This is a genomic window from Mycobacterium sp. NPDC004974, from assembly GCF_053600815.1.
The window spans coordinates 973,667-1,031,337 of record NZ_JBSGAQ010000001.1 but is presented as its reverse complement, the minus strand read 5'-3'; the positions used below and the strand labels follow the sequence as shown (position 1 = coordinate 1,031,337).

The following is a 57,671-nucleotide window of genomic DNA, read 5'->3' as shown; positions in this document are numbered from 1 at the left end:
GCCAACCGCCGTCAGGTGATGATCGGCATCTTCGTGATGATCGGGGTACTGCAGGTGGTGAAGGGCTTGGGCATCCTCTGAGCTGGAAGCTCGGATGCCCAAGCGGTGCCGGGTACCCATCCGCCTCATGGGGACGAAGGAACTGCGATGGTTACCCGACGTCAGTGAGGAAGCCTTGATTGGCGAAACGTTCCAGAAGGTCTGCGGTGTTGACAACGCTCTCGTCCGGTTGGGTCATCTGAGTAGCCACCTCACGGGCCCGCGCGACATATTCCGGATCGAGAATCGTGCGCAGGTCCGCAACGAGTGAGCCGCTGGTGACAGACGAGATTCGACGACCTAGACCAACTTTCAGCTGTTTGACACGAGCCGCCCAGAGCGCCTGATCGAGCGCCGTCCAGAAAACCAGCATGGGGACTCCGGCCCGCAGCCCCGCGGACATGGTGCCCATGCCACCGTGGTGGACAAGCGCGCGACAGGCTGGAAATACGGCCGCGAAATTCATCGTGTCCACAACCTTGACTCGGCCGGAATCAGAGGTCTGGCCGAAGTCACTCGATGCGGCGCACACCAACGCCCGCTCGCCCAATTCGGCGCAAGCGGCCTCGATCATGGCGAGCGTGTCAGCGGGAGACTTGACCGGAGTGCTGCCGAAGCTGAAGAAAATTGGCGGCGTGCCTGTGGCAATCCACGTGGCGACCTCGTCATCGGCCTCCGTTGTCAACTCCATGGTGAGCGCACCGACAAAGGGCCTTTGGTTCTCCCATTTCGCCCATTCGGTGGCCAGTCCGGGAAAGCAAACCTGATCGTAGGCCTGTATCTCCAGTGATCCGCGTTCGGTGATCCGTCGTGGCGAGGAACCGCTGGCCTTCGGCAGCCCCAGTGTGCGGCGCTGGGCGTCGTCGAACTTCTTCACCCCACGCCAATTCGCCCACTCGTACACCTTCAAGGCGTAGCGCCCCAACGAGGGCGGCAGGAAGGCCAGCATCCGACCGTTGGGCCGCACCGGTGAGACGTGCACGGTGGCCATCGGAATACCGTAATACTCTGCAACATTCGCGGCAGGCGGCTCGAAATTGAGAAATGTGACGAGCAGGTCGGCCCCGTCCGCCAGCGACTTCAGCGTGGTGGAGATTTCCTCCCAGAACTGGACGACGGACTCCCCGATCTCGCGCATCTCGCGCATCAGTTTGGCCAGTTCCTGGACCTTCCAGAAGTTACCGAAGAACCGGATCCAGAAGTCCCGGTGCGCATCCGACCACACCGCGGTGTCCGGCCCGTAAGGGACCGTTGGAAGGCCGGCCGCCTCAGCGAAGCCCACCAGGTCCGGCGAGACCGCCAGACGCACGTCGTGCCCGCGGCGCAGCAACTCGCAACCGACCGCGACGCAAGGCTCCACATCGCCGCGAGTTCCATAGCTTGCCAGCACCAACTTCATTGCGCTTCTTTCGACGTGAGATTCCATTCGACCTGTTGCCAGCAACGCTGTAGCACCGAATGTTCGGGGTCGAACCGCAAAGGCTACCCAGGGTTTACGCGTGCGTCAGTGAATTTCCCCGGTAAGGCCGAAATCGGTCAGCGTTTTCGCGGCCAGTTCACGCAAAGCGCACGTGGTGTTCTCCGCGCCGGGCTGGTAGGCGCCCACGCTGATGAAGATCTTGCCGCTTATGCGTCCCGAGAGGATGACGGTGCGGCCACCTGTTCGTTCGAGAAGCTGTCGCGATTCCTGTTGCCCAGTCGTTCGCGCGTTGGCGAAAGGCGCTGCGGTGCCGTCGGCCTGGCTGATCAATGAGCTCAAATCGCCGAGGTGAGAAGCAAACACCGGCTGGTCGGGATCGGCGGGCGCCCTGGCCACCATCTGTTTCAGCATTCGCTTCGGCACAAATGACGGCAGCCACAGGAGTTGCTTGGACTCGTCTGGTGTCTCTTTCAACGTCCGCAGCGTCTGCTTGATGGCAGCCCGGATTTCGCGCAGATCGGTTGTGGACTGCGTCGGGTCGACGGTGACGCGCGCGTACGAGAGTGCCATCGCGCGTGTGTCGTCCTCGTCCGTGCGGTCGCTGATCGGAATCTGAAGGGTGACGGCGCCGTCCGTCGCGCGTACGCGCCCGATACGTTCCCCGAACTTGGCGGCGAAGGCCGCGGCCAGTGTATGACTCGCTCCGCCGAGAGCCTCTGCTCGCGCGTCCCAGTCATCCAGGTCGACGAAGATCGTGAGGGCTGGCACGAGGACAACCTCATCGGCGCCGACCGCCTTGGCGGGCGCGGGCCGTGGTGCCGATGACCGGCCACTCTCAGCCGCGGTGCGAGTCTGTTTTCGAGCGGATTTCACTGCACTGACAAGCGCCCTGGCGGCATTCGGCACGTCCCGGGCCGTCTGTCGGGCATCCTGTCCCAAGGCACGCAGTCGAGGGCGCGATAGTGGCGGGGGGTACCCGAGATCGCGCGTCTTGCCCACGGCCCCTTCGACGATGACGAGCGCGAGCCCTAGGCCGTCGATCAAGTTGTGCGAAAGTACCAGGCTGACCCCGGTCGTGCCGTCGTCGAGGGGAAGGACACCGATGTGCCAGCCCGGACCCGATTCCGCATTTACCGGAAGTTGCGAACGTTCATCGACCCAGTCACTGAATTCAGCGCGCGGGCGGGTCGACTCGGCGACGTCGACGTCTGAGGGCCCGCGATCTACGACCCACCGATGCCGGGCGATCGGTAACGCCGGGCGTTCGATGCGACGACCCAACAACCCCTGACCGAGAAAATGATGGAAACGACGTAACCCGTCGAGATCGACAGCACGGTCATATAGCCACGTGACCTGGATGACCACGTTCATGCCCGCGGCGTGATGCTCCGTCAGCAGTGCTTCGTCTGCCAATGCGAGCCGATTGTCCGGCCGTACAGACCCTTTGGATGCGCGGCGCGTTTTCATCAAGCCCAGGTTCCACGGCGCCGGTGAGCCAGAGCAACGACCTCGTAACGGAACTTCAGGATTGATGGCCGGATGAATCGGTTGAGCTTGTGCAAGCGACCGGAATTCTCGAACACCTTCCGGAAACCCTGTTCGCTCGCACGATATTCGGCATAGACCCGATCCAGCGCAGACTGATCCCAGGGTTCGTCCCGCGCCGCCGCGTGCAGCGCCTCGTAGACGACAGAGATCCAGTCAGTGCCGAAGGTTTCCGTCACCGGGCCGGTGTGTCGCTGACGGTGGAGATCCGGTGTGAGGAACTCGTCGATGGCGGCCTCATCCCGCGTCTCGAGATCGATCCCGAGTGCTACGGAAATCCGTTTCACCTCCCGACGCCAATCATCGAGCAGGTTGGCGTACTCGACGAACACCCGCGGCACATCGCGGGTGTCTCTCTCGGCCAACAAATTGAACTTCAGCCACAGCGCACTCCCGAGCTCCGGCAGTGTCAGGAAGTCCGCCGCACCCGATGCGATGACCTCCTGAGGGGGGCGCACCATGTTCACGACCGCGATGTCGAAGCCGGCCTGCCGCGCGGCCTCGAACCACAAACTGGTCAGCAGGGTTATCTGCAGATCCTTGATGAGCACGACCGGCGCAGACGGCAACGTAGAGAGATACTGTCCAATTTTGTTGACGCAGGCGGCCTTCTGGTCGGCATCGAATCCGCCGTCCTCTTGCAGGCGGAGTGACGGGTCGAACACGGCGCTGCCGTGGCTGCGCAGAATCGTGTTGTTCAGATGAAGGGAAGCGCGCGGCTCCCAGTAGCCACGCGGGTTGCGCGGGTCGGCGCCCGACAACCCAGCCGGGAGCGTCGCACCGCACAGAGACAGGACCCGGGTAACCGCCGACGTTCCAGATCGAGGCACACCCAAGACGAACAAGGCGACCGGGCGGGCCGCAGACCCGCTGTGTCCGGCCGGGTTCACAAGCCCAACTCCGTCAACGCTGCCACGGACAGCCCAGGACCGCGATGGTCCGCCGTTACGTCCAATTGGTCGATGTTCGCAGTCGCTGGACCCCCGGAAGGAGATCCTGCGGTGTGCTGCGCGGCGTTGCATAGGGTCTGACTCATGACGGCAGAATATTCGGAGATGCCGTGCCGCCGTCGCGAATTGCCATATGCCGCAAAACCTCCGGGCCGCCCGGCGCACCCAACTGGCGAAACCCAGGCACCGGACAACCCTTGCGAACGGCTAGGCCCTGCGGGCCTCTCCCCAGCTGGAACCCGAGATGGTGGCGCCCATCTCGGGATCAGAAGTTGCTGCAGGTATTGAAAGCCTGCTCGATAGTGCCGAGGTACGGCTGAAACATCGGAGCATTGGCCACATCCTGGGCCGTCCTCGCCCGCTTCTCCGGTGGGTCGGCTATGAATTGGCGTAAGCCACGCTGCAGTATCGGCGATTGATCGAATGCCTGCCGGACTTGGGGATCTTGCGCATCGAGCGCCGACACCAACTGCGGGTAACTGCACGTCGTGTTGATGGCCGAATCCAGATTTGGCCCCGCGGACGCAATCCCGGCTCCGGCGGTCAACGACAAAGCCAGGCCGCCAAGCCCGACGGCCAGTCTGGTCAACGACAGACGGAACATATTCAAACTTCCTCCCTAGCACTGCTCCCGACCTTCCGACTGTAATCGGCCTGGGCCGATCTCACCCATACTTTGTCCAGCTCGACAACAGCGCGAAATCAGGCTTCCTGCTTGACCAGTGGATCAGCGGGCACCCTCACCGGGCCCAGAACCGCACTGGAGGGCCGCTGACGGACCCGCAGCGGCCACCAGAACCACCGCCCGAGCAGCGCGGCGATCGCCGGTGTCATGAATGCACGCACCACCAAGGTGTCGAACATCAAGCCCAAACCGATGGTGGAACCCACCTGCCCGATGATCCGCAGATCACTGACCACCATCGACAACATGGTGAACGCGAACACCAGGCCCGCGGTCGTCACCACCTTGCCCGTGCCGCCCATCGCCCGGATGATGCCCGTATTGATCCCGGCGCCGACCTCTTCTTTCATCCGAGACACCAGCAGCAGGTTGTAATCAGAACCCACCGCCAATAGAACGATCACCGACATCGCCAAGACGAGCCAGTGCAATTCGATGCCGAGGATGTACTGCCACACCAGCACCGAAAGGCCGAACGCCGCACCGAGGGAAAGCGCCACCGTACCCACGATGACCAGGGCGGCGACGAAACTACGCGTTACAACCAGCATGATGCCGAAGATCAGACAGAGCGCCGCGACGCCCGCGATCAAGAGGTCGTATTTTGACCCGTCTCGCAGATCCTTATATGTCGCAGCGGTTCCGGCGAGGTGGATGGAAGCGTTCTGCAGCGGCGTCACCTTGATCGCCTCCTCGGCCGCCGTCCGCACCGCGTCGACCCGAGAGATGCCCTCGGGCGTTCCAGGATCACCCCGGTGCGTGAGGATCAGCCGGACTGCCTTCCCGTCTGGCGAAAAGAACAGGCTCATCGCCTTTTGGAAGTCCTTGTTCTCGAACACTTCCGGCGGCAGATAAAAGGAGTCGTCGTTCTGGGAGGCGTCGTAGATCTTTCCCATCGAGCTGGCGTTCGACGTCGTCTCCTCCATGATGGCGATCATTCCGGACATGGTGCTGTGCATTGTCAGCATCATGGTGCGCATCGACTTCATGATCTCGATCATCGGCGGCAACTGAGTGACGAGCTGCGCCTGCAACCCATCCATTTTTACCAAGTTGTCAAGAAGTTTGTGCATCTGAAGGCTGAGCTGGTCGGTGCTATCAAGCGCGTCGAACACCGATCGAATGGCGAAGCAAATGGGAATGTCGTAGCAGTGGCCTTCCCAATACAAGTAATTGCGAATCGGCCGGAAGAAGTCGTCGAAATTTGAAACGGTGGCCATCAGATCATCAGTAAGTTCGGCAGTCTCCCCGGTCACCTCGACGGTGTTGTGAGTGATCGAGCCGATCAACTTCATCAGATTGTGAGTGCCCTCCATCTGGGTGATCATTCTCTGCATGTCGTCCGCCTGCTTCAACATGCCTTCCATGCGATCTTTCGCGAACGGCACGATCTGACGGAGTCCGGCGCTTTGCAGGCTGATTTGAAACGGTATCGAAGTGCGCTCGATCGGGCTGCCCTCAGGCCGGGTAATGCTCTGCACCGTGGCAATCCCGGGCACCGCGAAGATCCGCTTGGCCAGCTTGTGCAGCACCAAGAAATCTGTCGGATTGCGCATATCATGGTCGGCTTCGAGCATGAGGATATCGGGCGTCATACGTGACTCGGGAAAATGGCGCTCGGCAGCCGTATACCCGACGTTGGCCGGGATATCTTTGGGCACATACAGCCGGTCGTCGTAGCTGGTTTGGTATCCGGGCAGCGCCAACAGTCCGACAAACGCCACCGCACACGCGCCGGCGAGAATGGGCACCGGCCACCGCACCACGGCCGTACCGACCCCCCGCCACCGGCGGACCATGAGCTTCCGCTTCGGTTCGAACAGCCCGAAACGCCCGCCGACGGCGATGACGGCCGGAACCAGTGTGACGGCCACTGCGACAGCAACCGCCATCCCCACAGCGGACGGAATGCCCATCGTTTCGAAATACGGCAGCCGCGTGAAGCTCAGACAGTAAATGGCTCCGGCAATCGTCAAACCTGAAGCCACAACCACCTTGGCGACACTGCGATAGGTGGTGTAGAACGCGGTTTCGCGATCCTCGCCGGCTTGACGGGCCTCGTGATACCGCCCGATGAAGAATATTCCGTAATCCGTTCCGACCGCGATTCCGAGCGATACCAGCAGATTGACCGCAAAAGTGGATAGTCCGAGAACCTCGTGATCGCCGAGGAACGCGACCACTCCCCGGGCCGCCTGCACCTGTATTCCAACCATGGCCAGCAAAAGGACGACAGTGATGATCGAGCGATACACAAAGAGCAGCACCGTGAAGATGACCACCAGAGTCACCAGCGTGATCTTCATGATCGACGTATCGCCGGCGTGGTTCATGTCCGTGATCAGAGGCGCAGGACCCGTGACATACGCCTTGACCCCGGGCGGCGGTGGGGTCTTTTCCACGATGCCCCGGACCGCTTCCACAGATTCGTTGGCCAGGGCTTGACCTTGGTTGCCCGCGAGATTCAGCTGGACATAGACACTCATGTCATCGGCACTCTGAACACCCGACGCGGTGAGTGAGTCCCCCCAGTAATCCTGAACGTGCTGCACGTGCGTCGTGTCGGCTCGCAACTGACGAACCAAATCGTCGTAGTAGCGGCGCGCGTCCTCACCGAGGGGTTTGTCGCCCTCCAAGACGATCATCGCCACGCTGTCGGAATCGGATTCCTTGAACACCTCGCCCATGCGCTGCATCGCCCGAAACGACGGCGCATCCTTGGGAACCAGCGATACGGAGCTTTCCCGCCCGACTTGTTCCAGTGACGGAACAGCGAAGGTGACGACGGCGATGATCGCCAGCCAGCCGAGGATGATCGGCACCGACAGCCGATAGATCACCCGAGCGATCAATGGTGGCCGGTCGCTTGTGTGCCGATTGCTCATGCGGCCTTCACCGCACAGAAGGAGGACGCGTTCATGACAGTCAGCGCTCTTCCCTCTGCAGGATGGAACGCACAAGCTGGCCGCGACCGGACGGGCGCCCTGCAGCACTGAGCGGACGTGGGTGCACCCGCTGCGGCCACCAGAACCACCGCCCCAGCAGCGCGGCGATCGCCGGTGTCATGAATGCGCGTACCACCAGGGTGTCGAACAACAGACCGACGCCGATGGTGGCACCAAGCTGCCCGATCGTGATGAGGTCACTGACGACCATCGCCAACATGGTGAATGCGAACACCAGGCCGGCGGCCGTCACCACCTTGCCGCTGCCGCCCATGGCCCGGATGATGCCGGTGTTGATGCCGGCGCCGATTTCCTCTTTCATCCGAGACACCAGTAGCAGGTTGTAATCGGAACCCACCGCCAACAGGACGATCACCGACATCGCCAGCACGACCCAGTTCAATGGCATGCCGAGGATGTGCTGCCAGATGAGCACCGAAAGCCCGAAGGCCGCGCCGAGCGAGAGCGCCACCGTGCCCACGATCACCAGGGCGGCGACGAAGCTCCGCGTCACCACGAGCATGATGCCGAAAATGAGGCAGAGCGCGGCGACGGCCGCGATCAGAAGATCGTATTTGGACGCTTCGACCAGGTCTTTCACGGACGCTGCGGTGCCTGTGAGATAGATCGTGGCATTTTGCAGCGGCGTGCCCTTGAGCGCTTCTTCGGCCGCGGTTTCGATCGGGTCGACCAGCGACATGCCCTCAGTCGTTGCCGGGTCACCTCGTTGGGTGATGAGCATGCGGGCCGCCTTCCCGTCCGGTGACAGGAAGATATCCATGACGCGCTGGAAGTCTTTGTTCTCGAAGACTTCCGGAGGCAGGTAGAAGGAGTCGTCGTTCTGCGCGGCGTCGAATGCCTTGCCCATCGCGGTGGCGTTGTTGGCTGTCGCCTCCATTTGATCCATGATCCCGGACATGGTGCTGTGCATCGTGAGCATCATGGTTCGGGTGGATTCCATGGTCGAGATCATCACCGGAAACTGAGCGGCCAATTGCGGCAGAATTGCGTCGAGTTTATCGAGATTGTCGACCAGGCTGACCATCTTGACGGTGATTTGGTCGATACCGTCGAGCGTGTCGAAAACCCCTCTGATCGACGAGCAGATCGGAATCGTGTAGCAGTGCGGTTCCCAGTAGAAGTAGTTCCGGATCGGTCGGAAGAAATCGTCGAAGTTCGCAACATGGTCGCGCAGTTGATTGGTCACCGTTTGCAGCTCGTGGGTATCGGCGACCATTTTATGCGTGGTGCTGACCATCTCTTCCGTCAGTGCCTGCATGCGCTTGACGATGGCAATCGTTTTCGTCATGTCGTCGGCCTGCACCAGCAGGTCTTCCATTCGATCCTTCTGGAACGGCATCAAATGGGTCTGAGACGCGTTGCTCATGCTGAGCATGAACGGAATCGTCGAGTGTTTGAGCGGCTCGCCGGCGGGACGGGTCGGCGCCTGAACCATGGAAACTCCCGGCACGGATTGCACGCCCTTGGCCAGCTTGTTCAGGGTCAGGAAATCGATCGGATTCCGCATGTCGTGGTCGGCCTCGATCAACAGAATATCGGGCGCCATCATCAATGACTGGGGAAAGTGTCGCGTCGCCGCCGCATATCCCACATTGGCGGGGATGTCCTTCGGGATGTAATTCTGGTCGTTGAAGCTCGGTTTGTACGCGGGAAGCGCCAACAGGCCGATGAGCGAGACCGCGCACGTCGCAACGAGAATGGGCCCCGGCCACCGAACGACCGCCGTGCCCACCTTCCGCCACCGACGGGTGGTGAGCTTCCGCTTGGGTTCGAACAGCCCGAATCGGCTACCCACCGCGATGACCGCCGGAACGAGTGTGACGGCCACCAACACGGCGGCGGCCATGCCCACAGCAGTGGGAACGCCAAGAGTTTGATAGACCGGCAGGCGGGTGAAGTGCAGACAGAGAATCGCCCCGGCGATCGTCATGCCGGAACCCACGACGACCTTCGCGACGCTGTGGAACGTCGTATAGAACGCCTCTTCTTTATCCTCGCCGGCCTGGCGCGCCTCCTGGTAGCGCCCCGTGAAGAAGATGCCGTAGTCGGTTCCCGCCGCGATCGCGAGCGCTACCAGCAGATTGACGACAAATGTGGTGATACCGATTACCCCGAGGCTGCCGAGTAACGCCACCACCCCTCGGGCCACCGTCAATTCGATGCCGACGACCACCAGCATGAGAATGACGGAGATGATCGATCGATAGACGAGCAGCAACATCACGAAGATGACCGTGAGGCTCAAGGAGGTGACCAGTCCCACCGTCCGGTTGCCGGCCGGGCCCAGATCCGCGGCGAATGCAGCCGGTCCCGTCACATAGGTCTTGACTCCCGGCGGCGCCGGTATCCGGTCCACGATCGCGCGCATCGCCTCAACGGACTTGACCGCCGATATCTCCTGGTTGCTGGTGAGAGTCACCTGTACGTAGGTGGCCTTGCCATCGACACTCTGCGCGGCGCCCTGGGTCATCGGGTCGCCCCAAAAATCCTGGACGTGCACCACATGCGTGGTGTCGGCCTTCAACTGCCGAACCATCTCGTCGTAGTAGCCGTGCGCAGCATCGCCGAGGGGTTGCTCACCCTCCAGGACGATCATCGCGACAGCGCCCGAACCGGCTTCGCCGAACAGTTGCCCCATGCGCTGCATCGCCTCGAAGGACGGTGCAGCGATGGGATCCATCGCTACCGCATGCTCCTTCTCCACCTGCTCCAGCGAGGGCACGGCAACACTCAGGATGACGGTGACCGCCAGCCATCCCAGGATGATCGGCACCGACAGCAGCCGAACCATCCGCGCGACGAACGGCCGGCGCTTACTTATCGGCAACGGCTCCGTGATGGGTTCACTTTCGGTGCTCATGCGGCCTTCAGCTGACAGAACGTGAATGCGCTCACGCCGGTTCGAACCTTCTCGTCCTTCACCTCATCGCCGACGAGGATGCGGCAACCGATGCTGTCAGTGTTGCCCTGCGCGGAGATGTTTCCCATCGCCGTCGCATCCGAGATCGGGAAGTCCATCGACCATGGCAGCGGCGCATCCCTGATGAGTTGCGGCTCGGCATCGGCATCGAAGTAGCTGATGGTCGCAAGTGTCCCCGGGGGGCCGAACACCTCGTAAACCAGGTGCTTGGGATCGTGGGGCCGCTTCTCCTCACGTTCGGTGCTCGTGTACGCGGGGCGACTCTGGCTGCCGAACACGCCGTGCAATCGCGACACAGTAAATCCGCCCGCGACTCCTACCACTACCAGCACCAGCGGAATCCACAGCCGCTTCAGCATCCTGAAAATCGCGAGTTCCTCCGCCTGTCTCCGTGCCGGCACCATGGCAGGTGCTCAAACATGCATTTGCAGATCGGATACGACCACAGCGGACGATCGAGCCTCGGATGCGGGTGCATCCCAGGCTCGACGGCGCACGGAGCTGACGCAACGTGCTGCGCGCCCAGTGAGCGCACCCGATCCCGAAGAGTAAACCATGTCGATGCGTCAATATGGCGCAAACGAGTCAGTTCACCGGAATCGGTTCAACGCCTTGACAATCGCCCCCAAGCCTCACCTCGCTGGCACACCAACCTACACCGCGGGTGACTACCACTGTCCGGGCACCGCCGGGCCGATGCCACACCGCCGGAGAAATAGGAACTGCCTATGAAGTTTCTATGAAAGGACCACGAAGTGCGCCATTGCTGCCGGCGGGTCCACGGATGCGACCTCGAGGCGATGAATCCATCCAGCGCACGCGCCGGCACCGCTCACTCGCCCCTGACGGCCGGGTTCCGCAGCTACCAGAAATCTGAATGTCTTACGGCAGGAACCGCGCGATCTGTGGCGACGGCAGCGTCTGCGCGGCCCGGGCCTGACGGAAACCGACCACACCGCCGGCCGCCGTCATCAACACCATCCCGCCAAGGCCGGGCAACACTGCCAACAGAAGGTCGGAAGTGCTGGCTGTGCGCAGGTAGTCGGCATACCCGAGCCTGAAGGACTCCGGCACTGACGGCACCGAAAGTGGCTGTGCTGACGGCGGTTCGGACCGGGGTGCGGGACTGATCGGTGCACTCGGGGCTGCGGGCGGCACACCCGCGGGTGGCGCCGAGGGCACCGGGGCCGGGATCACCGGGACGGGAGGCACGACGACTGGCGCCGGGGCGACGGGAACGACCGGGGCCGCAGGTACCGCCGGAGCCGGTGCGGCCGGGGCCTTGGGCGGGGCTGACCGGATGACGATTTGCCGGCTGCTCGGGGCGGTAGGCACGGGAGCCAGGTTCGGGGCCCTGCCGATGTTGCCGGTGGCAGGCATCCCTCCACCGCTGCCGCCGCCGGACACCACTGCCGAGGGCGCCTGAGCGGTCCCAATGGTCACGGCCGCAGACGGAGCCTGCGCGGCCCCACCACCGACGGTCGCGGAAGGAACCTGCCCGGTGACCCCGACGCCCGTCGACTGCGGAGCCTCGGCGGTCGAAGCGGATCGGGCGGCTGACGGGGCCGATGAATCGCTCGCGCCGACTTTGACCTTCGGCCCGGTCGACACCTTGGGTCCGTTCGACGCGTTCGGCCCACCGAGGCTGCCATTTGATTTACGCGGCCCGGCGTTGCGCTGGTTGCCCACCTTGGCGCTGTGGTCGGACTTCTTCTTTTGCTTGTGATCGAAGATGTGCAGGACGTCGATGTCGATCCCGAACAGGTCGGCCGAGGCCACCGCGGTGCCGAGCGTCCCCGGCCCGGCCACCATGGCGCCACAAGCGATTGCACAGCCGGCTGCGGTGTTGCGCATCCATGACCGATCCACGAAAAGGTCCCCCCCAGAAGTGATCGGCGGCAGAATGGCCGCGCTCACTGGAACAAGTTCCCATTGTGACATACCGGTGTTCAGTCGGGTTTGCTGGACCGTGACGCCGAGAGCGGCCTACCCAATGTCGACCGGCCGGGTGGCCGGCGGCGATACGCTGTGTTCGTGGTGGTCAGCGAGTTCCGCCGCCCGGTGTGCATGCCCGAGGTCGCGTTGAACAACCGCGTGTCGGCCCGCACTCGGCATTACGCCGAGTGCATATCGAGCCGCCTTCGTGTGTTGACCATCGCGACATGGATCGCTGCCGCGGTGTCGGGAGGGTTCGGAATCTTCCAGCTCACCCTCGGTGGCCCCATGTGGCGGCTGGCCTTCGTCAACCTCGTTTCCGCTGCTCTGTTCCTTTTGGTGCCAGTCCTCTACCGGTTCGGCGAACTGATCGCGCCGCTCGCGTTCTTCGTGTTCGCCTACGTGTCGGTGTCCGTGATGTGTTTCGCGATAGGGACCGGCTCAGGCTTGCAGTTCTACTTCCTGGTCGCGGCGTCGCTGGCGGTCCTGGTGTTGGGAATCGAGCGCATCGTGCTGGCGGCGACATTGGCGGCCTTGGGGGTGGCCGCCACCATCGCGCTGGAAGTCCTCGTTCCCGATGATCGGGGCCTTGGGCCGCCCTGGGCACTGACCGCCGGTTTCGTGAGCTCGGCCGTTTCTGCCGCGGTGATGATGTTTGCCACGGTCTGGTTGTCGCTCCGCGAGATGGCCCGGGCCGAGCAGGCGATGGAAGCCGAATATCAGCGGTCCGAGCAATTGCTGGGCAACATTCTGCCCAGCACCATCGCGCAGCGACTCAAGGAACCGTCACGCACGATCATCGCCGACAAGTACGACGATGCCTCGATCCTGTTCGCCGATATCGCCGGTTACACGGAACGGGCCAGCGATATCACCCCGACAGACCTGGTGAGTTTTCTGGACCGGCTCTACACCGATCTCGATGCGCTGGTAGATCGTCACGGCCTGGAGAAGGTCAAGACCAGCGGTGACTCCTACATGGTGGTGGCCGGGGTGCCCAAGCCGCGTACCGATCACATCGAGGCGCTGGCCTGCCTGGCTCTCGACCTGGCCGACGCCGTCGCCGACCTCAAGGATCCGCGAGGGCGTGCGGTGCCGCTGCGGATCGGTCTCGCCGCCGGGCCCGTGGTGGCCGGGGTGGTCGGGGCCCGCAAGTTCTTCTACGACGTCTGGGGCGACGCGGTCAACGTCGCCTCACGCATGGAGACGACCGATGTGGCCGGTCGAATTCAGGTGCCGCACAACGTCTATGAGCGAATCAGCCATGCGTTTGTGCTCGAGGAGCGCGGCGATGTGGAAGTCAAGGGCAAGGGTCTGATGCACACCTGGTATCTGGTCGGGCGTCGCGACGATCAGGCGGTACGCACCCGACTGGAAAACTCGGGCCCGATGCGTACCGCCTCGGTCGTGCCGCCTGCCGGCGTTTAGACCTTGCGGTTCTCCGACTTGATCAGCCAGGCCAGCTTCTCCAGACCATCGATCAACTGGTGCAGGATGTCGGCGGTGGTGGGGTCGTGCGCGTCCACGGAATCGTGTACCCCACGCAAGGTGCCCACCGTTGCGTAGATCCGCGTAGAGACGAGGTCGACCACCTCGTCGGTACTGCGCTCGTAAGCCGGGAACTCCGGAAGCGTCGTGCTCGACACGACGGTGTCCGACCGCCCGTCGGGGACGGCGTCCAACGCGCGCATCCGTTCAGCGATCGTGTCGCTGCCCTCCCTGGCGAAATCGACGACCTCATCGAGTTGCAGATGCAGATCCCGGAAGTTCGTGCCGACGACGTTCCAGTGCGCCTGCTTGCCTTGCAGCCCGAGCTCGATCAGGTCGACGAGCACCTGCTGCAGATGACCGCCGAGCTCCGGTGCGGCCTGATAACCCTGGATATCGGATTCGTTTCGACGTGTACTCATGTCATAGGCAACGTTGTTCAAACTGGAATAACTCCAGATTAGGGAATCTGTGGCCACGCTCACAGCGGCGGCTTGCCGGCCACCTGGTCCTGCTGATTGAGCAGCCGGGCATAACCGGCACCCATACCCAGTAGCGCCAGCCCGACGACGATGAACACTGCGACTCGGAACATCCCGTCCAGGGTTCCCAGGTCGAACAGGAACAGTTTCACCATGGCGGCGACGACGAGTGCCATCCCGCCGCCGATCGGTAGCGATCGCTGCGCCTTGGGACGTCGTGCCGCGTAACCGAGCAACCCGGCCGCCACCGCGATCCAGCAGATGGTGGCCGCCATGTGGCCACCGAAGAACCCGGCGCCGGTGCCACCGACGACAACGCCGGCGCTGACGGTGAACACCGTCACCGCATACCCGGCCGCCACTGCCGCGGCCACCCACACCAGCCGGACCACCTCCTGATCCGTCTCACCGTCGGCCGACCACGCCCAGGAGATGGCGGCGGCCGCAGCGATCGCCAGAACGCTGCCGATCAGAACCGAAACAGTAAGTCCTGCAGATAGTTTCGTGGCATGCACCAGGCTGTCGGGGCCGGCGGAGTCGAGGTAGATGGCGCCACCCACGGCCGCCAGGCCGACGGCTATCCACCGCGTCACGCCACGGCGGCGCCCGGCCACGGCGACCACGGTGGCCATCGCCAGCAGCACCGGACCGGCCACCGGCCCGTCGAAGGCCACCAGCACGGCGATCAGCGCGGCGACCGCCGCCAGCACCGACCACACCTGACGGACCACGACGCTCACCCCGGGTACGCCGTCGCCGAGGGCCACGATCGCAACCAAGGCCGCAGCCAGCGCCGCAGCCATGGGGGCTGCGATGACGCGGTCGACGGCAGCCGCCACACAGAGCACGGGCAGGACGCCGACCGCCGTCAGTACCGCCGTCGCCGCCGGTCTGGTGGTCCAACGCAGCACCAGCACGCCACCCGCGAGCGCCAGTACTGCCGCGAGCCCACAGGTGAGTGCGAGCTCGAGGTCGTGCCGACCGTCGATCGAGGTGGCTGCCAGCGCGATCAACAGCGGCAACGTGGGCGCCGCGATGCGCGCGGCATACAACCAGATCCAGTCCCGACCGAACTGGACCGGCAGCGCGGCGGCCGAGAGGGCCAGCATGAACCCGATCAGCAACAGGGTCACGCCGTCGGTGACGACAGGTGCCAGTGCGATCAGCGGCACCAGGACCAACAAGCCCAGCTGTTCGGAGTTCCACCGCCGCGCCAGCATCAGGCCGCCACCACCGATTGCCGCGGCCAACGCCAGACCGACCGGTGCCGACACCCAGTCATAGATAGTGGTCACGGCGATCACGTCGATGTATGCGGCGGCGACGCCGGTTGCAGCCAACGCGATCGCCCCGGTCCGGCCGCCGGGCCGCCGATGGAGCCACGACCCGACGCCGACCAGTCCTGCAGCCAGCACGGCGCCCGCCGCAACCCGGAACTCCGGTCGCAGGATTCCCGCCTGTGCCGCCAGCACCAGCAGGAGCACCACCCCGGTGAGCGTCACTGTCACCCCGGCCACCGCAAGCGCCTTGCCGATCCAGCCTTCTGACCGTTCTGCGCGAGGCACAGGGGCGGGCCGCGGCGGTACGGCGGCGGCGACAACCGCAGGCGATGGTGAGACCACAGGAGGTAGAGGTAGCGGAGGCACGGGCACCGGTGCCTGATCGAGCATCCGGTGCAACTCCCCCAGATCCGCCGATACCCGGTTCATGTACGCCGAAATCGCGGCAAGGTCCGACGACATCCGGGCGATCACAGCGCGATGAGGTTCGCTCATGCCCTCATCGTGGCAACAAAACCGGCTGCGGTGATGAGTAGGACTACTCGTCGAGACCGTGTTCGATCGCGTAGCGGGCCAATTCGACGCGGTTGGCGACCTGCAACTTGCGGAATGTCGCCTGGACGTGGTTCTCCACCGTGCGGTGGCTCAACGACAGACGCGTGGCGATCTGCTTGGCCGTCAACCCTTTTGCCACGTAGCGCAACACCTCGGTCTCCCGCTCGGTCAGGCTCGGGGTGGCCGGGCCGTCGTCGGGACGTTGAGCGATCCGGCGGTATTCGCCGAGTACCAGCCCGGCCAGCCCCGGGGTGAACACCGCACGCCCCTCGGCAGTCGCCCGCACCGCCGCGGTCAGCTCGGCTTTGGACGCGCTCTTCACCAGATACCCGGTGGCCCCGGCCTTCACCGCCTCCAGGACGTCGTCGCGCTCGTCGGAGGCCGAGAGCACCAGCACCCGCGACGACGGCGACACTATGAGCACCTCCGCGGTGGCCGTGGCACCACTGCCGTCAGACAAGCTCATGTCCATCACCACCACATCGGGCAGCACCACGCCGGCCCGTCTGCGCGCGGAAGCCACGCCGTCGGCGGTGGCCACCACATCGAATCCCTCGTCGGCCAGGTCGCGAGCCACCGCGTCGCGCCAGATCGGATGATCATCGACGACCATCACGGTCAGTGCGGCCTCGGTCATGACTGTCCCTTCTCGCTCGCGGCACGGCCCGGGCGGGGCAGCGTCAGTTCCCACTCCGTGCCACATCCCGGCGCGGTGTGCAGATGTGCTTGCCCGCCCAGCCAATCCATCCGGCCCACAATAGATTTCGCGATTCCCACGTGGCCTTCGCGAGCCGCCTCGGCCAGGCGCCCGTCGCCGATGCCCACGCCGTCGTCTCGGATACTCACCGTCACCGAATCCCCCAGGTCTTCGAGCAGCACGAAAACCCGGGCGTCCGGTCCGGCGTGCGCGGCCGCGTTGTCCAGGGCGTTGCTCGCCGCGGCGAAGAACTCATGGGCTGGCTCGTTTTCGAGCAGCACCGGCTCAGCCGGCAAGCTGACCGATACGCGATCCGAGGCGCGAGCCCGCAGCAACGCGCCGATGTCAGTGGCCCCACCGGTGTGCAGTTCCGGGTCGGGTGCACTGACCAACCTGCGCAGGGCGCGCTCCTGCTCCCCCGCGAGTTCGGCCAATTGAGCTGTCTCGCCGCCGATCTCACGTCCGCGCCGCGATACCAGGGCCAGCACCTGAATGGCGCCGTCGTGTACCCGGCGTGACAACCGCTCCCTTTCCTCCAGCGAGGCGGCCAACCGCACTGCGCGCTCCAACTCAGCATGGGCGCGACGCGCAGTCTGGGCGGCCATCCCCACCGCCAATCCCACCGCCAGTTCGATGACGATGGTGGCGTTGCGGCCCAGATTGATGCTGACGTAGCCCTTCAACGCGGCCGCCGCAGCCATCACCCCCAACCCGGCGGCCATCCCCCCGACCGGGCCGAATTGCAGGGCCGCCGAAATGGTGGCATTCGTCGCCCACAATGTGGTCGGCCACGACTGATTGTCGGCGATCCAGTGGTCGGATGCCACCAACTCGGTCGACAGCATCAGAGCCAGGACCACGACAATCTCGGCGATCACCCACGACGGACGACGACCGAAACCCTGCAGGTAGGCGATCGCGCAGGCGATGCTCCAGGCGATCAGTAGCGCACACAGCACACCGGCGAGTACCGGACGCGCCAGATCGTCGTTGATCGCGATCTGGAACCCCAGCGCGTACAGGCAGCTCAGCAGCCGAAAGATCTGCGCGGCACGCCACAACGGCGTGACCGGGTCGGGGCGGCGCTGCATTGGCCCAGCATAAAGTTGCCGACCGGCACCAGGGAGCACCGAATCTCACGCGTCGGGGCTATTGCTCGCCCCGGGCCACGGGCCGGTCGGGGTTCGACGCCCACTCCGACCACGACCCGGGGTACAGCGCCGCATCCACGCCGGCGGCAGCCAGCCCCGCCACCGCGAGCGCCGCCGTCACCCCCGACCCGCAGTAGGCGCCGACGTCAGCACCGCCGGCCACGCCTCTATCGGCGAGCAGCGCGTGAAGCCGGGCATCCGGCAGCAGCGTTCCGTCCGCGGAAAGCAGCTGGGTGCTGGGCAGATTGACCGCCCCCGGGATGTGGCCCGCCACCGGATCGACGGGTTCGACGTCTCCGCGGAACCGTTCCGGTGCCCGCACATCCAGCAACACGTCCACCTCGGACTGCGTCTGTTCGGCGGTCAGGGTACGCAGGGCGCCCCGGTACAGGTCGTCGTGGACGGCGTCGACGTCGCCGGGCTCGGGCGTGACCGGGCCCTCCTCCAGGGCCTCACCGGCCGCGGACCAGGCAGCCAGACCGCCGTCGAGAATGCGGACGCCGCCGATCCCGGCCGCCGTCATCACCCACCAGGCGCGGGCTGATCCGGCGCGATTCCAGTCGTCGTAGACGACGGTCGGTACGCCCCTGCGGACACCCCAACGACGGGCCGCCGCCTGCAGGTCCACCCCGGAGGGCAACGGATGACGACCCCGGCCGTCGATGCCGTGGTCGGTCAGTTCGTCGTCCAGCGAGACGTAGACGGCGCCAGGCAGATGACCGGCCAGATAGGCCTGTTCACCGTCGGGCTCGGCCAACGACCAACGCACGTCCAGCACGGTGAGCGGATCCCCGGAGGCGATCCGCTCGCGAAGCTCGCCGACGGTGATGAACACGCCATCTCGTGCGGTAACCACGCAATCGAAGCTACATCACCTTCGACAGAAACTCCTTTGTACGTTCGTGTTTGGGGTTGGCCATCACCTCGCGAGGAGGGCCACTCTCCACGATCACACCGCCGTCCATGAACACCAGCTTGTCGGCGACCTCACGGGCGAAACCCATCTCGTGGGTGACCACCACCATCGTCATGCCCTCGCCCGCGAGTTTCTTGATCACCGCCAGCACCTCACCGACGAGCTCGGGATCCAGCGCCGAGGTCGGCTCGTCGAACAGCATCAGCTTCGGATTCATCGCCAGCGCCCGGGCGATGGCGACCCGCTGCTGCTGCCCGCCCGACAGTTGTGCGGGATACGCGTCGGCCTTGGCGGATAACCCCACCTGATCCAGCAGATCCTTGGCCCGGGCCAGCGCGGCATCCTTCTTCACCCGCTTGACGTGGATGGGTGCCTCGATGACGTTCTCCAGCGCCGTACGGTGCGGGAACAGGTTGAAATGCTGGAACACCATGCCGATGTCCCGGCGCTGCCGGGCGGCGTCCCGCGGAGCCATCTCATGCAGCTTGCCGCCGCGTTCGCGATAGCCGATGAGGTCCCCGTCGACATAAAGGCGGCCGGCGTTGACCTGCTCAAGATGGTTGATGCACCGCAAGAACGTCGACTTGCCCGAGCCGGACGGGCCGACCATGCACAACACCTCGCCCCGGCCGACGTCCAATGTCACGCCCTTGAGGACGTTCAGGGCGCCGAAGTTCTTGCACACACTCTCGGCCCGAACCATCGGTTCGGCGGCGGCGGTCAACTCGTCACTCCCATCTGGGCTTTGGCCAAGGCCTCAAGTTGTTTGGAGGTGAGCTTGCGCGAGGCACCCCGCGAGAAGTGCCGCTCGAGGTAGTACTGCCCGACCATCAGCACGCTGGTGATCGCCAGGTACCAGGTGGACGCCACCAGTAGCAGCGGAACCGGTTCGAACAGCGCAACCCCGATATCTTTTGAGCGACCGTACAACTCGAAGCTGTACGGAACGGCGGTGACCAGCGAGGTGGTCTTCAGCATGCTGATGAACTCATTGCCGGTCGGCGGGATGATGACGCGCATCGCCTGGGGAAGAACGGTGCGGCGCATGGTCATTCCCCACGACATGCCGAGCGCGACCGAGGCCTCTGTCTGTCCCTCGGGCACCGAGATCAGGCCGCCGCGGATGATCTCGGCCATGTAGGCGGCCTCGTTGAGACCCAGGCCGAGAACCGCCAGCCAGAACACATTCGGATCGGACAGGCTGAACTCGAAAAGCCGCGGACCGAACGGCACGCCGATCTGAATGTTCCTGTAGATCACCGGGACAAGCCCCCACAGCACCAACTGCACGTAGATCGGTGTGCCGCGGAAGATCCACAGATACGTCCAGGACACGGCCTTGAGGACCGGGTTTGGCGACAGCCGCATCACGGCGAGCAGCACGCCGAGAACGAGCGCCAGGATCATCGAATAGATGGTCAGTTGCAGCGTGTTCCAGGCCGCTTCCGAAATGCGTTGGTCGAAGAGGTACTTGGCGTACGTCCCCCAGCCGTAGGCCTCGTTGGTCGCCGCACCATAGACGAACAACCCGAGCAGGACGAGGATGACGATCGCCGCCACCCACCGCCACGGATGCCTCAGCGGTACAGCGTCGATGGCGGGAGGCGGCGATGCATCAGTCATCGGCGGCTCAGTTGATCGCACCGTTGACGACCGGCTTGTCGATCATCCCGTTCTCCGCGCCCCAATTCGCGGCCACCTGCTTGTAGACACCATTGTCGATCAGGTGCTGCAGTGCCTGCTGCAGCGACGCCGCCAGCGGCGAATCCTTCTGCACCGCCCAGCCGTACGGAGCGGAATCGAAGATCTCCCCTGCCGCCTCAAGCTTTCCGTTGCTCTGTTTGATCGCATATGCCGTCACCGGTGAATCCGCCGACATGGCGTCGGCCTGCCCGAGCATGACCGCACTGGTGGCTGCAGTCTGGTCGTCGAACTTCACGACCTGGATGGCAGGCTTACCCGCCTTGACGCATTTCTCGCTGCGCGCCGGCAGTTCGTCGGTGTCCTGCACCGTCGCCGTCTGCACCGCGATCTTCTTGCCGCATGCGTCCTCGGGGTTGATCCCCGCACCGACCTTCTGCGCCCACGCCGAACCGGCACTGAAGTAGGTCACGAAGTCCACCTGCTCTTCGCGCTTCTTCGAGTCGGTGAACGAGGACATGCCGACGTTGTAGTTCCCGCCCTGGACCGACGGGATGATCTTGTCGAACAATGACGCCCGGTACTCCGGGGTCAGGCCCAGGGTGGCGGCGACCGCATTCATCAAATCGACGTCGAAGCCGATGATCTGCCCGGCGGGATCCTTGAATTCGTTGGGCGGGTAGGACGGGTCGGTACCGACGATGAGCTTGCCGCTCGACTTGATGGGCTCCGGCAGGGTATTGGCGATCGCGTCGACCTTCTCGACCTTTGCCGCGGTCGTCGTCTTGGTTTCGGATCCACCGGATTCGGTATTGTTCGCGCAACCCGACAGCACGAGTGCGCCGCTCGCGGCAACCACCACCGCGAAACTCCACATCTTGCTTCGTCGGGGACGACATCCAACAGTCACGGTTGCCTCTTCTCTCTGTTTACGGCTGTGGTCGGGCTATCCCAAGTCGGACACGTTAACGGGCTCCGGTCGGGGATGCAGCGCCGGTAACGGAACCTTAACGAGCATGCTTCAGCGCCACAGCCTTACCGCAAAAACCGCGATCTACATCTGCTTTTGTGTCAAACTGCCAGCATGGAAACCACTGCTTCGCCAAACTTGTTGCCGCATCTGTGGAAATCGACGCTGGTTTCCGGGATTCTCGCTGTCATCCTCGGGATCCTGGTGCTGGTGTGGCCCGGCATAACGATTCTGGTCGCCGCAATCTTTCTCGGTATCTATCTGTTGATCAGCGGTATCTCGCAACTCGTCCTGGCATTCAGCCTGCGCTCATCGGTCGGGGGACGCATATTGCTGTTCATCGGCGGTGCCGCGGCCCTGGTGCTGGCTGTGCTCTGCTTCATCAGCTTCACCAATGACCTGCAATCCGCAGTCGAACTGCTGGCGATCTGGATCGGTGTCGGGTTCATCTTCCGCGGTGTCGCGACGGCGATGTCGTCGATCGGAGATCCCTCACTGCCGGGGCGCATCTGGGAGATCATCGTCGGCATCATCAGTGTCATCGCCGGCATCATCATGTTCGTCGCCCCACTGCAGGGTCTGGTCGCGCTGGCTCAGGTCACCGGCATCATCCTGATCGTCGTCGGGGTTATCGAGGTGATCTCGGCCTTCGCAATCCGCAGCGACGCCAAGAAGCTCAAAGCCGCAATCTCGCCGCAGGCGCCGACGGCGTGACGTAAGACACCGGTCAGGGTCAGCGGCTTGTTCCCGAGTATCTACTACACTCCGTCGTAGATTGGTCTGAGACCTCGGAAGTAGGGCCAGATGGACGCTTTGGACGTATCACGGTGGCAGTTCGGAATCACCACCATTTATCACTTCATATTCGTTCCGCTGACCATCGGGTTGGCACCGCTGATCGCCGTCATGCAGACGGTGTGGGTGGTCACCGGGAACGACAGCTGGTACCGGTTGACCCGATTCTTCGGCAAGCTGTTCCTGATCAACTTCGCGATCGGTGTCGCCACCGGCATCGTGCAGGAGTTCCAGTTCGGCATGAACTGGAGCGAGTACTCGCGTTTCGTCGGCGACATCTTCGGCGCTCCGCTGGCCATGGAAGGCCTGGTCGCGTTCTTCTTCGAGTCCACATTCATCGGACTGTGGATCTTCGGTTGGACCCGGCTGCCGCGGCTCGTTCATCTGGCCTGCATCTGGATCGTGGCGCTGGCGGTGAACATGTCGGCCTTCTTCATCATCGCCGCGAACTCGTTCATGCAGCATCCGGTCGGTGCGCGATTCAATCCGGACACCGGTCGTGCCGAACTGACCAGCATCGTCGCCCTGTTCACCAACAACACGGCGATCGCAGCGTTCAGCCACGCCGTCGCCGGCGCATTCCTGACCGCAGGCACCTTCGTGGCGTGCGTGTGCGCGTGGTGGATGGTGCGCTCGCACCGACGTGGTGAGGACGGCGCCGCCGACGCGGTCACGATGTACCGCCCCGCCACCATCCTGGGCTGCTGGGTCACGCTGGTCGCCGCGGTCGCGCTGTTCTTCACCGGCGATGCGCAGGGCAAGCTGATGTTCCAGCAGCAGCCGATGAAGATGGCCTCAGCGGAATCGTTGTGCAACAGCAAGACCGACCCCAACTTCTCGGTGCTGACCGTCGGCACCCACAACAACTGTGACAGCGTCGTACACCTCATCGAAGTGCCCTACGTCCTGCCGTTCCTGGCCGAAGGCAAGTTCACCGGGGTGCACCTCGAGGGCGTGACGGATCTGCAGGCACGCTTCGAGGAGCAGTTCGGGCCCGGCGACTACCGTCCCAATCTCTTTGTGACGTACTGGTCATTCCGCGCGATGATCGGATTCTTGGCGGTGCCAGGGCTGTTCGCGCTCGCGGCGCTGTGGCTGACCCGGGGCGGCAGGATCCCGCAGCAACGCTGGTTCAGCTGGTTCGCGCTGCTGACGATCCCCACCCCGTTCCTGGCCAACAGTGCCGGTTGGGTATTCACCGAGATGGGCCGCCAGCCTTGGGTTGTGGTACCGAATCCGACCGGCGATCAGGACATCCGGCTGACCGTCGCCCAGGGCGTCTCCGGCCACGGGGCGGGCATGGTGTGGCTGTCGCTGATCACGTTCACCCTGGTGTACGCCGTGCTGGCCGTCGTGTGGTTCTTCCTCCTCCGCCGTTACATCGTCGAGGGACCCCTGGAGCACGACTCCGAACCTGCCCCGCCGACACCGCCGAACGATGACGACGTCGCGCCGTTGTCGTTCGCCTACTGAGGAGCGGATCGATGGGATTACAAGAACTCTGGTTCATCCTGCTGACCGTCTTGTTCCTGGGATTCTTCATCCTCGAGGGATTCGACTTCGGCGTCGGCATGCTGATGGCATTCTTCGGGCGGACCGCCGCGGGCCGGGGCGAAGACCCCGAGCCGTATCGTCGAGCCGCGCTCAACACCATCGGCCCGGTGTGGGATGGCAACGAAGTCTGGTTGATCACCGCGGGCGGGGCGATGTTCGCCGCCTTCCCGGAGATGTACGCCACGATCTTCTCCGGGCTGTACATACCGCTGCTGGCCATCCTGTTCGCCATGATCGTGCGCGTCGTGGCGATCGAATGGCGCGGCAAGATCGATGATCCCGGGTGGCGACGGTGGGCTGATCTCGCCATCGCGATCGGTTCCTGGGGGCCGGCGATCCTGTGGGGTGTCGCCTTCGCCGGCATCGTGCGCGGCCTCCCGGTCGATGCCGACCACCAGATGCACCTGTCGTTCGGTGACATCATCAACGTCTACACGTTGCTCGGCGGGCTGGCGACCGGTGCCCTGTTCGCGTTCCACGGCGCGGTGTTCATGGCCTTGAAGACCAGCGGCCAGGTCCGCACCGACGCCTTCCAGTTCGCCACGCGGCTGGCCATTCCGGCCACCGTCCTGGTTGCCGGATTCAGCATCTGGACCCAACTGGCCCACGGCAAGGGCTGGACCTGGTTCCTGCTCGCCGCCGCCGTGGTCGCACAGTTGGCGGCGGTCGCCCTGGTCTACCGCGGCAGCGGCGAGGGCTGGGCCTTCGTCTGCACCACCATTGTGGTTGCGGCAGTGGTACTTCTGCTGTTCGGTTCGTTGTTCCCGAACCTGGTGCCCTCGTCGTTGAACCCGGACTGGAGCCTGACGATCCACAACGCATCGTCCTCGCCCTACACACTCAAGATCATGACGTGGGCGGGCCTGGTGTTCGCACCGCTCGTCGTGATCTACCAGGCCTGGACCTATTGGGTGTTCAGGCAGCGGATTTCGGCCGATCGGATACCGGCTCCGGTCGGATTGTCGCGGCGGTCGGCCTGAACCTCTGGCGCGCACTCGGCGTCCGCGGCGCCACCGGGTCAACGGCGGCACTGCGGCGCCACCTCCTGGCGACAGTGGCCTGCGGCGTAACCATCAGCGCCAGCACCATTGCCGCAGCCGTCGTGCTGGCACACGTCGTCGCCGGCATCATCACCGAACCGGCCTCGGCGACCCACCACGGTGCAGCCCTCGTCACGCTGGCTGTGCTCTGGGTTCTGCGCGCGGCCGCACACTGGCTCCAAGGCCGACTCTCACAGCGCGGCGCCACTGCGATCATCGGAGAGTTGTCCAGCCAGGTGCTGCGCTCGGTGACCTCCTTGCCGCCAAGGCGATTGGCGACGGACCGCGATGCCGCCGCGGCAGTGGTAACCCGGGGCCTGGACGGGCTGCGCCCCTACTTCACCGGTTATCTGCCGGCGGTGGTGCAGGCCGCGGTCCTGACCCCGGTGGCGGTGGTGGTGATCGCCTGCTACGACCTGCAGGCCGCAGCGATCGTGGTGATCGCACTCCCCCTGATCCCGGTGTTCATGGTGCTGATCGGTCTGCTCACCGCCGAGCGGTCGGCGGCATCGCTGGCCGCGATGACCACACTGCAGGCCCGTCTGCTCGATCTGGTGGCGGGCATCCCGACACTGCGAGCGGTCGGTCGAGCCGCCGGATCGGTGCAGCGGATCACCGAACTGGCTGCCGCGCATCGCCGCTCGGCGATGGCAACGCTACGGATCGCATTCCTGTCCTCGTTGGTGCTGGAGCTTCTGGCCACCCTGGGCGTGGCGCTGGTGGCGGTCAGTGTCGGCCTGCGGCTGGTCTACGGCGAGATGACCCTGACCGCCGGGTTGACGGTCCTGTTGCTCGCCCCCGAGGTGTTCTGGCCGCTGCGCCGGGTAGGCGCGGCCTTTCATGCCGCGCAAGACGGGAAAACGGCTGCAGAACAGGCTTTTCGGTTATGTGCGAATCAGGCGCCGGCCACGGGTGGCGTCCGGGTACCGAATTCCGCACCGACAATCGAGTTGGACGGTCTGTCCCCAGCTGTCGAACCAGGCCGGGTCACCGTGCTGACGGGACCCAACGGCGCCGGTAAATCCACTGCACTGCAAGCCATTCTCGGATTGACCACACTGCCATCAGGACCGGTGCGGATCGACGGGATAGATGTCGACGACCTGGATCTGACTGCGTGGTGGCACACCATCGCCTGGCTTCCGCACCGCCCGGTTCTCATCCCCGGCACCGTCCGCGAGAACCTGGAGTTGCTGGGACCACTGGACGACCTGGACCGAGCCTGCCGCGACACCGGATTCGACGACGTTCTCGATGATCTTCCCGACGGTCTGGACACCCGGATCGGTCGTACCGGCGTCGGCTTGTCCCTGGGCCAACGACAACGGCTGGGGCTCACCCGTGCCCTCGGATCGTCCGCGCGGGTGCTGCTGCTCGACGAACCCACCGCTCACCTGGACGCCGCGTTGGAGCAGCGGGTGCTCCAGGCCGTCGTCGCGCGAGCCCGGGCGGGCGCCACAGTGGTGGTGGTCGGGCACCGCGATCCGGTACTGGCCATTGGCGATCAGGTGATCACGATTGGTGCCGTACATGTTTCGCCGTGATCCACTGCTGCAGCTGACACTGGAGCTGCTACGGCCCCGGTTGAGCCGGCTGATTCTGGCCAGCGTTCTCGGTGTGTTGTCACTGGGCAGCGCGCTGGCGCTGGCGGGTGTCTCGGCATGGTTGATCACCCGCGCCTGGCAGATGCCCCCGATCCTGGACCTGTCGGTGGCCGTGGTTGCGGTACGTGCGCTGGGCATCTCGCGCGGGGTCCTCGGCTACTGCCAGCGGCTGGCCTCCCACGACACGGCGCTGCGGGCGGCGGCCAATGCCCGTACCGGCCTGTACCGCAAGCTCGCCACAGGACCGGACGACGACGCGACGCGCCTGCCCAGTGGCGAATTGGTGGCCCGGGTCGGCAGCTCCGTCGATGAACTGGCCGACGTGGTGGTGCGCTCGGTGCTGCCGATCGTGGTCGCCGCGGTGCTCGGCTGCGTATCTGTCGGCGTCATCGCACTCATCTCACCAAGCGCCGCAGCGGTATTGGGATTGTGCCTGCTGATCGCCGGAGCGGTGGCCCCGGCGCTGACGGCGCGTGCCGTGGCTGCCGCGGAATCCGTTGCGGTCCGACACCGTAGTGACCGCGACTCCGCGACCATGCTGGCACTGGAGTACGCCCCGGAGTTGCGGGTCAGCGGCCGTCTCGACGAGGTGATCGCCACTGCGGAACGCAGCCATCGTGACTGGGGACAAGCCGCCGACCGCGCCGCGGCCCCTGCGGCGTTCGCCGCCGCCATGCCCAGCATCGCCATCGGCGCCAGCGTCCTGGGTGCCGTCGTCGCAGGCATCGCACTGGCTCCCACGACCGCGCCGACCACCCTGGCCATCCTGATGTTGTTGCCGTTGTCGGCCTTCGAGGCCACCACGGCCCTTCCCGACGCTGCCGTCGGGCTCACCAAGGCCCGCATCGCCGCTCGGCGTCTCCGCGAACTCACCGAGAGCGACCCTGCGGCCCGCCGGCGGCCCGCGGCTCCCCCGGTCGATCTGCCCGCCGGGGGCCGGCTCGCCGTAGTCGGCCCCAGCGGTTCGGGCAAGACCACGCTGCTGATGGCGATGGCCGGCAAGCTCAACGGAAAATCCAGGCGTGCAGCATTTTTCGCCGAGGACGCGCATATCTTCGAGACCACGGTGCGGGACAATCTACTGGTGGTCCGCGGGGACGCCACCGATGCTGAACTGATCTCCGCGATCGAGCGTGTCGGCCTCACCGGTTGGCTGTCCGGCCTGCCCGAGGGTTTGTCGACCGTACTCGAAGGCGGCCACACAGCGGTGTCGGCCGGGCAGCGACGCCGGCTGCTGCTGGCCAGGGTGCTGCTGTCAGACTTCTCGGTCGTCCTGCTCGATGAGCCCACCGAGAACCTCGACGCCGCCGACGGCAGGCGAATCCTCACCGAAATCCTCACTCCCGGTGATTGGTTCGCCGCCGAGCGGGCCGTCGTCGTGGCCACCCACCATCTGCCGGACGCACTCGACTGCCCCGTCATCCGTTGCCCGCAACCCGGCACCGCCATCGGCGGGTAGCCTCACAGACATGACCGACGAGCGCCCCAACCCGCCCGGGTCTGACGAGCCGCAGACGGCCGGACCTCCCCTGCCACCGGCGTACCCCTACGCACCGGCTCCGGGGACATACCCCGGGGCCTATCCACCGGCCCCGCCACCGTACGGCGGGTACCCGATTCAACCCGTCGTACCGCGTTCCCCCGCCAACGGTCTGGGCATCGCAGCACTCGTGATCGCGATCTTCGCCCTCCTGTTGACCTGGTCGGTGATCGGCGGGCTGATATTCGGCGCCACCGCGCTGATCCTCGGATTCCTCGCCCACGGGCGCTACCGACGCGGCGAGGCCACCAACGGCGGCGTCGCCGTCGCCGGAATCACGCTCGGCGCCATCGCCTGCGTGTTGTCCCTGGTGTTCGTCGCGATCTGGGTGCACTTCGGCGCACGGTGGTTCAATGACGTCGGCGGCCCCGACTACATGCACTGCCTGCAACAGGCCGGCGACGACACCGCGGCCCAGCAGCGGTGCGAGAAGGAGTTCGAGCGCCGGGTCGAGGATTCGTTCGGCGTGACGCCGACCCCTACCCGCTGACCGGGCTCACGGCTTGGCCGCACCGGGGAAGTACTTGACGATGCCTTCTTGCACCACCGTCGCCAACAACTGACCCGACGCGTCGAAAAAGTGCCCCGTGCCCAACCCCCGGGATTCGGCCGCGACCGGCGAAGTGGTGGAGTACAGCACCCACTCGTCGAACTTGATCGGCCGGTGAAACCACACCGAATGGTTCATCGTCACCGCGAAGATCCGGTCGAAACCCCAGGACAACCCGTGCGTGGTGATGATCGAATCGAGCACGGTGGTATCCGAGGAGTACACCAGGGCCGCACCGTGCAGCACCGGATCGTCGGGCATCACGCCCTCGGTTTTGAGCCACACCCGGTTGTGGTCGAGCTTGCCGCCCTTGTCCCGCATCACCCAGGACGGATCGTTGGTGTACCGCCATTCGATCGGGCGCAACGCCTCCACGAACAACGGCACCGTCTTTTCGTAACCACGTAGCAGTTCATCGATCTTGGGCAACGTGTCCGGATGCGGAACCTCGGGCGCGGGCACGCTGTGCTCCAGCCCGGGGCCGGCGTTCATGTAGGACAGCATCACGGTGGTCAGCAGGTTGCCGTCCTGCATGACATCCACCCGGCGGTTGGCGAACCGGCGCTCGTCGCGCAGTCGCACGACGTGGAACTCCAGGTCCTTCTCCGGATCGCCACCGGCGATGAAATGCGCATTCAACGCACTCGGCGCCAGCTTGTGCTCCAATGTGCGGCCGCCGGCGACGAACGCCTGCGCGACCATCTGCCCACCGAAAGTACGCACCGGGTTCTTACTCGGATGCGAACCGATGAACAGATCGTCGCCGACGCGGTTGAGATCGAGAACAGCCAGCAGCTCCTCGAAATCCGGGTGTGTCAAGGAATGCCTTTCGAGATCTTTGCAGGCGCTCTTTGGCAGACGACCGCTCGCTAGACGTCGTCCTCCCCGATGCGGTGCACATGGATCAGATTCGTGGAGCCTACTGTGCCGGGCGGAGCGCCCGCGACGATGACCACCAGCTCACCGCGCTTGTAGCGGCCGAGATCAAGCAGCGATTTGTCGACCTGGCGGATCATGTCGTCGGTGTTCGACATCTGCGGCACGATGAACGTCTCGGTGCCCCAGGTCAGCGCCAGCTGGCTGCGCACCTCGGGCAGGGCTGTGAACGCGAGCACCGGCAGCGGGGTGTGTAGCCGGGCCAGGCGGCGCACCGTGTCCCCGGACTGGGTGAAGGCGACCAGGGCCTTGGCGTCCAGCCGCTCGCCGATGTCGCGGGCCGCATACGAGATCACACCGCGCTTGGTGCGCGGAGTGTGGGTCAGCGGCGGCACCTTCACCGAGTTGTCCTCGACCGCCTTGATGATGCGGGCCATCGTCTTGACGGCCTCCAGCGGATACTTGCCGACCGAGGTCTCGCCGGAGAGCATCACGGCGTCGGCACCGTCGAGCACGGCGTTGGCGACGTCTGAGGCCTCGGCCCGGGTGGGCCGGGAACTGTCGATCATCGACTCCAGCATCTGGGTGGCGACGATGACGGGTTTGGCGTTCTCCCTTGCCATCTGGATGGCACGCTTCTGCACGAGCGGCACTTCTTCCAGCGGCAGTTCAACGCCGAGGTCACCGCGCGCCACCATGATGGCGTCGAACGCCAGCACGATGGCCTCGAGGTTCTCGACCGCCTCGGGCTTCTCCAGCTTGGCGATCACCGGGACCCGTCGACCGACGCGGTCCATCACCTCATGGACCAACTCGACGTCGGCGGGTGACCGGACGAACGACAGCGCGACCAGATCCACGCCGAGCCGCAGCGCGAACTCGAGATCTTCGATGTCCTTTTCGGACAGCGCCGGCGCCGTCACGTTCATGCCGGGCAGCGACATGCCCTTGTTGTTGCTGACCGGACCGCCCTCGGTGACCGTGCACACCACGTCGTTGCCGGAGATCTCCTCGACCGTCAGACCGACGTTGCCGTCGTCGACGAGTACCCGATCCCCGGGTCGGGCATCCTCGGCCAACCGCTTGTAGGTGGTCGACACCCGGTCGTGGGTCCCCTCACAGTCATCGACGGTGATCCGCACCGATTCGCCGGTCGCCCAGTAGGTCGGTCCCTCGGCGAAGCGGCCCAGACGGATCTTGGGCCCCTGCAGGTCACCGAGCACACCCACCGCGTGGCCGGTGGCATCCGATGCCGCCCGTACCCGCTTGTAGGCAGCCTCATGGTCGGCGTAGTCGCCGTGGCTGAAGTTCAGCCGGGCGACATCCATACCCGCCTCGACCAAGGCCCGTACGGACTCATCCGTGCTGGTAGCCGGGCCAAGCGTACAAACGATCTTTCCGCGTCTGCTCACGTCATGTCAGTCTAGTTGATCGATTCAGACGACGCTCAGCGGGAGCGTCCCGGGCCGCACCGGCGACGGCAGATCCGACTCGCCCATCAGGTAGGCGTCCACCGCATGCGCCGCGCTGCGGCCCTCGGCGATCGCCCACACCACCAGCGAGGCACCCCGGTGCGCGTCGCCGCAAACGAACACCCCGGGGGCGTCGGTCTGCCAGTCCGAACCACAGGACACGGTGCCGCGCCGGGTCAGTTTCAGGTTCAACCCATCGAGCAAGGCCATGTGCTCGACACCCTCGAACCCGATCGCCAGCAGCGCCAGATCGCACGGAATCTGCAACGAATCGCCCACCGGCGTGATCTCACGCCGTCCCTCGGCATCCCGGGTGACCCGAACCTCGGCGATCTCGATGGCCCGGACATGACCGGTGTCGTCCCCGATGAACCTCTGCACGGCCACCTCGAAGCGGCGTGCGCCGCCTTCGGCATGCGCCGGCGAGGTCCGCAGCACCAATGGCCATGTCGGCCACGGCGAGAGGTCGTCGTCACGGGTCTCGGGCGGCTCGACGTTGTAGTCGAGCTGAGTCACCGAGGCGGCCCCCTGACGGTGCGCGGTACCCAGGCAGTCGGCGCCGGTGTCACCACCACCGATGATCACCACGTGCCTGCCCGCCGCCGAGATCGGGGTCGATGAGTCACCCTCACATTCCCGATTGGCCGGCACCAGATGCTCCATCGCCAGATGAACGCCATCGAGTTCACGACCGGGCACGTCGTTGTCGCGGCCGCGCAGCGCACCGACCGCCAGCACCACCGCCTGATGGCGCTGGTGCAACTGCTCGATGGTCAGGTCGACACCGACCTCGCATTCGGTGACGAATCGGGTGCCCTCGGCGCGCATCTGAGCCAGGCGCTGATTGAGCACCGACTTCTCGAGCTTGTACTCGGGGATGCCGTAGCGCAGCAGCCCACCCACCCGGTCGTCGCGTTCGTAGACGGTCACCTCGTGACCGGCGCGGGTGAGTTGTTGTGCGGCAGCCAAACCCGCCGGGCCGGAGCCGACGACCGCGACGCTCTTGCCGGTCGAGATCGCGGCCGGCTGGGGTTCGACGGTGCCGTTCATCCAGGCATGGTCGGCGATCGTCTGCTCGATCCGTTTGATCGTCACGCTGCCGCCGGTCTGCTCCTCGGAGATCGACAGCACGCAGGCCGCTTCGCATGGCGCCGGGCACAGCCGCCCGGTGAACTCCGGGAAGTTGTTGGTGGCGTGCAGACGATCACTGGCCGCATCCCAACGGCCGCGCCGCACCAGGTCGTTCCATTCCGGGATCAGGTTGCCCAGCGGACAGCCTGCCTTACCCGAGTGACAGAACGGGATCCCGCAATCCATGCAGCGACGCGCCTGTTGCGACACCTCGCCCGCGCGTTCGTTGGGATCCTCGCGCTCGTACACCTCGCGCCAGTCCCCCACCCGTTCCTCGACGGGCCGCTTGGCGGCCTCGATCTTGGGTACCCGAAGAAATCCGGTCGGATCAGCCACGGCTGGCCTCCATGATCGCACTGTCCACATCGCGACCCTCGGCCTTCGCCATCCGGGTCGCCTGCAGCACACGCTCGTAGTCGGTGGGCATTATTTTGGTGAATTGGGCACTGCGCCTTGGCCAGTCGTCCAGTATCGAGCTGGCCAGCGTGCTTCCGGTGTGACGAGCATGGCGGGACACCACATCGTGCAGCCAGGTCAGGTCCTCGGCTTCCAGTCGCTGCAACTCGACCATCTCGGTGTTGACCCTGGCCGGGTGCAGGCCGAGCACGAACGCGATGCCGCCCGACATACCGGCGGCCATGTTGCGGCCGGTCTTGCCCAGGATCACCACCCGGCCACCCGTCATGTACTCGCACGCGTGGTCGCCCACTCCCTCGACGACCGCCAGCGCCCCGGAATTGCGGGCGCAGAACCGCTCACCGGCCCGGCCTCGCAAAAACACCTCACCCGAGGTAGCGCCGTAGAGCAGGGTGTTGCCCGCGATGACGTTGTCCTCAGGCAGGAAAAGCACGTCGTCGGGCGGCCGAACGATCACCCGGCCACCGGAAAGTCCCTTGCCCACATAGTCGTTGGCATCGCCGATGAGGTCCAGGGTGATGCCGGGCGGCAGGAAGGCGCCGACGGACTGCCCGGCCGACCCGGTCAGGGTGACGTGGATGGTGTTGTCGGGCAGGCCCGCCGCGCCGTAGCGGCGGGTGACCTCCGCCCCCAGCAGGGTGCCCACCGTGCGGTTCACGTTGCGGACGGGAAGCTCCAGACGAACCGGGAGGGCATCTTCCAACGCCCCCTCGGCGAGTTGGATCAGGGTCCGGTCGAGAGCCTGGTCGAGTCCGTGGTCCTGCGCGCGCACCCGCCGCCGCTGAGTGAGCACGCCGCCATCGGCATCGGTCGGCAACGCGAAGATCGGGCTGAGGTCCAGCCCGCGACTCTTCCAGTGCGCCACACCGGGATCTGTGTCGAGCACCTCGGCGTGCCCGACCGCCTCGTCGATGCTCCGGAATCCCAGTTCGGCGAGGTAGCGACGGATGTCCTCGGCGATGAACGTGAAGAAGTTCTCCACGAACTCGGGCTTGCCGTTGAACCGCGCCCGCAACTCGGGGTTCTGCGTGGCCACACCGACCGGGCAGGTATCCAGGTGACACACCCGCATCATGATGCAGCCCGCAACCACCAGCGGTGCCGTGGCGAAACCGAACTCCTCGGCGCCGAGCAGCGCAGCCACGATCACATCGCGGGCGCTACGCATACCGCCGTCGCACTGCACAGTGATGCGGTCGCGCAAACCGTTGAGCACCAACGTCTGCTGGGTGTCGGCCAAGCCGATCTCCCAAGGCGCCCCCGCGTGCTTGAGCGAGGTCAACGGTGCCGCACCGGTGCCGCCGTCGTACCCGGAGATCAACACCACATCGGCGTGCGCCTTGGATACCCCGGCCGCGACCGTACCGACCCCGACGCTGCTGACCAGCTTCACGTGGATCCGGGCGTCGTCGTTGGCGTTCTTCAGATCGTGGATGAGTTGGGCGAGATCCTCGATCGAATAGATGTCATGGTGCGGAGGTGGCGAGATCAGCCCCACACCCGGCGTGGCATGTCGCGTCTTGGCAATGCTGGGGTACACCTTGTAACCCGGAAGCTGCCCGCCCTCACCGGGTTTGGCGCCCTGGGCCATCTTGATCTGGATGTCGGTGGCGTTCACCAGATAGTCGCTGGTGACGCCGAAGCGGCCGGAGGCAACCTGTTTGACGGCGCTGCGCCGGCGCGGATCGTAGAGCCGGTCGACATCCTCTCCGCCTTCGCCGCTGTTGGACCGCCCACCCAGATTGTTCATGGCGATCGCCATGGTCTCGTGGGCCTCCGCCGAGATGGAGCCGTAGCTCATCGCCCCGGTGTTGAACCTGGTCACGATCGACTCGACCGGCTCGACCTCTTCCAACGGGACCGGGGGCCGCAACCCCTTCTTGAACTCGAAGAGGCCGCGCAGCGTCCCCCCTTCCCGGGACAGCCGGTCGACCTCCTCGGAATACCGGGCGAAGATGTCGCGGCGCCCGGTGCGGGTCGAATGCTGCAGCAGGAAGACCACTTCCGGGGTGAACAGGTGCAGCTCGCCCTCCCGGCGGAACGCGTACTCACCGCCGACCTCGAGACGACGGTGCACCCGCTCGGTGGGGTTCTCCGGATAGGCGCGCCGGTGCCGGAGCTTGACCTCCTCGGCCAGCACATCCAGCCCGACGCCGCCGAGCTGGCTGGTGGTACCCGTGAAGTACTCGTCGACGACGTCGCGACTCAGCCCGATCGCCTCGAACACCTGCGCAGCGGTGTAGGACGCGACCGTCGAGATACCCATCTTGCTCATCACCTTGACCACGCCCTTGCCCAGGGCCTTGACGTAATTGCGCACCGCCTCGGCAGTTTCGATGCCGGTCAGCTCGCCTTCGCGGATCAGATCCTCGATCGACTCGAACGCGAGATAGGGGTTGACCGCGGCCGCACCGAACCCGATGAGCATCGCGATGTGATGGACCTCGCGGGCATCGCCACTTTCCACCACGAGCGCCACCTTGGTCCGTTCTTTGGTGCGTACCAAGTGGTGGTGCACCGCCGATACGGCCAGCAGCGACGGGATCGGAGCTCTGGTGTGATCGGAATCCCGATCTGAGATCACGAGTGTGCGAGCACCTTTGGCAATCGCCTCGGTGGCCCTCATCTGGAGGTCATCGAGCGCCTCGGCAAGTCCTTCCCCACCGCGTTCGACGTCATAGAGGGAGCGCAGCACCGTAGTGCGCAGACCCGGATGCTCGCCATCGTCGTTGATACGGACGATCTTGCCCAGCTCATCGTTGTCGAGAACCGGCCGGCGCAGCACGATCTGGCGGCACGAGGCGGCCGAGGGCTCCAGCAGGTTCTCCTCGGGCCCCATCACCCGGGCCATCGAGGTGACCACCTCCTCACGGATGGCGTCCAGCGGAGGGTTGGTCACCTGGGCGAACAGCTCGACGAAGTAGTCATAGAGCAGCCGTGAACGCTTCGACAGCACCGCGACGGGAGTATCGGTCCCCATGGAACCGAGCGGCTCACCGCCCGACGCCGCCATGGGCGTCAGCAGGATGCGCAATTCCTCTTCGGTGTACCCGAAGGCGATCTGCCGCCGGACCACCGACTCGTGATTCGGCTGGAACCGGGGCCGCGCGGGCAATGTGTTGAGATCCAGCAGACCGGCATGCAGCCACTCACCGTACGGTTCGGCCGCGGCCAACTGCTCCTTGATCTCGTCATCGGGAACGATACGTCCGGCGGCCGTGTCGACCAGGAACATCTTGCCGGGCTGCAGGCGGCCCTTGGCCACGATCTGGCCCGACGGCACGTCGAGCACACCACTTTCGCTGGCCAAGATGACCCGGTCATCGACCGTGCGCCACCAGCGGCCCGGCCGTAAACCGTTGCGGTCCAACACCGCTCCGACCACGGTGCCGTCGGTGAAGGTGACGCAGGCCGGCCCGTCCCACGGCTCCATGAGAGAGGCGTGGAACTTCCAGAACGCCCGCTCCGCGGCATCCATGGTGGTGGCGTTCTCCCACGCCTCCGGGATCATCATCAGCACTGCGTGCGGCAGACTGCGCCCGCCCAGATGCAAAAGCTCGAGCACCTCGTCGAAGGACGCCGAGTCCGAAGCGCCCGGCGTGCAGATCGGGGACAACCGGCCCAGGTCACCGGGAATCCGGGCGCTGGCGAGAAGCGCCTCACGCGCGTGCATGCGGTTGCGGTTGCCGCGCACGGTGTTGATCTCGCCGTTGTGGGCGACGAACCGAAACGGATGTGCCAGCGGCCAGGACGGGAAGGTATTCGTGGAGAAGCGGCTGTGCACGATCGCGATCGCACTCTTGCAGCGCTCGTCGCGCAGGTCCGGAAAGTACTGCGGCAGCTGCATTGTCGTCAGCATGCCCTTGTACACGATGGTCCGGCTGGACAGCGACGCGAAGTACACCGCGTCAGCACCGGTGCCCTGCTCGGCCCGCTTGCGCAGCGGGTAGACCCTGCGGTCGAGCTCGATTCCGCCCACCCGGACGCCCTCGGCCCCCGGTGTCGCGACGAACAGCTGCGCCATGTGAGGCATACACCCCAGCGCAGTCGAGCCGATCCCGGCCCCGTCCGGATCCACCGGCACCGCGCGCCAGCCCAGCACCTCAAGGCTTTCCTCGGCGGCCAATGCCTCGATGCGGGCGCGAGCGGCACTGCGCGCGTCCTCATCCTGCGGCAGGAAACAGATGCCGGCGGCGAAGGTGTTGCTGCCGTCGTCGGCCGGCCCGGGAAGGGCGAAGTCGACCACCTCACGCAGCAGTTCGACCGGCAGTTGCAGCAGGATGCCGGCACCGTCACCGCTGTTGGGTTCGGCCCCGGCAGCGCCGCGGTGTTCGAGGTGTTCGAGCGCGGTCAGACCGTCAGTGACGATGCCGTGGGAACGGCGGCCGCGAATATCGGTGATCATGGCGACGCCGCAGGAATCGGCCTCATTGGCGGGGTCATACAGCCCCTGCGCTTCTGGCAATGCCGAGAACAGCACTTGATCGCACCTCCGCAAGTCCGGAACATCCTGGTCCCGGGACTGCACCGGCCCGAATTTTCAGTGTATCAGCGCAGGTGGGCCACTACTGAGCGGTCAACGTCGGGACCAGCGGGAAGCCCGGCAGGTTCCGCACCACCGTCCAGACCACCAGTGCCGCCACGATCGTCACCACCGCCGGCAGCGGGAACAGCGTCTTGCCCAGCCGCCACCGCACCAGCAGCCACACAACCAGCGCGGGAAGGCCGACCAGGGCGAATACGTTGTCGACGACAGCTGCGCCCACGTCACCGTGCAGCAGGTCGTGAGTCATCCGCAGGCCGCCGCAGGCCGGGCAGTTCCACCCGGTCAGAGCCTTGAACGGGCAGCCCGGGAACAAAAACCCCGGCCGGTGCGGATCGGCCACACCGATGTAGGCGAGGGCGCCGGCCCCGAGTCCTCCCCCGGCCAGCAGCGAATACCGCCAAGCCTTCGTGCTGGTAGGCCCGCTAGGTTCCATCGCGCAGCGGACGTCCATACGGGTCGCGGACCTTGTCGGTGAGGATCAGGACGGCATCGACGATCCCCCAGATGATGGCGCCGAGGCCGCAGGTGACCAAGCCCACGATCAACTGAGCGATGCCCAGGCCGGTCTGACCGAGGTAGATACGTCCAATTCCGACCAAGCCGAACAGCCCGACCAACTGCAGCAGACCGGCGATCACCTTGGACTTGTCCGAGAACGGTTCGCCGGTGATCGGATGACGACCGAACGGCGCGCTGGGATCCCCGTACGGCGACGGATACTGCGGGTAGCCGGGGGGTGGCGGCGGATACCCCGCAGGCGGCGGAAAGCCGGCCGGCTGCGGGCCGTTCAGCGGGTCTGGGGACTGCGACGGACCAGTCATACAGACAGGATGCCAGAGCGCGGGTGGTTACCGGCTACGCCGGAACCAGCGCCGCACCCGGCCGCCTTGCGGGGCCGGCTCGGACTGCTCGGAAACAGCCGGTGTTTCGGTCTCGGTGTCGCCTGCCGCCTCGTCATCATCAGCCTCGTCGGCGTCAGACTCGTCGGCGTCAGACTCGTCGGCGTCAGACTCAGTGTCATCCTCGGATTCGGACTCGACCTCAGCCTCGTCTGCCGCGGATTCAGCGGCCACATCATCGGTTTCGGGCTCGACGTCGACCTGCTCAGCAGGCTCGGCCTCCTCGTCGGCATCCGCCGCCTTGTCGCTCTCTTCGGCTTCGGGTTCGGCTTGATTCTCGTCTACCGCGGCCTCATCCGGCTCGGGCTCATCGGCGGTCGAGGACTCAACAGCTTCGTCACCGCCGTCGGCGTCATCCGCCGTTTCAGCCTCGACCGGGGCCTCAACCTCGTCCAGGGCCTCTTCCGTGACGTCGGACTCGGCTTCAACACCTTCGGGCTCATCGGCGGATTCCTCAGCGGCGACCTCGTCGGCAGCTTCCTCGGAATCTGCGGCAGCCTCGCCTTCGGCTTCCTCGGACTCGTCGTCGGTAGCCGACTCGGACTCCTCGACCACTTCTGCTTCGGCTTCCTCATCGGCCTCGATTTCGGCCTCGGCCTCGGCCTCGGAGTCATCCGCTTCCAGTGCTTCAGCCTCGACTGCTTCACCGGCCTCCACCGACTCGACAGACTCGGCATCGTCACCACTGTCTGCCTCGTCCGCCGTTTCAGCCTCGATCGACTCGTTGTCGGATTCGGTCTCCGCCTCGGGCTCAGCCTCTTCTACGGCCTCTTCAGTGACGTCAGCTTCGGCTTCAGCATCCTCGGGCTCCTCGCCCACTTCTGCTTCAGCTTCCTCGTCGGCCTCGGCCTCGGCTTCGGCGTCATCCGCTACCAGTGCTTCAGCCTCGACTGCTTCACCGGCCTCCACCGACTCGACAGACTCAGCTTCCTCATCGGCGTCGGCTTCGGCCTCCACCTCCGACTCAGGCTCAGACTCTTCTACGGCCTCTTCAGTGACGTCAGCTTCGGCTTCGGCATCCTCGGGCTCCTCGCCCGTTTCTGCTTCAGCTTCCTCGTCGGTCTCCGCCGACTCGACAGACTCAGCGTCCTCAGCCTCGCCGGCTTCCTCGGATTCGGCTTCGGCCTCGCCTTCGGTTTCCTCGGACCCGTCGTCCGGCTCGGTAGCGATCGCCTTCAGTTCGATTGCCGCGGCAGCTTCTGCTCCGTCGTCCTCGCTGGCGCCGACCTCGTCGGGATGCATGTGGTCGGCATCCTCGTCGTCGTCTTGTCCGGCCACCGCGGCGGCCGCAACAACACCGGAGGTCGCCGCTGCGGCGACAAGCTCCTTGCCGAGCTCGTCGGCCGTCGACTCGTCCTCGTCGCTCTTGCCCGCCAAGGTCGCCGGGTCTTCTCGGCCCTTGGTCGCCAGCATGATGTAGACGACGGCGCCGATGAACACGAAGGTCGAGGTAAACGTGTTGACGCGAATACCGGCGAACTCGGTTGCCGGATCAGAGCGCATCAATTCGACCAGGAACCGGCCCGCACAGTAGCCGGCCACATAGAGCGCGAACAGCCGGCCGTGGCCGAGTTTGAACTTGCGGTCGGCCCAGATCAGCAGCGCGAAAATCAATAGGTTCCACAGCAACTCGTACAGGAATGTGGGATGTACGACCCGCTCCACCTCGCCGGTGGACACTCCGTTGAGATAGTCCGCCTCGCCGAGGGAATTCACCCGCTTGTAGATCTCCAGGCCCCACGGCAGCGTGGTATCGCCGCCGTACAGCTCCTGGTTGAAATAGTTTCCGAGCCGGCCGATGGCCTGGGCCAGGATGATCCCGGGCGCGATCGCGTCGCCGAAGGCCGGCAGCGGTATCCCGTGCGAACGGCACCCGATCCAGGCTCCGACGCCACCCAGTGCGACGGCGCCCCAGATTCCCAGGCCGCCCTGCCACACCTGGAATGCGGCACCGAGTCCCTTGCCGGTGGGTCCGAAATACGTGGTCCAGTCCGTCATGACGTGGTACAGCCGACCACCGACGAGACCGAAAGGCACTGCCCACAAGGCGATGTCATAGATGACGCCGGCTTGCCCGCCCCGCGCCTGCCAACGCCGGTCGCCGATCATCAGCGCGGCGATGATGCCCACGATGATGCAGAGCGCGTAAGCGCGGATCGGCACCGGCCCCAGATGCCAGACGCCCTGTGACGGGCTGGGCAAATACGCGAGCACGGTAGTGGTCAAGCTGAAATCCTCTGCCTAACGCCGTTGGCCAGTTCTTCGGTGAGGCGCCGCAATGAATCCAGCCCCTCCTGCAGGGCCGACACCAATGCCGACCCGACGATGACGCCGTCGGCGTAGGCGCCGATCTCGGCGGCCTGAGCTCCCGAGCGCACGCCCAACCCCACCCCGACGGGAATGTCGGACACTTCCTTCACGCGACGCACCAACTCCGGCGCCGCGTTCGAGACGACATCACGCGCCCCGGTGACGCCCATCGTCGACGCGGCGTAGACAAAGCCGCGCGAGGCGTTCACCGTGGCCGCGAGCCGCTCCGGCGTCGAGGACGGGGCGACCAGGAAGATCCGGTCCAGATTGTGTTCCTCAGATGCGGCGATCCAGTCGACGGCTTCTTCGGGGATCAGGTCAGGGGTGATCAGACCGTAGCCACCGGCGGAAGCCAGGTCGCGGGCAAACGTGTCAACGCCCTTGCGCAGCACCGGATTCCAGTAGGTCATCACCACGGCGCGGCCGCCGGCGTTGCTGATCGCCTCGACTGCCGCCAGGGTGTCGCGCACCCGTACACCGCCGGCCAGTGCGGCCTCGGTGGCTGCGGCGATCGTCGGTCCGTCCATCCCGGGGTCCGAGTAGGGCACGCCGACTTCCACCAGATCGCAACCGGATTCGACCATCGCCGTCATCGCGGCGATGGATGCCTGCACATCGGGGAACCCGGTCGGCAGATAGCCGATGAGTGCGGCGCGACCCTCGGCGCGGCAGCCGTCGAACAACTCCGCCAGCCGGCTCATCCCGCGCTCCCCTCATCGAGCAGTCCGAACCACTTGGCCGCCGTCTCGACGTCCTTGTCACCGCGCCCGGACAAGTTCACCACGATGATCGCTCCGCTGCCCAGTTCAGGTCCGAGCTTGAGCGCACCGGCAACCGCGTGTGCCGATTCGATCGCCGGGATGATGCCCTCCTGGCGGCACAGCAGCGAGAACGCGTCCATCGCTTCGGTGTCGGTGACCGGCCGGTACTCGGCACGACCGCTGTCTTTGAGGAAGGCATGCTCGGGCCCGACACCCGGGTAGTCCAAACCGGCCGAGATGCTATGCGATTCGATCGTCTGACCGTCCTCGTCCTGCAGCAGGTAGGAGAACGACCCCTGGAATGCACCTGGCGAACCACCGGTGAACGTCGCAGCGTGCCGACCGGTTTCCACCCCGTCGCCCGCGGCTTCGAAACCGATCAGGCGCACCGCCGGGTCGTCGATGAAGGCGTGGAAGATCCCGATGGCGTTCGAGCCGCCACCGACGCACGCGGTCACCGCGTCGGGGAGGCGGCCGGCCTGGTCGAGGATCTGCGCCCGGGCCTCCAACCCGATGACCCGCTGGAAATCACGCACCATCAGCGGGAACGGATGCGGGCCCGCCGCCGTCCCGAAGCAGTAATAAGTGTTGTCGGCGTTGGTGACCCAGTCCCGGAACGCCTCGTTGATCGCGTCCTTGAGGGTTTTGGATCCGGCCTCGACCGACACCACGGTGGCGCCGAGGAGGCGCATCCGCGCGACGTTGAGGGCCTGGCGGGCGGTATCCACCGCGCCCATGTACACGACACATTCCAGACCGAGCAGCGCACACGCGGTGGCGGTGGCCACGCCGTGCTGGCCGGCCCCGGTCTCGGCGATGACGCGCGTCTTGCCCATCTGGCGCGCCAGCAGCGCCTGCCCCAGAACATTGTTGATCTTGTGAGAACCGGTGTGGTTCAGGTCTTCTCGTTTGAGGAAGATGCGTGCGCCACCGGCATGCTCGGCCAGCCGGGTGGCCTCGTACAGCGGCGACGGCCGACCGCTGTAGTGCCGCTGCAACCGGTCGAGTTCGTCGAGGAAGGCTTGGTCACCACGGGCCTTCTCATAGGCCGCGGTGACCTCTTCGATCACCGCCATCAGTGCCTCGGGAACCAACCGGCCCCCGTACGAGCCGAAATGCCCCAGTACGTCAGGATCGTGAACGGTGGGTTCGGCAACGCCTGCGCTGGTACGGGGCAATTCGGGCCCCGCGAGATCCGCCATCAAAGTGTCTTTTCGTGCAAGCGGCTCATTGCCTGGTTCAGCGAGCCGGTTTCGGGCAGGACGGGTGCGTACCGGCGGTGACCAGATCGGCGACCGCGCTGCGGGGATCCCCGCTGGTCACCAAGCCCTCACCGACCAGCACGGCATCGGCACCCGCGCCGGCGTACGCCAGCAGGTCAGCGGTTCCACGAATGCCGGACTCCGCGACACGGATGACATTGCTGGGCAACCCCGGCGCGATCCGGGCGAAGCAGTCGCGGTCGACTTCCAGCGTCTTGAGGTCGCGGGCGTTGACACCGATCAGCTTGGCCCCGGCCTGCAACGCCCGGTCGGCCTCTTCTTCGGTGTGCACCTCCACGAGTGCCGTCATCCCGAGCGATTCCGTGCGCTCCAACAGCGATTCCAGAACCGGCTGCTCGAGAGCCGCCACGATCAGCAGCAACAGGTCGGCGCCATGCGCCCGAGCCTCATGGATCTGGTACGGCTTGACAATAAAGTCCTTGCGCAGCACCGGGATTGACACCGCAGCACGCACCGCGTCCAGGTCGGCGAGTGAGCCGTTGAACCTGCGCTGCTCGGTGAGCACGCTGATAATCCGCGCACCGCCGGCCTCGTAAGCCTGCGCCAACTGCGCCGGGTCGGCGATGTTGGCCAACTCGCCCCGGGACGGGCTCGCACGCTTCACCTCGGCGATCACGGCAATTCCCGGTTCCCGCAACGCAGCCATCACGTTGAGCGGCGGAGGTGCATCCTGGGCCCGCGCCTTGATATCAGCCAGGCTGATAACGGCTTCGCGGGCGGCTACGTCGGCGCGGACTCCCTCGATAATGGAGTCGAGCACTGTGGCCGAACTCATCGCCCGTCGGTTCCTTTCTGGTGCCTCCGGGCCGGTCCCGGTTGCCCTCCCTCGAAGGGTAGCCGTCGCCACACCTTCACCATTCACCGGCCCTTATTGTCTGGATCGCCGCCGTCGCCGGTCGGATCCTGTCCTTCGTCCAGGGCATCCCAGAGCATCCGCTCGGACATCGGCTCACCACTGTCGTCGCTCTTGACCGCCTCACGCCGCGCTGCCGGCGCCGCGTACCGCCCTGCAATGCCGCGCTTCGTACGGTTGGCCGAGCGCATGAGCATCACCGCACCGACCAGCGCACACACCGCGGCGACCAGGGTCAGGACGGCGCCCCCATAGGAACGGCTGGTCGCGGTCAACTGCGCGAGCGGCACTTCTGCCAGGTCAGCGGCCCGCACAGCGACATCCTTGATCACCCACAGGCTGATCGCCAGGTAGCCCATGCCCGCACTGGCCACTGCGATCAGCAATGCCAGCAACCGCAGTGCCCAGCCGTGCACCGCCAGCGCGGCCACTGCGGCGGCCAGCACCAGCAACGCCAGCGGGATCAATGCGGTGGACCAGGACGCACCCGTCAGCGTCGTGGTTTTGGGCTGGCCCAGCCCGTCCGCCGAATTCACCTGGACCCAGGTCATCCGCGATGCCACCCACAGCGCCACCGCGGAGACGACGAACAGCGCCTGCGCCGCCCGCGTCACGGCTCGGCCAATGTGTCGGCGGCCGCGATGGCGTTGAGCACGGCTTTCGCCTTGTTTGCCGACTCGTTGTACTCGTAGAGACCGTTGGAATCGGCCACGACTCCCCCGCCGGCCTGCACATAAGCGGTGCCGTTGCGCATCAGAGCGGTACGGATGGCGATCGCGAAGTCGGCGTTGCCCGCGAAATCGAGATACCCCAGCACCCCGCCGTACAGGCCCCGCCGGGTCTTCTCGACCTCCTCGATCAACTCCATGGCCCGCACCTTGGGCGCCCCCGACAGCGTGCCGGCCGGGAAGCATGCCGTCACGGCGTCCAGCGCGGTCTTCCCCTCGGCCAGCTCGCCCGTCACCGTGGACACCAGGTGCATGACATGGCTGTAGCGCTCGATGTGGCTGTAGTCCTCGACCCGCACCGTGCCCGGGCGGCACACCCGCCCCAGATCGTTGCGGCCCAGATCGACCAGCATCAGGTGCTCGGCGCGCTCCTTCTCGTCGGCCAGCAGTTCCTTTTCCAGCAGCACGTCTTCTTCCTCGCTGCTGCCGCGCCACCGGGTTCCGGCGATCGGGTGGGTGGTGGCCCTGCCGTCCTTCACCGTGACCAGCGCCTCGGGGCTGGAGCCGACGACCGAGAAGTCCAGCCCGCCATCGGCATCGGGGACATTGAGCAGGTACATGTACGGACTGGGATTGGTCACCCGCAACATCCGGTACACGTCGATGGGGTCAGCGGCGGTATCCATCTCGAACCGCTGCGAGGGCACCACCTGGAAGGCTTCGCCGGCCTCGATGTCGCCGACCAGTTTCTCCACGATCGCGGTGTATTCCTCCACCGTGCGCTGCGCGCGGTGCTCGGGCACCGGCCGGCTGAACGTGGCGACCGTCGACGGCAGCGGCTGACCCAGGGCGGCGGTCATCACATCCAGCCGAGCCACCGCGTCGTCGTAGGCCTCGTCGACGCGCTCGTCCGTACCGTTCCAGTTCACCGCGTTGGCGATCAGGGTGATGGTGCCCTCGTGATGGTCGACGGCCGCGATGTCAGTGGCCAGCAGCAGCACCATGTCCGGCAGGCCGAGATCGTCGACCGCCAGCTCCGGGAGCCGTTCCAGCCGGCGCACCATGTCGTAGGCGAAGTACCCCACCAACCCCGACGACAGCGGCGGCAGGTCCGGCATCGCCTCGGTCTGCAGCAGTTCCAGGGTGGCCCGCAATGCGGCCAACGGCTCACCGCCGCTGGGCGCATCCTTGGGGGCAGTCCCGAGCCACACCGCCTCGTTGCCGCGAACCGTCAGCGCCGACGGAGCGCCGGCACCGATGAACGACCAACGCGACCAGGAGCGACCGTTCTCGGCCGATTCCAGCAGGAACGTGCCCGGACGGTTGGCGGCGAGCTTGCGGTACGCCGACAACGGCGTCTCGCTGTCGGCCAGCACCTTGCGGGTCACCGGGACGACCCGGTGCTCGGCGGCCAGCGCCCGGAAATCCTCGCGTGATGTGGTGACCGCAAGCGATGAGCCGGCGCCCGAGGATCCCGGCACGTGGGTGGCTGTGGTTTGCACGGGAACAATTCTCCCAGATCGGCGCCACGGTCCCGGCATGCAGACGGCGTAGCGTAGCCAGCCATGACACAGATCAGGACGGGTGACTCCGTTCCCGAGTTCGAACTGCCGGATCAAACCGGCACGATTCGCAGCCTGACGACCTTGCTCGCCGACGGCCCGGTGGTGCTGTTCTTCTATCCGGCGGCGATGACTCCGGGATGCACCAAGGAGGCCTGTCACTTCCGGGATCTGGCAGCGGAGTTCGCCTCTGCCGGGGCGACCCGGGTCGGTATCAGTACCGACCCGGTCGCCAAGCAGGCGAAGTTCGCCGACATCCAGAACTTCGACTACCCGTTGCTGTCGGACGCCGACGGCAAGGTGGCCGCCCAATTCGGGGTCAAACGGGGCCTGCTCGGCAAGCTCATGCCGGTCAAGCGGACCACATTCGTCATCGACACCGATCGCTCCGTGCTCGGGGTGATCTCCAGCGAGATCAGCATGGACACCCATGCCGACAAGGCGCTGGAGCTGCTCAAGGCGCGTTGACCGCCCGCAGCACCGCCGCCATCGACGCGGCCAGCACCGAATCGCTGCGACCGCACGCCCAGCCGGTACGACCGGCTGACCGGTACTCGAGGTAGCTGACGGCGGTACTGCCGATCGACTGCTGGGTCAGGCTCAGCACCTCGATTCGATGGCAGATCTCCTCGAGCGCGGCCCGCAGCGCGTCCACGGGGCCGATGCCGCGATGACTGCTGGCCACGGTGCGCCCGTCGAACACCAAGGTGAGGTCCGTGACCGCTGCGGCGCCGTCCCCACCGGTGTGCCAGTCCTTGAGCTGCACCGGCCCTGCCGGGTCGAGGTACGTGGCCTCGAACAGGTCGAACAGTTCGGCGGCGGTGACCTCGGCACCGCTTTCATCGGTGTGGGCCTGGACGTGGCGGGCGAAGTCGATCTGCAGCCGGCGCGGCAACTCCAACCCGTAGTCGGTGGTCAGCAGGTAGGCGATGCCGCCCTTGCCGGACTGCGAGTTCACCCGGATCACCGCATCGTAGGTGCGGCCGATGTCGGCCGGGTCGATCGGCAGATATGGGACACGCCAATCGATTTCGCTCTCGGGTTGTCCAGTTGCCGCGGCACGCCGGCGATGTTCGGCGAAGCCCTTCTTGATCGCATCCTGGTGTGTTCCGGAGAACGCCGTGTGCACCATGTCCCCGACGTAGGGGTGACGCTCGTGAATCGGCATGCGCGTGCAGTGACTGACAGTGCGCGCGATCTCGTCGATGTCGGAGAAGTCGATCATCGGATCCACGCCCTGGGCATGCAGATTCAGCGCCAAAGTGGCGATGTCGACATTGCCGGTGCGTTCACCGTTGCCGAACACGCACCCCTCCACCCGCTGCGCACCGGCCAGCACCGCGAGCTCAGCGCAGGCGATGCCGGTCCCCCGGTCGTTGTGGGGATGCACTGACAGGATGACGCTGTCGCGACGAGACACATTGCGGTGCATGTACTCGATCTGGTCGGCGTATACGTTCGGGGTGGCGATCTCGACGGTGGCCGGCAGGTTCAGGATGACTGGGCGATCCGGGGTGGCCTGCCACAGCTCGGTCACCGCGTCGCACAGCTCCAGAACGAAATCCGGCTCGGTGAGGTTGAACACCTCCGGGGAGAATTCGAACCGGACGTTGGGCATGCCTTCGGTGAATTCGAGGACGTCACGGGCACCGGCCAGGATCAGGTCCCGCAGTTCGGTGCGATCCTTGCCCAGCACGACGTCGCGCCAGGTGGGTGCGGTCGCGGTGTACATGTGGATCACGACGTCGTTGCCGATGCCGCGGACCGAGTCCACGGTCCGCTCGATGAGATCGCGGCGTGCCGGCACGAACACCACAATGGTGACGTCCGGCGGGGCGATGTCGGACTCCGCCAGCAGCCGGACGAAATCGAAGTCGGTCTGCGACGCCGATGGATAGCCGACCTCGATCTCCTTGTAGCCCATGGCCACCAGCAGCTCGAAGAAACGACGCTTGCGGGCCGGGTCCATCGGCTCGGCCAGCGCCTGGTTGCCGTCGCGCAGGTCCACCGGCACCCACAGCGGCGCGGCGTGGATCCGTGCCGTGGGCCAATCTCGTTGAACCAGAGGGACTTCGACGCGGTCGTAGACGGAAGCGTAGCGGTGCGACGGCATCTGGGAGTGGCGCTGCCGGTTCCAGTCCGGTGCGTTCGCGGGGACGTCTCCGGCTGGGGTTTCGATGGTGGGAAATGCAGAAGTGGTCATGAGGGCGCTTTCGGTCGGGTTTGAGTTTCGACCGGCGCAACACAGCCCCACGGCAGGGGGCCGGTCGATTCAGGCCCCGCCGCGGCGGCTAAGGAGGAAGACGCGCGTCATGATGGCTAGACTATACATAACTCCTCAGACAAGTAGACAGGTTCAGATGACGTCCCAAGTTCAGCGTCACCCGCTGGCGACCCAGACCGCCCAGCTTCTCCTGACGCGCATCCGCCAGGGTGAATGGCCGCTGGGCCATCGACTTCCCGGTGAGACGACACTGGCCGCCCAGCTCGGCGTGGGCCGCTCCACCCTGCGCGAAGCGATCCGCGAACTGTCCGGCAAGGGTGTGCTGGAGAGCCGCCAGGGCGCGGGGGTGTTCGTCACCGCACTCGATGCGGCCGAAGACTGGGACACCGTGCTGCGCCGCGCCACCATCGTGTCGGTGATCGAGGCACGGATCGCCATCGAAGCCGAGGCCGCTGCGCTGGCCGCCACCCGGCGTACCCCCGCCGATCTGCGTGCGATACGTCGTACCCTGGCCGCTCGCGGTGTGGTGGGACAGTCGGTACCCGATCACGTCGACGCGGATATGGCGTTTCACCGCACGGTGATCGCCGCGGCCCACAACGAGGTGTTGATCCAGTTGTTCGACGCGTTCCTGCCCCGGCTGCGGCTGGCGATGATCGACATGCTCAAGATCCGCCCGATCGCGTCCGAACCCTGTGATCACGATCTGCACCAGCAGCTGGCCGACGCGATCGTCGCCCGCGATCCCGAGGCCGCCGCAGCGGCCAGCAGAACCCATTTGAGCTCATTGAAGGAGTCTTTCGCATGACCCCGGTCCTCGACATCACCGATGTGACCTTCCGCCGTGACGGCAAGCAGATCATCGACGGCATCTCACTGACCGTGCAGTCGGGTGAGCACTGGGCACTCTTGGGACCCAATGGTGCCGGCAAGAGCACGCTGCTGGGTTTCTGTGCGGCCGTGACGTTTCCGACGACGGGGACCGTGCAGGTGCTCGGCGGCCAGATGGGCCGTACCGACCTGGCCGTGCTGCGCCGCTCCATCGGTCACGTGAATCCCCGGCATCGCCTGCAGTATCCGCTCACTGTGCGTGAGGTGGTGCTCACCGGCATCACCGCCACCATCGACATCGCAGCGCACTGGACGCCCACCGCCGAGCAGGTGCGCCGGGCCGAGGAGCTGATCGACACCGTGGGGTTGTCGGCCCGTGCCGACGCGATCTGGCCTACGTTGTCTCAGGGAGAGCGCGGCCGCACCCTGATCGCGCGCGCACTGATCGCTGATCCGCGGCTGTTGTTGCTGGACGAGCCGACCACCGGCCTGGATGTGGCGGCCCGCGAACAGCTGCTGGAAACCCTTGACACACTGGATGACTCACATCCCGACATGGCCTCGATCCTGGTCACCCACCACCTCGAGGAACTGCCCACCAGCACCACGCACGCCCTGCTGATCGCGCAGGGCCGCACGGTGGCCAGCGGTGCGGCTCGCGAGGTCGTCAACACCGAGTACGTCAGCGAGGCCTTCGCCCATCCGGTGGTGGTCGGGTATCACGACGGCCGCTGGAGTGCGCGGGCCAAGGCGAGCTCGCGGGTGTTGTGAGGTTCCGCGAGATCAACGCAAACGTCGTTCGCAGTGCGAATTTGCGACCTTTGCGTTGATTTCGGCGATTCCGTCAGGCGTCGGCCGGCGTGTTACGACGCCGGCGCGCCTCACGGTGCCGGGTCACCGGTGTGGTGTCGATGACGCGGTTGACCATGGTCGCCAGAAAACGCGAGGGCTGCAGCTCGGGCGGCACCGTGTCGTGCCGGATCGCGATGTCGGGCAGGGCCGCCAACGCCTCGTCGACGGCGGCCGTGGCGACGTCCACGATCTCGAACAGCGCGTCCGGCTCGGCCTTTTCGATGCTGTCGACTTCCTCATCCGCGGACTCGGCGACCTCAGAGTCGTAGTCGATCATCACCAGCGCCACCGCGTGATAGGCGTCGTCCTCGGTACCGAGCTTGCCCAGCAGGTCGATGAGCCACTCGGCCTTGTCCGGTTCCGTGGTCAGGATCGTCGAGCGCAGGCCGTAGACGAATCCGAGCGCCGACAACGGGTGGCGCAGGCGCAGATTCTTGGCGTCGCCGTAGCTTTCCTCGACGCGGTTCGCCGCATTCTTGCCGAAGCTGGAATCCATCCGTTTGGTGCTGATCAGCAATTCCGGACCGGTGTCCCAGTCCGACATCACCACGTCGACCTGCTTCATGTAGTGCTTGCCCAGCACACTGGCGCTCGACGCGGCAACACCTTTCATCGACCGCTTCAGCCGTTGCTCGATCAGGTGCCGTTCTTTTTGCGGCAACGCCTCAAGCAGACTGGCGATGGCGCTGGGCATGATCCGCGGATCTGTCGCTCTGGGCCACACCGCATCCGGATCAAATCCGGCGCGCCGCAGCTCGTAGGCCAGCCACACATCCAGTGCCAGCGCCGGAACGCCGGTGGTGGACGGCGCGTCCAGGAACAGCGGCACCCCGAGCAGCTTGCGCAGCACCCGGAAATCGGGGACGAAGCTCAACTCGCCGGCCACCCGCACCCAGGGGTTGGTGTGTACGCCCCCCGGTGCCGCATCGGCCACAATGCGGTCGAAGATGGCCCACGCGGTGGCTTTGGTCGACGGTTCAGCGGGCACGCCGAGACCTTACCGTCCGGCGGGTCGACAATGAATCGCGCGCCGTCCGAACGGGTTCCAGGACGATTCGGTCCGCCAGCCCCAACGCGTCGTCGACGATGCGGGTCGCCTCGAGCAGCCGACCGCGCTCCAACAGCGCTGCGACGCGTCGGCGCACCGCCCGCAATTCGTCGGCGCGAGCAGCCACCAGGTCGGGCGAGGGAACCAGCCAACGGTCGGCTTCGCGGGGTTCGATCTTCAGGATGCCGCCGCCGTAGGAGCGCCCGACGATCTCGGCGTGCAGCACCGTCACCGAGTTCAGCGCGGCCATCCCGAGCAGGTCGCGGCCCAGCGTCCGCAGCCCGTCGCGCAGGTACACGCCGTGCACCGAGTTGAGGTGATGCGCCTTGGCCCGATTGGTGACCAACCGCGGGGTATCGGCGTTCATGCAGGTCAGCAGCAGGTCAGCGGGATTCACCAGCGGCACCAGATACCAGGGCCGGCGCACCCGGCACTTGTAGGCCAGATGCACCCCGGCGGCGTGACCGGCGTCGATGTAGCGCTGGGCGGTGGCCGATGGTGTCCCGGTCGGACGGAACAGGTGCGTCGACCGCCCGTCCTCCCCCAGGTGGGCCAACTGCTCGGCCGTCAACGTCAGGCCGCGGAGATGCGCGCTGCCCGGCGGCGACAACGGCAGCAGGTCGGTGCGCCGAAGGCCGAGTTCACGCACGCGTTCCGGGGACAGCGCGAAGAAGCTGTTGTTGCCGGTCACCATGCCCAGCGTGGTGTCACCCCAGGTCTCCAGCACACAGAACTGCCCTGCCTCATGCAGGCCGTGGAGCGCATCCACAGGTGCGTTGCCGATCAGGCCGCTGACCCATTTGTCCGAGGGATCCCGAGGGGACCAACGCCGTTGTGCGAGTTCAGATGTCAGCGACGCCGCATTGCGAGCCCGATGGATGACGGCGTGACCGGTTGGCCCGCCCCCAAAGCCGTCGGCCAGGAGCAGGACCACGTCGGCCTCGGCCTCCGGGAACACCTGCTCGTCGAACATCACCAGCTCGACGCTGGCGAAGCGGTCGAACAAGAACTTCCGCACCGCGGCCGCATAGTTCACACTGAGCAGCTCAGCGGGCAGCACCAGGGCCAGTCGACCTCCCGGCCGCAGGAACAGGGCGGCATGCACGGTGAACGCTGCCCAACTCGATGCCAGCCCCGACAGCGTGACCCCGGCCTTGAGCGCGGCCCGCCGCGACTGCGCCCGCGTGGCACCCCGGAACTCCTGGTAGCGGATGTAGGGCGGGTTACCGATCACCGCGGTGTACTCGGCCCGCGGCTCGACGGCGAAGAAATCCGCGGTCCGGATGTGCGCCCGTCCCCCGGCCTCGGTAACCCGGCGGCGCGCGGTGGCCGCGCTGGACCGGTGGATCTCGATGCCGTGCAGCTCCGGGTGTTCGGCACCCAACTGCTGCAGCCGGCGGGTAGCGGCCACCAGGAAGGCCGCGTCCCCGGCCGAAGGCTCGAGGATCCGCTCATCGGCCGAGCGCACTGCCCACTGTGCGAGGTAATCAGTGATCTGGGCCGGGGTGAAGAATGCACCGCGCGCTTTGCGGGCTTCGGCGGAATCGCCGTCGGCGCGCGCTCCGGTGTCGGTCACCCCGCCATTGTCAACGACACCACCGACAAGCCCGGGGACCGCAACGCGGTTCGGGCGCTTCGACCATCAGCGAGACTGAAGCCAGGGACAAAAATCCGGCTGATCTCGTCCCTGAGTGCAGTCTCGATGACCTTACGCCTCAGGTGCCAGCAACTGGTCGGCGTCGAAGCAGGTGTGGGCACCGGTGTGGCAGGCGGCACCGATCTGATCGACCTCCAGCAGCACCGTGTCACCGTCACAGTCCAAGCGGACCGAGTGCACGTACTGCGTGTGCCCCGACGTCAGACCCTTGACCCACTGCTCACCGCGGGACCGCGAAAAATATGTGGCCTCACGGGTTTCCAGGGTGCGGGCCAGCGCGTCGTCGTCCATCCAGGCGACCATCAGCACCTGACCGGTGGACCGCTCCTGCGCCACGGCGCTGAACAATCCGTCGGCGTTTCGCTTCAGCCGGGCGGCGATCGCCGGGTCGAGACTCATCGGACAATGATCCCTTCCGCCGCCATCGCAGCCTTCACCTGGGCGATGGTCAGTTCCCGGAAATGGAACACGCTGGCGGCCAGCACCGCATCCGCTCCGGCCTGCACGGCAGGGGCGAAATCGGCCACCGCACCGGCACCGCCGCTGGCGATCACCGGGACCCCGACCGCGGCACGCACCGCGCGCAGCATCGGCAGGTCGAACCCAGCCTTGGTGCCGTCGCGATCCATCGAGTTGAGCAGGATCTCGCCGACCCCGAGTTCGGCACCGCGCGCGGCCCACTCGATCGCGTCGAGTCCGGTGCCGCGGCGCCCACCGTGGGTGGTCACCTCCCACCCCGAGGCGGTCGGCTGATCGCCGGCCGGCACGGTGCGCGCGTCGACACTGAGCACGATGCACTGGGATCCGAACTGGCGGGCCATCTCGGCCAGCAGTTCGGGCCGCGCGATCGCGGCGGTGTTGACCGACACCTTGTCGGCGCCGGCGCGCAGCAGCACGTCGACGTCATCGACCGAACGCACGCCACCGCCGACGGTCAGCGGGATGAACACCTGCTCGGCAGTGCGCTTGACCACCTCGAGCATGGTGGCCCGGCCCGATGAGGACGCGGTCACATCGAGGAAGGTCAGCTCGTCGGCACCCTCGGCGTCGTAGGCGGCGGCGAGTTCGACGGGATCACCCGCGTCGCGCAGGTTCTCAAAGTTGACGCCCTTGACCACCCGGCCGGCGTCGACGTCGAGGCACGGGATGACCCTCGTTGCAACGTCACTGATGGTGGTCACAGGTAGTCCTCCGGATTGCCAGCGGATTTCACGATTTCCAGCATGCGTTCGTGCACGCCGGGCGCGGCGGCCAGCGCCGACTTCGACTCGGCCGTCCATGGATCGCCGGCCAGGTCCGTCACGATTCCCCCTGCGGCCCGAACGAGCGCCACACCGGCCGCATGGTCCCAGATGTGGTGGCCGAAACTGATGGCCCCGCCCAGGATCCCGGCGGCGACATACGCCAGGTCCACTCCGGTCGCGCCGTGCATCCGAATCCGCGAGCACACCCGGCTCAGATTGGACAGCACCTCGACCCGGTAGCGGCCGGGGAACCGGCCGCGGGAGGCGATGTTGAAGGTCTGGATGCCGACGATCGAGTCGGTCAGGGTCGGTGACCCCAGTTGTGGCAGCGCGGTGCCGTTGTCCCGCACCGGACCTCCGGCCAGCGCCGAGTAGCGCTGTCCGGTGAACGGCAGCCAGGTCAGGCCGGCCACCGGCTCACCGTCGGCCAGCAGGCCGAGCAGGATTGCCGCCATCGGCGACCCGGCCGCGTAGTTGAACGTGCCGTCGATCGGGTCGAGCACCCACACCAGCGGCGAATCGATGGGCTCGCCGCCGAATTCCTCGCCGTGGACCCCGATCCCGGTGGCCTCGGTCAGCGCCCGCACCACCTGCCGTTCGATCGCGAGATCGACCTCGGTGGCGAAGTCGTTGCCCTGCTTGCTCACCGCGGAATCGGCGCGGTGGCCGGCGATGAAGGGCACCGACGCCGCGTCGAGGATCTCGGTCGCCGCAGCTACCAGCGCGGCCAACTTCGACGGGTCCAGGGCTGCCACCCGCTTATCCGCTGACCGCGGCCAGCGCCTGCGGCAAGGTGAATCGTTCGGCGTAGAGCGCTTTCCCGACGATCGCGCCCTCGACCCCGTGGCCGGTCAGAGTGGCGATCGCGCGGAGATCGTCCAGGCTTGACACCCCGCCCGAGGCGATCACCGGGGCGTCGGTGCGGTCCGCGACCGCCGCCAGCAGTTCCAGGTTGGGGCCCGTGAGGGTGCCGTCCTTGGTGACGTCGGTGACGACGTACCGCGAACACCCTTCGCGATCAAGGCGATCCAGTACCTCCCACAGGTCACCACCGTCGGTTTCCCAGCCACGGCCGCGCAGTCGCCAGCTGCCGTTCTCGAACTGCACGTCCAGCCCGACTGCTACCCGGTCGCCGTATTCGGCGATGGCGCGGCGGCACCACTCGGGGCTTTCCAGCGCCGCGGTGCCGATGTTCACCCGGGCGCAGCCGCTGCCCATGGCGGCCTTCAACGACTCGTCATCGCGGATGCCGCCGGACAGTTCGACTTTCACGTCGAGCTTGCCGACGAGATCGGCCAGCAGTTCACGGTTGCTGCCGCGTCCGAAGGCGGCGTCCAGGTCCACCAGGTGGATCCACTCGGCGCCGTCACGCTGCCAGGTCTGCGCGGCCTCCAGCGCCGAACCGTAGTCGGTCTCGCTGCCTGCCTTGCCCTGCACGAGACGCACCGCTTTGCCGTCCACCACGTCGACAGCCGGCAACAGAATCAAACTCACAGTCCCTCAACCCAATTCGCGAGCAGCGTCGCACCGGCGTCACCGCTCTTCTCCGGATGAAATTGCGTAGCCGACAACGCGCCGTCTTCGACGGCGGCGATGAACGGCACGTGATGCGTCGCCCAGGTGACCAGTGCGTCCGGATTACCGGACCACTCCTGGGCGGCGTACGAATGCACGAAATAAAAGCGCGTGGCGGCGTCGAGCCCCTTGAACAGGGTGCTGCCGGCGGCGGCATCGACGACATTCCAACCCATGTGCGGAATCACCGGGGCGTCCAGTCGGGTCACCGAACCGGGCCACTGCCCGCAACCGGTGGACTCCGTTCCGAACTCCACTCCGCGGGCGAACAGGATCTGCATACCGACGCAGACACCCAGCACCGGACGGCCGTGCTGCAAGCGGTCGGCAATGATCTTCTCGCCACCGATCGCCCGGAGCCCGGTCATGCAGGCCTCGAACGCACCGACACCCGGCACCACCAGACCGTCGGCTGCTGCGGCAGCACCCGGATCGGCCGTCACTTCGACGTCGGCACCGACCCGCTCCAGCGCGCGCTGAGCCGAGCGCAGATTGCCCGATCCGTAATCGAGAACGATGACTTTCTTGGTCACAGAGTGCCTTTGGTCGACGGAACGCCGGTGACCCGGGCGTCGTACTCGACGGCCTGTCGCAACGCGCGGGCCACCGCCTTGTACTGCGCCTCGGTGATGTGGTGCGGGTCGCGACCGTAGAGCGTGCGCACGTGCAATGCGATACGGGCATTGAACGCCAGCGATTCGAACACGTGCCGGTTGATCACGGTGTGGTACGGCGCCTGCGATCCGGCGATGGTGAACTCCACCATGAACTCCGGCTCCCCCGTGTGCACGAAGTACGGCCGGCCGGACACGTCGACCGCGGCGTGCGCGAGGGTCTCGTCCATCGGGATGAACGCGTCGCCGAACCGGCGGATGCCCTTCTTGTCACCGAGGGCCTGGCCGAGCGCCTGGCCCAGCACGATCGCGGTGTCCTCGATCGTGTGGTGCCCCTCGATCTCGATGTCGCCCTTGGCGTGCACCGTGAGGTCGAAGCTGGCGTGGGTGCCCAGCGCGGTCAGCATGTGGTCGAAGAACGGGACACCGGTGTCGATGTCGACGACACCGGTGCCGTCGAGGTCGATCTCGACGACGATGTCGGATTCCCTGGTCTTGCGTTCGACTTTCGCGCGACGGGTCACGATGCTCCTACCGGGCTGTTGGCTGGCTGAAGTTCGGTGGCGGACAGATCGGCGCTGGCGGCCAGGAACGCGTCGTTCTCCTCGGCCAGACCGATCGTGGTGCGCAGGAAGCCGGGGATACCGACGTCGCGGATGAGGATTCCCTTGTCCAGGTAGCGCTGCCAGCTGGCCGGGGCGTCGCGGAACGGACCGAACAACACGAAGTTCGCGTCGCTGGGGATCACGCGGTACCCGAGGCGGGTCAGCTCAGCGCTCACCCGGTCACGTTCGGCGGCCAAGGTCGCGACACTGGCCAGGGTGTCGTCGGCGTGCCGCAGTGCCGCACACGCGGCGGCCTGGGTGAGCACGGACAGGTGATATGGCAGACGCACCAACAGCAGCGCATCGATCACCGCGGGTGCGGCGGCCAGATATCCGAGCCGACCGCCGGCGAAGGCGAACGCCTTGCTCATCGTGCGGGTGACGATCAGCTTGGCCGGGAACTCGTCGATCAGGGTGACCGCGCTGGGCTGCGACGAGAACTCGCCGTAGGCCTCGTCGACGATCAAGATGCCCCCCGGCATCGCCTGCAGCAGACGGCGCAGGTCCGCGATCGAAACACTTTGGCCCGAAGGGTTGTTGGGGCTCGCCACGAACACCACGTCGGGTGAGCGCTCTTTTATGGCGGCAACGGCTGCGTCTACGTCGAGTCCGAAGTCTGCGGCGCGGGCAGCCTGCAGCCAGTCGGTCTGGGTGCCGTCCGAGATGATCGGGTGCATCGAATACGACGGCACGAACCCGATCGCGGTGCGGCCCGGCCCGCCGAAGGCCTGCAGCAGCTGCTGCAGGATCTCGTTGGAACCGTTTGCCGCCCAGAGGTTGTCGACGGTGAGCTGCACACCGGTGGCCGCGGTGAGGTAAGCCGCCAGGTCGGTCCGCAACGCCACCGCGTCACGGTCGGGATAGCGGTGCAGTTCGGCGGCGGCTGCGCGGGCCGATGCGGCGACGTCGTCGATCAGGGCCTGAGTCGGCGGATGCGGGTTCTCGTTGGTGTTGAGCCGCACCGGAACCACCAATTGCGGCGCTCCGTAAGGCGACTTCCCGCGCAGGTTTTCGCGTAGCGGCAGATCGGCCAGCGTCACGTCCTGTGCGCTCATCTGCGCCCTCGGTTCTTCGCGCAAGCGCTCATCACCGTTCGAACCTCCGTCGTACCGCCTCGCCGTGCGAGGGCAGGTTTTCCGCCTTGGACAACGTGATCACATGTCCGGAAACGTCTTTGAGGGCGGCCTCGTCGTACTCGACGACGTGGATGCCGCGCAGGAACGTCTGCACGGACAGGCCGCTGGAGTGCCGGGCACAACCTGCGGTCGGCAGCACGTGGTTGGAGCCGGCGCAGTAGTCACCCAGGCTGACCGGCGACCAGGCGCCGACGAAAATGGCTCCCGCGGAACGAATCCGGCCGGCCACGGCGGATGCGTCCTCGGTCTGGATCTCCAGGTGCTCGGCCGCGTAGGCGTTCACCACCCGCACCCCTGCCTCGATATCGTCGACGAGCACGATCGCGGACTGCTTGCCCGAGAGCGCCACTCGAACGCGGTCGACGTGCACGGTGGTTGCCA

Annotated in this window: 50 protein-coding genes (2 of these 50 running past the window's edge); 11 read left to right on the top strand and 39 right to left on the bottom strand. The window is 65.9% G+C overall.

The genetic code is table 11. The features are described 5' to 3' along the window. Window positions 1–81 carry the final stretch of a GAP family protein gene (locus tag ACWEFV_RS04915; RefSeq protein ID WP_286174958.1) on the top strand. Its footprint begins 675 nt before the window's first position, so only the last 81 of its 756 coding nucleotides appear in the window; the start codon falls outside the window, past its left edge; it ends in the stop codon at window positions 79–81. A 70-nt stretch (window positions 82–151) separates the two neighbouring features. On the opposite strand, the gene ACWEFV_RS04910 is transcribed toward ACWEFV_RS04915, so the two are convergent. The 8 genes from ACWEFV_RS04910 to ACWEFV_RS04875 all read right to left on the bottom strand — a co-directional run bounded on the left by ACWEFV_RS04910 (window position 152) and on the right by ACWEFV_RS04875 (window position 12,397). Continuing rightward, a complete protein-coding gene (locus ACWEFV_RS04910) occupies window positions 152–1,438 on the bottom strand; it encodes a glycosyltransferase (protein ID WP_135454556.1) in 1,287 nt (428 codons plus the stop codon). 105 nt (window positions 1,439–1,543) lie between these two features. Then, complete coding sequence (locus ACWEFV_RS04905) at window positions 1,544–2,929, bottom strand: hypothetical protein (RefSeq protein ID WP_450069233.1); 1,386 nt, start codon at window positions 2,927–2,929, stop codon at window positions 1,544–1,546. Then, a complete protein-coding gene (locus ACWEFV_RS04900) occupies window positions 2,929–3,897 on the bottom strand; it encodes a sulfotransferase family protein (protein ID WP_450069232.1) in 969 nt (322 codons plus the stop codon). The genes ACWEFV_RS04905 and ACWEFV_RS04900 overlap by 1 nt, the downstream gene beginning before the upstream one ends. Window positions 3,898–4,222: 325 nt before the next feature. Beyond that, the gene (locus tag ACWEFV_RS04895; RefSeq protein WP_135460038.1) at window positions 4,223–4,561 is read right to left on the bottom strand and encodes a hemophore-related protein; all 339 of its coding nucleotides are present in this window, start codon (window positions 4,559–4,561) and stop codon (window positions 4,223–4,225) included. A 98-nt stretch (window positions 4,562–4,659) separates the two neighbouring features. Then, window positions 4,660–7,527, bottom strand: a complete 2,868-nt coding sequence (locus tag ACWEFV_RS04890) for an MMPL/RND family transporter (RefSeq protein ID WP_450069231.1) — start codon at window positions 7,525–7,527, stop codon at window positions 4,660–4,662. 40 nt (window positions 7,528–7,567) lie between these two features. Continuing rightward, entirely contained in the window at window positions 7,568–10,468 is a 2,901-nt protein-coding gene (locus ACWEFV_RS04885) for an MMPL/RND family transporter (RefSeq protein WP_450069230.1), read from the bottom strand. Beyond that, on the bottom strand, window positions 10,465–10,875 hold the full coding sequence (locus tag ACWEFV_RS04880; protein WP_135460037.1) for an MmpS family transport accessory protein: 411 nt from the start codon (window positions 10,873–10,875) through the stop codon (window positions 10,465–10,467). The genes ACWEFV_RS04885 and ACWEFV_RS04880 overlap by 4 nt, the downstream gene beginning before the upstream one ends. A gap of 535 nt (window positions 10,876–11,410) precedes the next feature. Further along, a complete protein-coding gene (locus ACWEFV_RS04875) occupies window positions 11,411–12,397 on the bottom strand; it encodes a hypothetical protein (RefSeq protein ID WP_450069229.1) in 987 nt (328 codons plus the stop codon). Window positions 12,398–12,595: 198 nt separating this feature from the next. Between ACWEFV_RS04875 and ACWEFV_RS04870 the strand changes: the two genes are divergently transcribed. Further along, complete coding sequence (locus ACWEFV_RS04870) at window positions 12,596–13,891, top strand: adenylate/guanylate cyclase domain-containing protein (protein ID WP_135460036.1); 1,296 nt, start codon at window positions 12,596–12,598, stop codon at window positions 13,889–13,891. Here the strand turns inward: ACWEFV_RS04870 and ACWEFV_RS04865 are convergent. From ACWEFV_RS04865 to ACWEFV_RS04830, 8 genes are read right to left on the bottom strand one after another with little or no spacing between them, the layout of a single operon-like run. Then, complete coding sequence (locus tag ACWEFV_RS04865; RefSeq protein ID WP_450069228.1) at window positions 13,888–14,373, bottom strand: Dps family protein; 486 nt, start codon at window positions 14,371–14,373, stop codon at window positions 13,888–13,890. The genes ACWEFV_RS04870 and ACWEFV_RS04865 overlap by 4 nt on opposite strands. Before the next feature lie 59 nt (window positions 14,374–14,432). Then, window positions 14,433–16,208 (bottom strand): DUF2339 domain-containing protein, encoded by a 1,776-nt coding sequence (locus tag ACWEFV_RS04860; RefSeq protein ID WP_450069227.1) that lies wholly within the window; start codon window positions 16,206–16,208, stop codon window positions 14,433–14,435. Window positions 16,209–16,251: 43 nt separating this feature from the next. Then, window positions 16,252–16,905, bottom strand: coding sequence for a response regulator (locus tag ACWEFV_RS04855; RefSeq protein WP_135454540.1), 654 nt, complete (start codon window positions 16,903–16,905; stop codon window positions 16,252–16,254). Beyond that, window positions 16,902–18,056 (bottom strand): MacS family sensor histidine kinase, encoded by a 1,155-nt coding sequence (macS, locus tag ACWEFV_RS04850; RefSeq protein WP_135454538.1) that lies wholly within the window; start codon window positions 18,054–18,056, stop codon window positions 16,902–16,904. Before macS ends, ACWEFV_RS04855 begins: the two co-directional genes overlap by 4 nt. Window positions 18,057–18,114: 58 nt before the next feature. After that, a complete protein-coding gene (locus tag ACWEFV_RS04845; RefSeq protein ID WP_450069226.1) occupies window positions 18,115–18,972 on the bottom strand; it encodes a sulfurtransferase in 858 nt (285 codons plus the stop codon). Between the two features lie 10 nt (window positions 18,973–18,982). After that, a complete protein-coding gene (locus ACWEFV_RS04840) occupies window positions 18,983–19,735 on the bottom strand; it encodes an amino acid ABC transporter ATP-binding protein (RefSeq protein ID WP_450069276.1) in 753 nt (250 codons plus the stop codon). 17 nt (window positions 19,736–19,752) lie between these two features. Continuing rightward, window positions 19,753–20,655, bottom strand: a complete 903-nt coding sequence (locus ACWEFV_RS04835; RefSeq protein WP_135454534.1) for an amino acid ABC transporter permease — start codon at window positions 20,653–20,655, stop codon at window positions 19,753–19,755. Between the two features lie 7 nt (window positions 20,656–20,662). After that, window positions 20,663–21,550, bottom strand: coding sequence for an ABC transporter substrate-binding protein (locus tag ACWEFV_RS04830; protein WP_450069225.1), 888 nt, complete (start codon window positions 21,548–21,550; stop codon window positions 20,663–20,665). Window positions 21,551–21,757: 207 nt separating this feature from the next. Between ACWEFV_RS04830 and ACWEFV_RS04825 the strand changes: the two genes are divergently transcribed. From ACWEFV_RS04825 to ACWEFV_RS04800, 6 genes are all read left to right on the top strand, one after another. Next, the gene (locus ACWEFV_RS04825) at window positions 21,758–22,357 is read left to right on the top strand and encodes an HdeD family acid-resistance protein (protein ID WP_135454530.1); all 600 of its coding nucleotides are present in this window, start codon (window positions 21,758–21,760) and stop codon (window positions 22,355–22,357) included. Window positions 22,358–22,447: 90 nt separating this feature from the next. Next, window positions 22,448–23,911, top strand: a complete 1,464-nt coding sequence (locus tag ACWEFV_RS04820; RefSeq protein ID WP_450069224.1) for a cytochrome ubiquinol oxidase subunit I — start codon at window positions 22,448–22,450, stop codon at window positions 23,909–23,911. Between the two features lie 11 nt (window positions 23,912–23,922). Further along, window positions 23,923–24,972, top strand: a complete 1,050-nt coding sequence (gene cydB, locus ACWEFV_RS04815; RefSeq protein WP_450069223.1) for a cytochrome d ubiquinol oxidase subunit II — start codon at window positions 23,923–23,925, stop codon at window positions 24,970–24,972. Then, window positions 24,969–26,576: a thiol reductant ABC exporter subunit CydD gene (cydD, locus tag ACWEFV_RS04810; protein WP_450069275.1), complete on the top strand. Its 1,608-nt coding sequence runs from the start codon at window positions 24,969–24,971 to the stop codon at window positions 26,574–26,576. The genes cydB and cydD overlap by 4 nt, the downstream gene beginning before the upstream one ends. Then, window positions 26,563–28,095, top strand: coding sequence for an ATP-binding cassette domain-containing protein (locus ACWEFV_RS04805; protein ID WP_450069222.1), 1,533 nt, complete (start codon window positions 26,563–26,565; stop codon window positions 28,093–28,095). The genes cydD and ACWEFV_RS04805 overlap by 14 nt, the downstream gene beginning before the upstream one ends. A gap of 10 nt (window positions 28,096–28,105) precedes the next feature. Beyond that, the gene (locus ACWEFV_RS04800) at window positions 28,106–28,666 is read left to right on the top strand and encodes a DUF4190 domain-containing protein (protein WP_450069221.1); all 561 of its coding nucleotides are present in this window, start codon (window positions 28,106–28,108) and stop codon (window positions 28,664–28,666) included. A 6-nt stretch (window positions 28,667–28,672) separates the two neighbouring features. On the opposite strand, the gene ACWEFV_RS04795 is transcribed toward ACWEFV_RS04800, so the two are convergent. The 12 genes from ACWEFV_RS04795 to ACWEFV_RS04740 all read right to left on the bottom strand — a co-directional run bounded on the left by ACWEFV_RS04795 (window position 28,673) and on the right by ACWEFV_RS04740 (window position 45,444). After that, window positions 28,673–29,545, bottom strand: a complete 873-nt coding sequence (locus tag ACWEFV_RS04795) for an acyl-CoA thioesterase domain-containing protein (RefSeq protein ID WP_450069220.1) — start codon at window positions 29,543–29,545, stop codon at window positions 28,673–28,675. 50 nt (window positions 29,546–29,595) lie between these two features. Further along, window positions 29,596–31,014, bottom strand: a complete 1,419-nt coding sequence (gene pyk / locus ACWEFV_RS04790) for a pyruvate kinase (RefSeq protein ID WP_450069219.1) — start codon at window positions 31,012–31,014, stop codon at window positions 29,596–29,598. A 24-nt stretch (window positions 31,015–31,038) separates the two neighbouring features. Next, the gene (locus ACWEFV_RS04785) at window positions 31,039–32,541 is read right to left on the bottom strand and encodes a glutamate synthase subunit beta (protein WP_450069218.1); all 1,503 of its coding nucleotides are present in this window, start codon (window positions 32,539–32,541) and stop codon (window positions 31,039–31,041) included. Further along, window positions 32,534–37,102 (bottom strand): glutamate synthase large subunit, encoded by a 4,569-nt coding sequence (gene gltB, locus ACWEFV_RS04780; RefSeq protein ID WP_450069217.1) that lies wholly within the window; start codon window positions 37,100–37,102, stop codon window positions 32,534–32,536. The genes ACWEFV_RS04785 and gltB overlap by 8 nt, the downstream gene beginning before the upstream one ends. Before the next feature lie 85 nt (window positions 37,103–37,187). Next, window positions 37,188–37,601, bottom strand: a complete 414-nt coding sequence (locus ACWEFV_RS04775; protein WP_450069274.1) for a DUF2752 domain-containing protein — start codon at window positions 37,599–37,601, stop codon at window positions 37,188–37,190. Further along, complete coding sequence (locus ACWEFV_RS04770) at window positions 37,591–37,989, bottom strand: TM2 domain-containing protein (RefSeq protein WP_450069216.1); 399 nt, start codon at window positions 37,987–37,989, stop codon at window positions 37,591–37,593. Before ACWEFV_RS04770 ends, ACWEFV_RS04775 begins: the two co-directional genes overlap by 11 nt. A gap of 27 nt (window positions 37,990–38,016) precedes the next feature. Next, window positions 38,017–40,293: a prolipoprotein diacylglyceryl transferase gene (gene lgt / locus ACWEFV_RS04765; protein ID WP_450069215.1), complete on the bottom strand. Its 2,277-nt coding sequence runs from the start codon at window positions 40,291–40,293 to the stop codon at window positions 38,017–38,019. Then, a complete protein-coding gene (gene trpA, locus ACWEFV_RS04760) occupies window positions 40,290–41,078 on the bottom strand; it encodes a tryptophan synthase subunit alpha (protein ID WP_135454507.1) in 789 nt (262 codons plus the stop codon). The genes lgt and trpA overlap by 4 nt, the downstream gene beginning before the upstream one ends. Further along, window positions 41,075–42,340 (bottom strand): tryptophan synthase subunit beta, encoded by a 1,266-nt coding sequence (trpB, locus tag ACWEFV_RS04755; RefSeq protein WP_135454504.1) that lies wholly within the window; start codon window positions 42,338–42,340, stop codon window positions 41,075–41,077. The genes trpA and trpB overlap by 4 nt, the downstream gene beginning before the upstream one ends. 37 nt (window positions 42,341–42,377) lie before the next feature. Next, complete coding sequence (gene trpC / locus ACWEFV_RS04750) at window positions 42,378–43,196, bottom strand: indole-3-glycerol phosphate synthase TrpC (protein ID WP_135454502.1); 819 nt, start codon at window positions 43,194–43,196, stop codon at window positions 42,378–42,380. Window positions 43,197–43,279: 83 nt separating this feature from the next. Further along, window positions 43,280–43,888 carry a TIGR02234 family membrane protein gene (locus tag ACWEFV_RS04745; RefSeq protein WP_135454500.1) on the bottom strand — a complete coding sequence of 203 codons (609 nt, stop codon included), beginning with the start codon at window positions 43,886–43,888 and terminating at the stop codon, window positions 43,280–43,282. Beyond that, window positions 43,885–45,444 (bottom strand): anthranilate synthase component I, encoded by a 1,560-nt coding sequence (locus ACWEFV_RS04740; RefSeq protein ID WP_135454498.1) that lies wholly within the window; start codon window positions 45,442–45,444, stop codon window positions 43,885–43,887. Before ACWEFV_RS04740 ends, ACWEFV_RS04745 begins: the two co-directional genes overlap by 4 nt. Window positions 45,445–45,516: 72 nt before the next feature. On the opposite strand from ACWEFV_RS04740, the gene ACWEFV_RS04735 reads away from it, so the two are divergent. Then, window positions 45,517–45,972: a peroxiredoxin gene (locus ACWEFV_RS04735; RefSeq protein ID WP_167858120.1), complete on the top strand. Its 456-nt coding sequence runs from the start codon at window positions 45,517–45,519 to the stop codon at window positions 45,970–45,972. Here ACWEFV_RS04735 and ACWEFV_RS04730 read toward each other — a convergent pair. Beyond that, window positions 45,959–47,707 carry a 2-isopropylmalate synthase gene (locus ACWEFV_RS04730; RefSeq protein WP_450069214.1) on the bottom strand — a complete coding sequence of 583 codons (1,749 nt, stop codon included), beginning with the start codon at window positions 47,705–47,707 and terminating at the stop codon, window positions 45,959–45,961. The two genes, ACWEFV_RS04735 and ACWEFV_RS04730, sit on opposite strands and share 14 nt — an antisense overlap. Window positions 47,708–47,864: 157 nt before the next feature. On the opposite strand from ACWEFV_RS04730, the gene ACWEFV_RS04725 reads away from it, so the two are divergent. Together ACWEFV_RS04725 and ACWEFV_RS04720 are read left to right on the top strand one after the other, a co-directional pair. Next, window positions 47,865–48,536, top strand: coding sequence for a FadR/GntR family transcriptional regulator (locus ACWEFV_RS04725; protein ID WP_135454492.1), 672 nt, complete (start codon window positions 47,865–47,867; stop codon window positions 48,534–48,536). Further along, on the top strand, window positions 48,533–49,330 hold the full coding sequence (locus tag ACWEFV_RS04720) for an ABC transporter ATP-binding protein (protein ID WP_450069213.1): 798 nt from the start codon (window positions 48,533–48,535) through the stop codon (window positions 49,328–49,330). Before ACWEFV_RS04725 ends, ACWEFV_RS04720 begins: the two co-directional genes overlap by 4 nt. Window positions 49,331–49,403: 73 nt before the next feature. Here ACWEFV_RS04720 and ACWEFV_RS04715 read toward each other — a convergent pair whose 3' ends face one another. From ACWEFV_RS04715 to hisD, 10 genes are all read right to left on the bottom strand, one after another. After that, window positions 49,404–50,399: a hypothetical protein gene (locus tag ACWEFV_RS04715; RefSeq protein ID WP_135454488.1), complete on the bottom strand. Its 996-nt coding sequence runs from the start codon at window positions 50,397–50,399 to the stop codon at window positions 49,404–49,406. After that, window positions 50,389–52,035 carry an HsdM family class I SAM-dependent methyltransferase gene (locus ACWEFV_RS04710; RefSeq protein ID WP_450069212.1) on the bottom strand — a complete coding sequence of 549 codons (1,647 nt, stop codon included), beginning with the start codon at window positions 52,033–52,035 and terminating at the stop codon, window positions 50,389–50,391. Before ACWEFV_RS04710 ends, ACWEFV_RS04715 begins: the two co-directional genes overlap by 11 nt. Before the next feature lie 132 nt (window positions 52,036–52,167). Next, the gene (hisI, locus tag ACWEFV_RS04705; RefSeq protein ID WP_450069211.1) at window positions 52,168–52,515 is read right to left on the bottom strand and encodes a phosphoribosyl-AMP cyclohydrolase; all 348 of its coding nucleotides are present in this window, start codon (window positions 52,513–52,515) and stop codon (window positions 52,168–52,170) included. Then, the gene (gene hisF / locus ACWEFV_RS04700; RefSeq protein WP_450069210.1) at window positions 52,512–53,297 is read right to left on the bottom strand and encodes an imidazole glycerol phosphate synthase subunit HisF; all 786 of its coding nucleotides are present in this window, start codon (window positions 53,295–53,297) and stop codon (window positions 52,512–52,514) included. Before hisF ends, hisI begins: the two co-directional genes overlap by 4 nt. After that, a complete protein-coding gene (locus tag ACWEFV_RS04695) occupies window positions 53,294–54,115 on the bottom strand; it encodes an inositol monophosphatase family protein (protein ID WP_450069209.1) in 822 nt (273 codons plus the stop codon). Before ACWEFV_RS04695 ends, hisF begins: the two co-directional genes overlap by 4 nt. 4 nt (window positions 54,116–54,119) lie before the next feature. Beyond that, window positions 54,120–54,854 (bottom strand): bifunctional 1-(5-phosphoribosyl)-5-((5-phosphoribosylamino)methylideneamino)imidazole-4-carboxamide isomerase/phosphoribosylanthranilate isomerase PriA, encoded by a 735-nt coding sequence (gene priA, locus ACWEFV_RS04690; protein WP_450069208.1) that lies wholly within the window; start codon window positions 54,852–54,854, stop codon window positions 54,120–54,122. Continuing rightward, window positions 54,851–55,468 carry an imidazole glycerol phosphate synthase subunit HisH gene (hisH, locus tag ACWEFV_RS04685; RefSeq protein WP_044518435.1) on the bottom strand — a complete coding sequence of 206 codons (618 nt, stop codon included), beginning with the start codon at window positions 55,466–55,468 and terminating at the stop codon, window positions 54,851–54,853. Before hisH ends, priA begins: the two co-directional genes overlap by 4 nt. Continuing rightward, window positions 55,465–56,073: an imidazoleglycerol-phosphate dehydratase HisB gene (gene hisB, locus ACWEFV_RS04680; RefSeq protein ID WP_135454477.1), complete on the bottom strand. Its 609-nt coding sequence runs from the start codon at window positions 56,071–56,073 to the stop codon at window positions 55,465–55,467. Before hisB ends, hisH begins: the two co-directional genes overlap by 4 nt. Beyond that, window positions 56,070–57,209 (bottom strand): histidinol-phosphate transaminase, encoded by a 1,140-nt coding sequence (locus ACWEFV_RS04675; protein ID WP_450069207.1) that lies wholly within the window; start codon window positions 57,207–57,209, stop codon window positions 56,070–56,072. The genes hisB and ACWEFV_RS04675 overlap by 4 nt, the downstream gene beginning before the upstream one ends. A 31-nt stretch (window positions 57,210–57,240) precedes the next feature. Further along, window positions 57,241–57,671, bottom strand: the final stretch of a protein-coding gene (gene hisD / locus ACWEFV_RS04670; protein ID WP_450069206.1) for a histidinol dehydrogenase. The gene runs 898 nt beyond the window's last position; the window shows 431 of its 1,329 coding nt (coding positions 899–1,329); its start codon lies off the right edge, out of view; the stop codon is at window positions 57,241–57,243.

Excerpts from the sequence above, each read along its gene's own strand:
- ACWEFV_RS04910 (WP_135454556.1), bottom strand. The coding sequence starts at position 1,438 with ATGAAGTTGGTGCTGGCAAGCTATGGAACTCGCGGCGATGTGGAGCCT.
- ACWEFV_RS04905 (WP_450069233.1), bottom strand. The coding sequence starts at position 2,929 with ATGAAAACGCGCCGCGCATCCAAAGGGTCTGTACGGCCGGACAATCGG.
- ACWEFV_RS04895 (WP_135460038.1), bottom strand. The coding sequence starts at position 4,561 with ATGTTCCGTCTGTCGTTGACCAGACTGGCCGTCGGGCTTGGCGGCCTG.
- ACWEFV_RS04890 (WP_450069231.1), bottom strand. The coding sequence starts at position 7,527 with ATGAGCAATCGGCACACAAGCGACCGGCCACCATTGATCGCTCGGGTG.
- ACWEFV_RS04885 (WP_450069230.1), bottom strand. The coding sequence starts at position 10,468 with ATGAGCACCGAAAGTGAACCCATCACGGAGCCGTTGCCGATAAGTAAG.
- ACWEFV_RS04870 (WP_135460036.1), top strand. The coding sequence starts at position 12,596 with ATGCCCGAGGTCGCGTTGAACAACCGCGTGTCGGCCCGCACTCGGCAT.
- ACWEFV_RS04865 (WP_450069228.1), bottom strand. The coding sequence starts at position 14,373 with ATGAGTACACGTCGAAACGAATCCGATATCCAGGGTTATCAGGCCGCA.
- ACWEFV_RS04860 (WP_450069227.1), bottom strand. The coding sequence starts at position 16,208 with ATGAGCGAACCTCATCGCGCTGTGATCGCCCGGATGTCGTCGGACCTT.
- ACWEFV_RS04855 (WP_135454540.1), bottom strand. The coding sequence starts at position 16,905 with ATGACCGAGGCCGCACTGACCGTGATGGTCGTCGATGATCATCCGATC.
- macS (WP_135454538.1), bottom strand. The coding sequence starts at position 18,056 with ATGCAGCGCCGCCCCGACCCGGTCACGCCGTTGTGGCGTGCCGCGCAG.
- ACWEFV_RS04840 (WP_450069276.1), bottom strand. The coding sequence starts at position 19,735 with ATGGTTCGGGCCGAGAGTGTGTGCAAGAACTTCGGCGCCCTGAACGTC.
- ACWEFV_RS04835 (WP_135454534.1), bottom strand. The coding sequence starts at position 20,655 with ATGACTGATGCATCGCCGCCTCCCGCCATCGACGCTGTACCGCTGAGG.
- ACWEFV_RS04830 (WP_450069225.1), bottom strand. The coding sequence starts at position 21,550 with ATGTGGAGTTTCGCGGTGGTGGTTGCCGCGAGCGGCGCACTCGTGCTG.
- ACWEFV_RS04825 (WP_135454530.1), top strand. The coding sequence starts at position 21,758 with ATGGAAACCACTGCTTCGCCAAACTTGTTGCCGCATCTGTGGAAATCG.
- ACWEFV_RS04820 (WP_450069224.1), top strand. The coding sequence starts at position 22,448 with ATGGACGCTTTGGACGTATCACGGTGGCAGTTCGGAATCACCACCATT.
- cydB (WP_450069223.1), top strand. The coding sequence starts at position 23,923 with ATGGGATTACAAGAACTCTGGTTCATCCTGCTGACCGTCTTGTTCCTG.
- ACWEFV_RS04805 (WP_450069222.1), top strand. The coding sequence starts at position 26,563 with ATGTTTCGCCGTGATCCACTGCTGCAGCTGACACTGGAGCTGCTACGG.
- ACWEFV_RS04800 (WP_450069221.1), top strand. The coding sequence starts at position 28,106 with ATGACCGACGAGCGCCCCAACCCGCCCGGGTCTGACGAGCCGCAGACG.
- ACWEFV_RS04775 (WP_450069274.1), bottom strand. The coding sequence starts at position 37,601 with ATGGAACCTAGCGGGCCTACCAGCACGAAGGCTTGGCGGTATTCGCTG.
- ACWEFV_RS04770 (WP_450069216.1), bottom strand. The coding sequence starts at position 37,989 with ATGACTGGTCCGTCGCAGTCCCCAGACCCGCTGAACGGCCCGCAGCCG.
- trpA (WP_135454507.1), bottom strand. The coding sequence starts at position 41,078 with ATGAGCCGGCTGGCGGAGTTGTTCGACGGCTGCCGCGCCGAGGGTCGC.
- trpB (WP_135454504.1), bottom strand. The coding sequence starts at position 42,340 with ATGGCGGATCTCGCGGGGCCCGAATTGCCCCGTACCAGCGCAGGCGTT.
- trpC (WP_135454502.1), bottom strand. The coding sequence starts at position 43,196 with ATGAGTTCGGCCACAGTGCTCGACTCCATTATCGAGGGAGTCCGCGCC.
- ACWEFV_RS04730 (WP_450069214.1), bottom strand. The coding sequence starts at position 47,707 with ATGACCACTTCTGCATTTCCCACCATCGAAACCCCAGCCGGAGACGTC.
- ACWEFV_RS04725 (WP_135454492.1), top strand. The coding sequence starts at position 47,865 with ATGACGTCCCAAGTTCAGCGTCACCCGCTGGCGACCCAGACCGCCCAG.
- ACWEFV_RS04720 (WP_450069213.1), top strand. The coding sequence starts at position 48,533 with ATGACCCCGGTCCTCGACATCACCGATGTGACCTTCCGCCGTGACGGC.
- hisI (WP_450069211.1), bottom strand. The coding sequence starts at position 52,515 with ATGAGTCTCGACCCGGCGATCGCCGCCCGGCTGAAGCGAAACGCCGAC.
- ACWEFV_RS04675 (WP_450069207.1), bottom strand. The coding sequence starts at position 57,209 with ATGAGCGCACAGGACGTGACGCTGGCCGATCTGCCGCTACGCGAAAAC.